This window comes from Xenorhabdus griffiniae, from assembly GCF_015163655.1.
GTDB classification, from domain to species: Bacteria; Pseudomonadota; Gammaproteobacteria; order Enterobacterales; family Enterobacteriaceae; genus Xenorhabdus; species Xenorhabdus griffiniae.
This window is the reverse complement of sequence record NZ_JADEUF010000004.1, coordinates 1-57,671: the sequence shown is the minus strand read 5'-3', so window position 1 is coordinate 57,671 and position 57,671 is coordinate 1. Positions and strand designations below refer to the sequence as shown.

Genomic DNA, 57,671 nt, shown 5'->3' with positions numbered 1-57,671 from the left:
TCGCATTGTAAACAGCCCTGCGCTGCAACCCGCTAATCATATTATATTGGCAATCATAAATTTGCGCTGTCACGCAAGCGAGTATTTCTAACGCCTTTGCCTTTAAGTAGACTTTTCTGACACTACCATTTAATTGACACTCTTCTATTTGATTCACTATCTGCATAAAAGGCGGATAGATAGGACAAGCCATCATCAAAGCATCACTATAACTCGCGTTTTTTTCAAAACCAGCCGTTAACTTGGTAAAAGATGGCAACTCCTGAGCTTCAATTTCGTTCAGAGAAAAACGGATATCGAGAATACGCCAGGTTCCGCAGCCAAAAAAATTCATACCTCGCGTCACCGTAGGCGAATAAAAAAAGACCATCGTTCCCGGATTAATATCTAAAACCTCGCCATTTTCAATTGCCATTTTTCCCTTCCCATTGAGAACAAAGGCGATTGACACTGTTGGTGGCCCTTCACAATATTCTGTAAAATCTTGGCTTAACTCAAGATGGATACGGTTGATATGAATTCCATCAGATAGCTCCTCTGTTAGCAATGAAGGCGTTGTGTTGTTTTCCTCTGCTAGTGAGTGCCTATTATTGCCATAGCCCGCAGAGAAAATCCCCAATGTCTCGCTATAGATCGTCTTCATGAAATCCCCTGTAAAATCAGCATCAGACACCAACCATTTCAAAAAAACGCTTTCCACAATAAAAATAGTATGTTGTGCGTGTTAAAGACATTATTCTTTTATTTTATATATTTATATACCAATGTGAATATCACGCAATTTATCATTAATGAGAATCATTATCAATAGTACGTATCGCGCTATTTTTGTCCCTATCCCGTTAGCTCTTCCTTTCTATTCCAGTTAATTTCACTAAAGATTGTTTTCGGTTTACCACGCTTGTTTGGTTTACCACATTTGATCTTTTTAAAACATGATTTGGAAAGGCATAAAGAGTATTTATGAAAAAAAAATATGCTAAAGCATCTGTCTTATGTTGTCTGATCACACCTGTTGTGACTTGGGCGGAGCATTCACCCGAAGCCACAGAAGATGTTTTGATTGTGACGGCTAACAAACGAGCAGAAGCATTAAATAAAGTCAATGGCAGCATTTTGGTAAAAACTGGCGAGGAACTTGAGCAAGCGGGTATCACCCAAGTACAGGATCTTGAGCGTGCTTTCCCTGGCTTACAAATCCGCTCTCGCGGTAACCGAACCTACTCGGCAACCACCATTCGGGGTATCAGCTCACCCGATTACTATTCACCCTCTATTCGCATTTATGTTGATGGTGTTCCTCAAGATCACCAGTTTTTGACACAAGAGTTAATTAATGTAGAACGTGTAGAATTATTACGTGGTCCCCAAGGCACTTTATATGGTGGCAACGCCCAAGCCGGTGTTATCAATATCATCACTCGTTCTCCAAAAGAAGGCCCTTGGCTTAACCTTTCTGGTCATTATTCTAAATTAAAACAGGGGGGCTCCTTCAGCGGATCAATACCGCTTATTGAAGACATGCTTTATGGCAGCATGAGTCTACGCTGGGTAAAAGAGCCAGGACAAATTGATGCCCCAAATCGCGGTGATAAAAATATTGACTCCAGCAAGACCTGGCTTGGCAAAGGAAAGCTGACCTTTGCACCAGAAGAGTCTCCATTCAGCGCTGAACTTAGCTTTGCTCATGAAGATCTCAATTCACATGAAGAACTTTATTTAACCGACGAACAGTTCCGTCGGAAAGAATATGATGGCCTTATCCCGGATGTAACACGGCGCGTCAACAGTTATGCACTCAAAGCGGAATATGATTTTGGTAACAACGTATTAACCAGTATCACCGCCTATCAGGATCGCGATATTTCCCGTGATTTTATCGGGGGTAAATGGAAAGAAAAACACCATGCCACTACCCAAGAGCTACGCTTAAACTCCAACTACTCTAATGGGATTACCAGCGTTCTCGGCGGCTGGTTCTCAGATGAAACTAGCAGACATCATACTGGCGCCTATATGAATTACTATAGCGCTGCCTTGAACACGATAAAAACAAAATCACTGGCCCTGTTTGGTGAAGTCAAATTACCCATCGCTTCTCAATGGGATCTGACGCTTGGCGGGCGTTTGTCACATGAAAAATCTCAAATAGCCTATGCAGGCCGTTCTGGCATGATGGCGGTCGACGCTTTTGATAACCAGGTTTCCAGCAATGAGTTTATACCTAAGGCAGCACTGGGCTGGCAATTGACACCAGATACCCGTTTCTATCTCTCTGCCACCAAAGGGTACAAGCCGGGCGGGTTCAATAACATTGTTTCCTCCGCCAATGATAAAAAGCCTTACGATACCGAAACCTCAGACAATTATGAGTTTGGTTGGCATACCTCATTCTTTAATGACGCAATGACATTAAACAGTGCAGTTTATTACATTCGTTCCAAAGATAAACAGATCTACGTCGGACCTATGGGTGGACAATTTATCCGTAACGCCGGAAAAGCAGAAAGTAAAGGTATCGAGCTGAGCAGCCAGATTAAACCAATACAAGGGCTTAGACTTTCTCTGGGGGGTAGCGTAGGTAAGTCAAATTTCACTGAGACAACAAGTGGCGTAAATTATAAAGGCAAACGCCTGCCTTATGCACCAGATGTCATGCTTAATGCAAGTTTCGATTATCTGATTGATCAAACATTGTTACCAGGTAACCTCTATTTCAATGCTGGCACTCGCTACTATTCAAAAAGCTACTTTGATGAAGCGAATACCCTTGAACAAGGGGGATATACTCTCTATGACGCCTCACTCAGTTTAGAAATGGATCATGGCATCAATGTCAAACTTTATGGGGAAAATTTAGGTAACAAACAGTACCGCGTATCCAGTTTCCAGATGGGAAACAATACGTATAGCATGATAAATAAAGGCTTGAATGTTGGGCTGGATGTGAGCATTGCACTATGATGCACAACACCCCACATCGCCGTCACATCTCGTTACTACTTTTGACTTTGGCTGGTGTTTACACCATCCAAAGTACCATTGGTATGTTAACGTTACAAAGCATGCCGGCATTTCTACGCAACCACGGCGTTACCCCAGATAAGATAGGGTTACTCTATCTATTAATGTTACCTTGGGCATTAAAATTCCTCTGGGCTCCCGTTGTAGAACGCTATCGCAAATCAGGTTCGGGGGATACTCACCCCCGCCGCATCATGCTCTGCGGCAATCTGTTAATTGCACTGCTTTTTGGTTTAATGTCCTTAGCGAACCCTACCGAACATATGCCGCTTATCATAGCGGCCCTGTTTTTGATTACGCTTTGTCTGACCGTGGTAGATACCACCACAGACGGCCATGCTATCGATCGATTACCACCACAGCATCGCCCCTGGAGCAATGTCATGCAGGTTGGGGGAAGTTATCTGGGCGCCATTATTGGCAGCGGTCTGTTTTTATATCTTATTTCACTCTATGGCTGGCACATTGGTGCAGGCATGCTAGTGATAGTGATGCTATTAATGTCACTGCCTATCTTGTTCATCCGAAAAACGCAGGGACAGGGAGAATCGAGCACGTCAAAAACATCGATCACGCCCTCCTCGCCAAAACCTTCGCTAAAGAGTGCATTACGTCGTACTCCGGTTAAACAGGCATTGATTTTAATACTGCTATGTATGATGGGGACACGCCTGTCACTCGGTATGCTCTCCCCATTTTTAGTCGATCGCGGCGTAGACTTAACCCAATTAGGCATCATTGCTGCCAGTGGTGGTGCATTAGCTGGCTTATCTGGTGTCCTGCTTGGCGGCATCGTGGTTCGGAAGCTAGGTACCGTCCAGACATTATTGGCGGTCATGTTGCTTGAGTGTCTGGTGTTAGTGGGTATTTTCTGGCTTTCTCAGCAACCAGAAACACCCCTATCCCTGCTTTCAGCAGCATACGTTTTTATCACGCTAATCACCGCGACCAAATTTGTTGCCTTGTATACCCAAATGATGTCTCTGGCAGCAGGCATACAATCTGGTGTGGATTTTGCGCTGATGCAATCCGCAGATATGAGCATTGCCATCATCTGTTCAATGCTGGGTGGATTGATTGTAACCAAAGCAAGCTATGCCTCTCTTTTCGCGCTTGCCTCCCTCTTCACCCTGGCTGGCTTGTTCTGGACATTACGTAAGCGCCACGATTTCCAAAAGGAAAACACCTATGCCCAGCAATGATCCTTCTGTTCAAAATTCTCCTGAGCAACGTGCCGCTGACGCCGGTGTCCTTAAGACATTGTGGGATATGATGCGCCCATACCGCACGCTGAGTTACGTTGCTATCGCACTTGCCATTGTTTCTGCTGGCCTGCAAATATTGCCGGCCGCAGTTGCTGGCCTTATTACCCAATCACTCTATGACGGGCAATATGACACCTTGCTGAATTACGGCGTCATGTTATTAAGCTTCACCTTTGCCGCGATGCTGACTTTCAGTGGTTCAACGTTTGTTGCTCATTTGATCGCTGCCGATGTTCAGGCTGATGTTCGTCGTAATATCAGCAATAAGTTGAAGTCTGTTCCCCTGGGCTTCTTTATGCAGACTGACAGCACCGAAATCAAGAAGATGATGTTAGATGACGTCGAACAACTTGAGGATGGTATCGCCCACATTATTCCAGAGATGTCAGCAACCGTGTTCGGCCCATTAATAGCATTGGGTGTGATGTTAGCCATTGACTGGCGATTAGCATTAGCGGCTTTTATTCCAACTTTGGGTGCTTGTTTATTATTCATCTATATTCAGATGAAAGTTCAAACCACTACCCAGCGGTTTTACGCCACCCAAAATCGTATTGCTTCGACAATGGGTGAAGTTATCAACGCAATTCCTGTAGTGAAAACCTATTCAGGCGGCAATATTGCCCTACAGCGAGCGGAAGAAGCCTTTACCGCCCTGACACGTATTATCGATGTTTGGGTTGAGAAAGTGCAGGTCAAATCCAGCCGATTTTTTGTGCTATCCAGCGCTAATCTGCTGTTTGTCCTCCCCTTGGCGGTCTGGCTATTTAACCGACAAGCAATCACTTTATTTGAATTCACCTTCTTTATTCTGGCCGCTATGGCATTCGGCAATATTGCTTCATCTATGTTTTCGGTGATGACACGTTTGCAACAGCAAGAAGCCTTAGTTACACGATATCGTTGGCTCATGAATCAACCTGAATTAGCGCCATGTACCCAAAATCAGACTCCTGCCGATCATACTGTGACGTTGCATAATGTCAGCTTTTCATATCAAGATAAGCAGGACAATGTCTTAAATAACGTTTCGTTTTCCGTCCCTGCCGGCAGTTCACTCGCTCTGGTTGGTGCCAGCGGCTCTGGTAAATCCACGATAGCCAGCCTGATTGCCCGTCTTTGGGATCCTCAACAGGGCAAAATTACTGTTGGTGGTGTTGATATCCGCAACATGGATGAAACCACACTGCGTAATAACATCTCTTTTGTGTTCCAGCGGGTATTTCTGTTCAACGATACGATAGCCAATAATATCCGCCTGGCCCGCCCTGATGCTACACAAGCAGAAGTTGAAGCAGCGGCCATCGCAGCACAAGCACATCAATTTATCCAACAGTTACCACAAGGTTACAACACCGTAATCAACAACGGTATTAGCTTGTCTGTAGGAGAAAAACAGCGTATCGCCGTTGCCGCCGCTATCCTGAAAAACGCGCCCATTCTTGTATTGGATGAAGCCACCGCCTATGCCGATCCAGAATGTGAAAAAGAGATGCAACAAGCACTCAATGCGTTATGCCGCAATAAGACAGTGATTGTTATCGCCCATCGCCTGCCAACCGTCCGTCACCTTGATCAAATACTGGTCCTGGATAAAGGACAAATCATTGAGCAAGGCACCCATGATGAACTACTCGCACAGCAAGGCGCGTATGCCAAACAGTGGGCAGCCTGGCGGGGAGAAAATACCGGAACAGGAGTAAATTAATCATGGGATTATTTAATCGTCTCCAACAACATCTGTCCGCAAAACTACAACGGGTTTGGTTGGGTGGATTGTTATATAAGCAGCTTGATACCATTGCAATTATGGCGCAACTGGCTATCGCTGCCTGGGCCATTACTCATCTGGAGGGAACTCATCCGAAAGAAAGTGACAACGCTATGCTGCCACTTATCACACTGACATTATTGGTTATTTTACTGTTGCTGCGATTCACTTTTATGTCTCGCGCATTACGTAAACTCACCATTGCCGCTTATGGGTTGGGGATAGAAATCCGCCGCTCTTTGCTACAGCGGCTTGTCGGTATGTCCATCGCGACAATTCGCGGACTAAGTGACGGAAAAATAGCCCTGACATTATCCGAAGATGTGCAATGGCAGGAAAATCAATCAGCCTATACCACCCCACAAATTACCTGCCAGATTATGATGCTGACGCTTATCTATCTGGCTTTATTCTGGTTCGACTGGGTTGTTGCTGGCTGTGCCCTATTAGTATTGATGGTTGGATTACTGATCCTGGGTGGGATCCGGCAAAAACTCAATGAAATACTGCGCCGTCGGGCAGCGATGATGGCTGATGTATCCGAAGCAATCGTAGAATATGCCCAGGGCATGGCATTTATTCGCGCAGCGGCTGCGACCACAACGGTAGAACAACGTTTTGACCATGAAATTGAACAACTACGTGCCGCATTCCGCCGTGGAATATTCAAAAGCATACCGTTGCTGAGTCTGTTCTACATCATTATTGATACCAGCGTGGTTGTTGGCATTCTGGCCGGAGCCTTACGCTTTCATGAAGCACTCACTCTCCCTGAGATGCTGATCACTATTCTATTGTTGTTCGCCACTATTACCCCTTTACGCGGGATCATTCCCCTGCTCAACGTAACCGCATTGACACAAGTCGGTGAAACACATATTGCAGAGATAGAGGCGATTGCAACACAAACTTCCGGGCCATTAGCTGCACCAAACAAATATGATGTTGAAGTTAATAATATCTCATTTAGCTACCCTGGGACTCACCAGCCCGCTATCCGGGACGTGTCATTTTATGCCCCACAAGGCAGTATGACCGCTATTGTGGGGCCAAGTGGCAGTGGTAAATCCACGCTGGCCTACTTATTACTCGCTTTCTATCAACTGGATAAAGGTGAAATCCGTTTAGGTGGGAACCCTATTCATCGTTACCAGACTCAAGCACTGTATGACACCGTCACAATGATGTTCCAGGAAACCGCACTATTCCAGGACACGGTTGCCAACAATCTTCGTCTGGGAGATCCGAATGCGACACAGTCAGAGCTGGAACAGGCGGCCCGCCTCGCCAATATTCACGATACGATTATGGCATTACCGCAAGGGTACGATACACCTTTAGGTGTGGATGGCGGTACGTTATCGGGCGGCGAACGCCAACGGCTTGCCATTGCCCGAGCGATCCTAAAACAGTCCCCGGTTCTATTCCTGGACGAAGCAACGGCGTCGCTGGATCCCGAAAATGAGCAGTTAATACAAGAAGCATTTGATTCTCTCACTCAGGATAAAACCGTTTTTGTCATCGCTCATCGGTTAAGCACGATAACCCGTGCTGATCAAATATTGGTAATGGATCATGGAACCCTCTGTGATAGCGGTACACACGATGAATTACTGGAGCGTTGCCCGCTTTACCAATCCCTTTGGAAAAATCACCTTGGCTCAGAAGAGCATTGGCACTTACATCCCAGTATTCACTTAAACAAGGTGTAACCCACCCATTTGATTTTCTAGGTACTGTCATTTTATAGGATTTACTCATGCACACGGACCTTCACTCTCCTGATTCACTGCGCCAGCTTATCGCTGGCCTGTTTAATCAAAAAAATATTTTGGTGGGCGATCATGACGATTTAATTCGCAATGGACTGGATTCAATGCAAATCATGGCATTGCTAAACCAGTTTAGACGCCAGGGCCATCGTGTCACTCTGCGCGAACTTTACCAAGAGCCAACGCTGTATGCCTGGAGTCAGCTGCTGCAACGCTATGCCCCTGTCGTCACTCATACAGTTTCCCAAGAGACAACGCCACAGCCACGGATTGTTGATGCTAACCCATTCCCATTGACGGCGGTACAACATGCTTATTTTGTTGGGCGTTCACCGGAGCAAACGTTGGGAGGCGTAGGTTGTCATTTATATCATGAGTTTGATGGTATCGGGCTGGAGCCTGAACGACTGGAAGCGGCTATTCACCTACTGATCCAGCGCCATCCGATGTTACGTGTGCGTTTTTTGCCGGATGGTCGCCAGCAAGGTATGCCCCGCGCTTACTGGAAAAAATTAACGGTTCACGATCTCCGCCATCAGTCAATTGATGAACAGCAACAAGCGCTGGATAACATACGTAACCAATTAAGCCATCGTGTATTACGAGTTGCAGAAGGGGAAACGTTTGATATTCAGCTTAGCCTGTTTGGTGATAAACAACATCGTCTACATGCCAATATCGATCTGCTGATCATGGATGCCGCCAGTTTTAGCCTATTCTTTACCGAACTGGCGGCATTAATTGCCAAACGCAGCCTGCCTGCTATTTCTTCCGACTATGATTTTTGCAGTTACCTGACACAATATCAGGCTCAATTTAAGCAAGCCCGGCAGGAAGCAGAGGAATTCTGGCGTAACCGATTAGACACCTTGCCACCTGCCCCTCAACTTCCTCTGGCCAGAGATCCTTCTCTGATAAAAAATGTTCGGATCCAGCGCAGGTGTTTTCGTTTATCGCCTGAACATTGGGAACGTTTTAAACAACTCGCGCAACAAAATGGCGTGACGCCAACGATGGCATTAGCGACGGCATTTGCCGCTTTATTGTGCCGTTGGAGCAATGCAACACGCTTGTTGTTCAACCTAACGCTATTTGACAGAGCTCCGCTACATAACGCGGTTGACAACATTCTGGCCGATTTTACCAATATTTTGCTATTGGACATCCCCGGCGATAATTTACCGTTCAGCCAACTGGCTCAGGATGCACAAGCAACATTTACCGAGGCTTACGAACATCGTCACTGGTCTGGTGTCGAAGTGCTGCGTGAACTCAAGAAGCGAGGTAACCACCCACATGGTGCACCGGTTGTGTTCACCAGCAATTTAGGCCGGCCTTTATATGGTGAAAATACCGGTGATGTCCTGGGAAAACCAAGCTGGGGAATATCACAAACTCCCCAGGTATGGCTGGATTTTGTTGCCTTTGAACATGAAAACGCCCTGAACATCCAGTGGGATAGCAACGATGAACTTTTCCCTGACGGCCTGATGGATACGCTATTCACAACCTATCAAGGACTGATTGAAAACCTGACGGAAAACGCAACCCAATGGCACGAAAAATTACCGGATCTGATGCCTGAGTCGCAATACCGTCTGCGACACCAAATTAATAACACGGTTGAACCGTTACCTAATGCTTTGTTGCATGAAGCGGTGTTTACACAAGCAGAACGCACACCAAATGCTGTGGCTTTAATAGCCCATCATGAACAAATAAGTTATGGCGACCTCAGTCTGGCCGCCCGCCGATTAGCCGCCGTACTGCAAAAAACGTCGGTTATACCGGGAGATCGCGTTGCCATTAGCATGGAAAAAGGCATCGGACAAATTGTCGCTGTGCTCGCTGTACTTTATGCCGGCGGTGTTTATGTTCCGGTTCCCGTAGATCAACCACTAAGCCGACGTCGCGCTATCTGTGAAAGTGCCGGAATCAATGTCGTTATTATTGATCCTAAGCAGCAGAATAATACCTGGTCACAGGATATACATTGCATTTCCTGGCATCAAAATGAGCCGTTACTGCCCTTAACTCACATGGCTAAGCGCGCGGTGACTGATCCGGCTTATATCATTTATACTTCTGGTTCAACTGGGATGCCAAAAGGTGTGGTGATTAGCCATCAAAGCGCACTGAATACCTGTCTGGATATCAATCGCCGTCATCAGGTACAAAGCCATGACCGTTTACTGGCACTCTCTGCCCTGCATTTCGACCTCTCTGTATATGACATTTTTGGCATTCTCAGTGCAGGAGGCGCACTGGTATTAATTGATGAAGCACAACGCCGCGATCCATCAACCTGGGAAATGCTGATCGAGCGTCATCACGTTACGTTGTGGAACAGTGTACCGGCACTGTTTGATATGTTGCTGACCTATTGTGAAGGGATGGAGGTTGATGCCCCGAAAACACTTCGTACTGTGATGTTGTCCGGGGATTGGATCGGTTTGTCACTGCCTGAGCGTTACCGTGCGTTCAATCCTGATGGTGTATTAAGTGCAATGGGAGGCGCAACGGAAGCGGCTATCTGGTCAAATGAATATATCGTGAAGGAAATTGACCCGCAGTGGCGTTCTATCCCTTATGGATATCCTCTCACTAACCAGCGTTACCGCGTAGTTGGTGAAGATGGCCGTGATTGCCCTGACTGGGTTGTCGGTGAACTGTGGATTGGTGGTGCTGGTGTAGCGCTAGGCTATTTTAATGATGAAGAACGCACGGCTACCCAATTTGTTATTGATCAGGGAGAACGCTGGTATCGTACTGGAGATCTGGGTTGTTATCACCCCGAAGGCTGGCTTGAATTTATGGGACGCCGTGATAGCCAGGTGAAAATTGGGGGTTACCGGATTGAACTGGGAGAAATTGATGCCGCCCTCAGTCAAGTAACCGGTATCAGTAAAGGTGTTGCCTTAGCCCGTGGTGAAAAAGAAAAGTCTCTGGTGGCATTCCTGGAATTGGAAGGTGATACTTTATGCCAACGCATAAATCGTGCCCCACAATTACCAACACACTATCGTGATCTGTTCCCTGCAATGCAGGCAATAACCGATGATAATCATCATGACGAAGTTGCGCCATTCCTGCTTGAACACCTGTCGCGTTATGGCATTACATTGACTTCACCGCAATCGCTCACTGATTGTCTGACGCAATATCAACCTCAGCCGGAATACCATCACTGGTTTGCCCGTATGCTGACGTACCTTTGCCGATGCAATTTATTGACTGAACCTGCACATCATATCTATCAGGCTGGATTGCCAGCCACCTCATTCAGTCATGAAGCAAAATGCATTCCTGCACGCTGGCATTCTACGCTGCGTAATATTCTTACCGGACAGCAGGCAGCCGTCACATTACTTGATGATCCGCAATTTGCACCGGAGCAACTGCTCTTTGTCCAACCAGAAACCCAGCAATGGCTGGCAGGGTTGAAACACGTCATCATTGCCCTGTCCCAGCGGTTACAACGCCCCGTTACTTTGATGGAGTTCGATGCCCGCAGCGGCCTCTGTGCTCAGTGGCTGGCAGAACATATCACTGACCAACATCTGTCTTATATCGGTTTTGAACGTTCTCAGGCTCTGATTAACCAGATGCAGACAAGATTAAGTGGCTATACTCACGCATCAGCACAATATTGGTCTGAGAAAAACCGGCCAGAATCGCAACAACATCAGGCAGATATCATCCTGCTAAACAATGTATTACACCGTGAGGAAGATCCAACACGTTGCATCAAAGCGTTGCTTCCACTGGCACAACCGGGAGCGCTGGTATTGGCAATGGAGTTACAACAAGCCTCCCCTATTTCCCTGATTACCGCGGAGTTACTTTCACCCCAAGGTATTCAGTTACGTTCTGCGTCAGAGTGGTTATCTCTTCTTCCATTGCATGCGGAAACACCGATTACTATCGGTAACTTGAGTGTGTTGTTGATGCAAACAAGTGACAACGTCACCATACCTGATCGGGAAAAAATTAAATCCGCTTTGGCACAACATTTGCCAGGGTATATGATCCCACAGAGCTTGCATGTTATCCCGCACCTGCCCCTGACTCCTAACGGCAAAATCGACCGCAAGGCGCTGGCACAATCTCAGTTCGCCACAAAAACAGATACAGCGACGCCTCAGCCTGAAATAACCGCACTAAATGCGGTGGAGCAAACCGTTGCCGATAGTTGGCAACGCCTGCTAAATACAGAGCAATTGGGCCGTAACAGCGACTTTTTCCAACTTGGCGGTGACAGCCTTTTAGCTACCCGTTTGATTGGTGACCTGGCACAACAAGGCTTCAAAGGCGAACTCAGCCACCTGTTCCGTCACCCGCAATTGGCGGCGTTTGCCTCAACACTAACTTATTTATCTGAAACTGCATCAGAAGCCTATGCAATACCCGAAGAGCAAGATGAATATCAGCCTTTCCCATTGACCGAAGTTCAGCAAGCTTATCTGGTCGGGCGCTATCCTGGTTTTGCTCTAAGCGGCATTGGTGCACATTTCTTTATCGAATACCGGATAGAACAATTAGATGTTCAGCGCCTGAATCGTGTGTTAAATCGCCTGATCCAACGTCATCCGATGCTCAGGACAGTTGTGATTAATGGACAACAACAGATATTGCAAAATGTCCCGCTTTTCTCCGTTAAACAACACCGATTTGCTGATATGACTGAAGCAGACACCTTACGCGACCACCTGTCACATCAAGTATTAGATGTCAGTCGCTGGCCGGTGTTCGATTTCCAACTTGCACAAGACAACAGTCCAGTCTCCCGACTATTTGTTAGTCTGGATAACCTGTTATTAGACGGGTTAAGTATGCAGATATTGCTGGCTGAATTAGAGCAGCTATATCTCAACGAACAGCACACATTACCGCCACTGAAAGTGACATTCCGTGATTGTGTATTACGCCAACAACAAATGCCGGTACACCAGCGTTCACTGCAATACTGGCAAGAGCGAGTGAAAACATTGCCATTGGCCCCGCAATTACCATTGCGTATTGCACCGGAAAATGTCCAATCCCCGCATTTTGTGCGCTATAGCGATCGGTTATCTGCACAGGAATGGGAGCAGTTAAAACAACAGGCGGCCTCCCACCAAATAACACCTTCTGCGCTCCTGCTTGCCGCTTATGCAGCCGTGCTGTCCGCATTCAGTACCAGACCGGAGCTAACCCTTAATCTGACGCTGTTTGATCGCCCACACTGGCATGAGGATATCAAACATATTTTGGGTGATTTCACCTCATTGTCACTACTGGCCTGGCATCCAGAGAAGAACTGGTTATCAAGTGCGCGTCGGCTGCAACAACAGCTATGGCAAGATCTGGATCACCGCCATATTTCAGCGATCAGAGTGATGCGTGAACTGGCACAGCGCCGTGGTCCCGACTCTGCCGTTATGCCAGTCGTTTTCACCAGTGCGTTGGGAACCCATGAAGGACAGTTCCTGTCACGTTCATCATGGATGAAACCGGTTTGGGGGATCTCGCAAACGCCACAAATCTGGCTGGATCACCAGGTTTACGAATCTGACAATGAACTTTGCCTGAACTGGGACGCAGTCGAAGAATTATTTGAGCCACACCAGTTACAAAGCATGTTCAACAGCTATATGGCGCTATTGCGCACGCTCGTTATACAACCGGAAAGTTGGCATTCAGCTTTAGAGCAATTGCTGCCACGCCAGCAAGACACGGTCGTTACAGATAATCCTGTTGTGGCGATGGCACCATCACGCCTAGAAGGCGCCGAGCCACAAATATGCAGTGAAATTCAACGCTTGTTTTTATCTGTAACCCATTGTCCGATAAATGCACAACAGAACTTTTTTGAGGCAGGAGCCAGCTCGTTACAGCTCATTCAACTGCATAACAAATTACAACATGCGGGCTTCCAGCATCTTGCTGTTACTGATTTATTTGCTTATCCGACACCAGAGGCGCTCAGTTTGCGTTGCCGTAAAGAGACACCAGACGGAAACAACCCGTCGATTACCCTTCGTCAACGTCAACAACAAAAGCGTCTGCAACAACGGGAAAAACGTCATAAAGGAGCTGTACAATGACTAACTTAACGCCTCACTACGATAATTGCGATCCCATCGCAGTGATTGGCCTTGCCTGTCGTTTTCCGCAGGCACCAGATAGCGATACTTTTTGGCATAACCTGCAACAGGGGGTTGAGTGTACGACGACACTTTCCCGTCAAACATTATTAGATGCAGGTATTCCTCCTGAAGTCATTGATAGTGAAAACTTTGTCAATCAGGCGGCAATACTGGAAAACGCGGAACAATTTGATGCCACACTGTTTGGCTATTCGCGTCAGGAAGCAGAAATGCTCGATCCTCAACAGCGTCTATTCCTGCAAACAGCCTGGCACGCGCTTGAACATGCCGGTTATGCGCCCCGGAATATCGCCCTGAAAACCGGTGTCTTTGGTAGCAGCCGGATCAGTACCTGGCCTTCATGGTCACAGTTTGCAATGACCGATGTTGGCAAAGTGAAAGGGTTACAGGCATTAATGAGTAACGATAAAGATTATCTTGCGACTCGTACTGCCTATAAATTAAATCTGAAAGGTCCTGCCCTCACCGTACAAACAGCCTGCTCAAGCTCACTGGTTGCCGTACATATGGCTTGCGAGAACCTGCGTTCCGGTGAGTGTGACATGGCTCTGGCCGGTGGTGTGGCGGTTTCTTTCCCACAAGAAAGTGGTTACTTGTATCAACCAGGGATGATCTTCTCACCTGACGGGCATTGTCGTCCTTTTGATAGCCAGGCAAATGGCACCTACGGTGGCAATGGTGTTGGTGTTGTTGCATTGAAGCGTCTGAGTGATGCCTTACGCGACGGCGATCCCATCATGGCCGTGTTGCGTGGCAGTGCCATTAATAACGATGGCAACGAAAAAGTAGGCTTTACTGCACCTTCAGTGAATGGCCAACGCCGTGTGATTAGCGAAGCATTACAACTGGCTGATGTCGGCATTGATGACATCGGCATGATTGAAGCGCATGGCACAGGAACACCCCTTGGTGATCCCATAGAAGTTGATGCATTACGCACTGTATTCTCTGACCGCAGTGGATCAGTACCGCCTTGTTACCTTGGCTCCGTGAAAAGCAACATCGGCCATCTCGATACTGCCGCAGGCATTGTCAGTTTGATCAAAGCGGTTCTGTCCGTCTGGCATGGTTACATTCCTCCAACAATCAATGTACAGCAACCCAATCCGGCATTACGGTTGCAAGAAAGCCCATTCAGGCTGGCAACACAAGGACAACGTTGGACGCAAGAATTACGAACTGCCGGCGTTTCTTCATTCGGTATTGGCGGCACCAACTGTCATATTGTGGTGCAATCATTGCCAACAGAATTACGCCGCCGTGATGTCAATCATTCACCAACAGCGCCGTTGCTGCTCTCCGCAGCTTCTGAATCCTCATTGCGTCAATTGGCACAACGTTACGCGACTGCGCTCAATAATACCCCTGAACGTTATGCCGATCTGGCCTGGACTGCATTACAAGGGCGCGATATTTCACTGCCCTGGCGTTTAGCGCTGACAATATCACCACACGATATAGAGAAAAATGCGGCCAGTTTATCCGCTTTTGCGGGCAATATACCAACACCGAACATTTTTAGCGGACAAGCTAAGAATGAAAACAAGCAATTGTGGCAATTCAGCGGTCAGGGATGCCAATGGCCTGGCATGGGAAAAGCCATGTATGCCAGCTCTCCGGTTTTCTCCGCCATGTTAGATCGTTGCTGTGCGGCCTGTGCTTGCGAGTTAGCGCTGCCATTAAAAGCCGTTATGTTCGGCGAGCATGATGCTGCATTAGCGACTACCGAATATGCACAACCGGCTATTGTGGCACACCAAATTGCATTGGCAGCCCATTGGCGTGCACTTGGGCTAAAACCGGATTATGTACTTGGACATTCCGTTGGTGAATTCGCAGCTGCCGTTGTTGCCGGAATTTTTACGCCTGAACAAATCATGCCGCTGGTCGCCGCTCGTGGCAAACTGATGCAAAACTGCTCCCAAGGAGGAGCAATGCTGGCAGTCTTTGCCAACGAAGAAGATATTTGTCCTGTTACTGATTCATTATCTTTGGATCTGGCTGTTTGCAATGGCCCACAACACTGGGTTTGGGCCGGCACTGAGACAGAAATTGAGCTTCTGGCACAACGTCTGGCACAGCAGCAGATCCGCTGCCAACGGCTTAAGGTTGCTTGTGCCGCACATTCAGCCATGCTTGATCCTGTTCTGGCAGACTTTTCCCTGTATTGCAGTCGGTTACAACCTGCATCGGGAGAAATTCCGCTCATTTCTACCTTGACAGCTAATCTGGCAAGTGATGAGCAATTAGGCTCACCAGATTACTGGTGTAGCCATATGCGCCACACGGTACGTTATCACCAGGCCATCGAGTTTGCCCGCCAGCAAGGTGTTGCACTGTTCATGGAATTTGGGGCTGATGCACAGCTAACAGGGATCGGACGACGTGGCAGTCTGCCGCAGGAAACCTGGATTGCGAGTACACATCGTCAACGTTCCCCAGAGGCAACTCAACAAACGGCACTTATGCAACTTTACTGTGCCGGTGCGCATCTTGACTGGCCGCATCTTTTCCCGTTTACCGGAGTAAAATGCCATGCGCCACTCTATCCATTTGATGAGCAGCATTACAGCTTCTCTGCAACCGAATTACCTGCCAATAAAACCGGACAATCTTTAGCCAATAGCCCTATTGAGCTTGATGTCAATTCCCTGCTTGATCCTGCCATTGAGCAAAGCCCTGATGCAGCAATATTGCGGGCGTTGTATACCGATGCATTGATATATCAGTGCCATGGGCGTGACACTGAACAAGGTTTCAGTGCTATCGACACCATTCGGGCTGGTCGGCTACAACCCTGCTGGCGTCCGTTGCTGGAGCAGCTATTAACCCACTGTGTACAGCAAGGCTATTACCAGGAAATTTCCGTTCCAGCGGTAAGTAAAATATATCGTCCTTACCGTGCCTTGCCTTATGCCAGACGCCGGTTATTGGAGGCGCGTTTATTCACGGCTTTCCCGGCACTAATTTATGCTGGTGAGCGCCTATTCGCTCTGTTAAGTGATCGTGCTGATCTGCCTCGTCAATCAGTGACATCCCAAACGATGGCAAAAGCCTGGCTTCCTGCCCCCCAACCATGCCCTGATACTCACTATGTCTTGCATTGGCGCCCAATAAACACCGCGGATAGACAGAAATCTTCAACGCCCTATACGCTTCGCTCTTCAACAGCAAATAGCGAGACGATAAGTCATTGGCGTCAGGCCGGTATTCATTTACAACCTGAAAGTGGCAATACGTTATTGCTGCTCACAGGCAATAATGTTGCAGAATTATGTGATCAGGTTATTCACGAACTAAAACGCGACGAAACAACACCGTTAACCGTTATAACCTGCTGCGCTCAACCAGAATCCACCTTGTTAAAAGAGGATATCAATCCCGCCCAATATGTTATTTGGGCCTTGCTGCGTGTTGCCGTTGAAGAATACCCCCATCGCCGCATTCAGGCGATTGATATCGCTGATGTCAACGACGCTGACGCGTTATCATTCGCACTTGGCTATCTGGATGAAGGCCATCAAGTACACAATCGCTGGCTGCGAGTACGTGGAAACCAAATCGCTGTTCCTGTTTTACAGCGCCAGTCATTACCATTATCACCGCAGCCGGTATCCATTCCTCATCAGGGTTGGCACATTATTACGGGCGGAATGGGCGGTATCGGTCGCATTTCCATTCGTTGGTTGCTGGCCCAGGGTGCGCGCAAAATTGCCGTGTTTGCCCGCCGCAAGCAGGTGGATTGGGATGATTTTGTACAAGAATTGTCATTGAGTAACGAATGTGAAATACGTTGGGTTAACCTTGATGTTACTGATACGTCAGCCTTGCTAAATGCGGTGCAAACTCTGGCACAAGAAGATCGTATCGCTGGCGCGATCCATGCCGCAGGCATTGCTGACCACACCCCACTGGCAAAACTTGAGCGTCAACATCTGTCACAAATATTATCCGTCAAAGCTCACAGCGCATCGGCACTGCAAACTGCGCTCCAACAACATCATGCACAGTACCTGCTGTTGCACGCATCTGCTGCATCAATGCTAGGTGCCCAAGGACAAGGTGCTTATGCAATCGCCAACGCTTGTCTGGAATCCTTAGCGCTGACAGCACCAAATCAATTAATGGTTAAAACGTTGGTTTGGGGCGTTTGGGGTGGCATTGGTATGGCCAGCGACCGACGGTTGGTAGAAAAACTGGCGCAAGATGGCATGTTACCGTTCAGCACAAATGAAGGTATCTGGCATCTCAACCAATCTTTGCATACTTCATCTGCTTGCTATCTGGCAATGCGGTTAGATGAACATCACCCTGATATTTTGCGGCGCTTACAGGCTGACGTTTCCGATACGACCTCGTCACTTTCTGCCGATAACACGTTGTATCAGGACAATGAACAACGGCTTAACTGGCTGCGTCAGCATGTTGCAACATTATTACGTCTGGAACAGATTGAACATTTAGAGCCGCAACAAGATCTATTGCAATTCGGTTTGGATTCCCTGCTATTCCTGGAGTTAAACGCGGCGATCCACCAGCAATTTGGCTTTAGGTTGACCGCAGGTTTGGCTTACCAAAATATGACGCTGGCGGGGCTTAATACGCTCATTGGCGATGCCCTGCCTGAACAGCCTGTCATCTCTTCCCAACCAGCGGTGATTGTTGACAGCGCCCAGCGCCACGCCCCCTTCCCTCTGACACCCATTCAGCACGCCTACTGGATTGGTCGTACACAGGCCATTGATTTTGGTGGTGTTGCTTGTCACGTCTTATTTGAATGGGATCTGGCACTGGATAGCTTTGATATCCCGCGTTTTGAACAGGCATGGAATGCGTTGATTCAGCGTCATGGCATGTTGCGCATGATAGTCGATGAAGACGGGCAACAAAGGATCTTGCCGGAAACACCGTGGTATGTTCTGTCTCAGGCTGATTTGCGTACACTGGATGATACCGCCTGCGAACAGGCGTTAGCCCAGCGTCGCCATACTCTCTCCTACCAAGTACCACCGGCAGAACAGTGGCCACTGTTTGACGTCTCTGTATCACTGCTACCGAATGAACGTTGTCGCTTACATATGAACCTGGATCTGTTGCAGTTTGATGTACAGAGTTTCAGGATCATGATGGATGATCTACAACTCGCTTATCATCAACAACCTCTGGCCCCACAAGCATTTACTTTCCGCGATTATGTGATGGCAGAACAAGCGCAACGTGAAAGTAAAGAGTGGCGGGCATCATGGGCATACTGGCAGGAACAACTACCTTCATTGCCACCGGCACCACGATTACCGTTGGCGCCACAATTGCCCCAACGTAGCCAACCACAATTCACAACTTATGAAGGTCGACTGGCACAATCTGACTGGCAATGTCTCAAACAAAGCTGGAAAAAATGGGGAGTTACCCCTTCTGCAGGTCTGTTGACGCTGTTTGCCCATACCCTTGAATGGTACAGCCGTCATCCGCTGTTTACGCTCAACCTGACATTCTTTAACCGGCAACCTTTCCATCCAGAGGTGCAAGAGCTGATTGGTGATTTTACCTCGGTGATGTTGATGGATTTTGATTTACGCAAGACAACGTCCCTACGAGCCAGCATGGAAAAAACCCAGGCTTTGCTCTGGCAACGGTTGAGCCATAGCCATGTCAATGGTGTTGAGGTATTGCGGGAACTTGGCCGCCAACAAAACGGTGAAACCCAAAACAGGCAGCCGCTGACACCGGTCGTTTTCACCAGTATGTTAGGAATGGCACAAGAAGGCGTCGCTATCAAACAATCCATCACCCAATTACTGGGCGATCCGGTCTTTGTTCTGAGCCAGACGCCACAAGTCTGGTTAGATCATCAGGTCATGGAAGTCGATGGTGATCTGCTGTTTAACTGGTACTGCATGGATAATGTGTTAGAGGCAGGCGTTATTGAGTCACTGTTTGCCGCTTATAATGCACTGTTAGTGCAAATTTGCCGCCAGCCTGAACACATGGCGTATTACGACCTGCATACGCCACCGTCTGGTCATACGCGTTATGACTTCTGGCCACAACACCCTGAATTGCGTCAAGCCGAACATTATCTGCGTACTAAGCCTGAAATACGGCTGGCAGAAATTCAGCCACGTCAGGATGATACACAAGGTTACAACCTGTGGTTGGTTGCAGAAGATCATTTGCCCTTATCACTGCCAGAACCACGGATTATCAACACCGATACCTTACCGCTCCCCACGTTAGCAGAACAACAAGCGTTTGAACGTTCCTGGCAACATATTGAGCAACAAGCATTATTTGGCCTGAGCCAAACTTTACTGCGCCATAACTTATTCACTGCGGTACAACAATATCACTCTCGTGCAGAGATTGAACAACGCTTACAACTGGCCCCACAGTATCAACGCCTGCTGACTCAATGGCTGGCATTGTTCAATAGCCAGGGATTTATTGAAAAAATCGCTGACGGATACCGTTGTCTGCAACCACTTAGCCATGTTCCAGCCCCTACAGCAAAACTGGATGATGCACAGTGGTGTCAAACCATCAGCCGATATATAGCAACCTGCATCGAACAACATGACAGCCTGCTTGCCGGACGTGGCAATGCATTGGAACTGCTGTTTGCCGATAAACAAATCACTGCCAGCCTCTACAGTGAGAACCCCGCATTACGTTGCCTGAACCAGGCTGCCGCTGAAATTGTCCGACAATTGAGTCAGACATCCGAACATTTCACTGTACTGGAAGTCGGAGCAGGAACCGGTGCAACTTCAGAGAAGGTATTGGCACACAATGCACACGCCATTCAAAACTACCATTTTACTGATGTTTCACCGCTATTCCTGGATGACGCACGCCAGTTACTCCATCACTACGGCGAAACGGTAAAATTTGCCCTGTTTGATATTAATCAGCGTATTGATTTTAGTCAGCACCCTGCATCCGGTTATGACCTGATTATGGCGGTTAACGTATTACATGATGCACTCCATCTGAAAAATACCCTGCGGCGCCTCTCCCGATTATTGAAGGCCGGCGGATGGTTGCTAATTATTGAATCAACCAAACGCGAAAGTGCTATGCAACTCACCAGTGTCGGATTTATTGAAGGTATTAACGCCTGGGTTGATGATCGCGGTGATGATCATGGTAATAGTGCATTGATGGAACTTGCGGGTTGGCGTAATTGCCTGACGCAGTCCGGTTATCGGGTTTCATTGGAATGGCCGGGGCAAAACGGGCCTGAACTGCATCAACAACTGATCCTGGCACGAGCTGAACAACAAGCACGGCTTAATATCAGTGAAATAATCGCCCACTTTTCTACCTTGCCTTACTCATTGCATATTCAACAGCAAGAGCAATTGCCGTTGATAGTGACAGCGAAAGAGAGCATGGCACAACCGTTAATCGCGGAAACCGGACAACCAGACACAGAAGATGATCAGCTTCATGAGATTGAACAACAAGTCATTACACTCTGGCGTTCACTGCTGCCCCAGTCAATACAGCGCCACAGTGACTTTTTCCAAAGTGGCGGTGACAGCCTGATTGCCACCCGAATGGTCGTGCAACTACGTCGTCAGGGTTACGAACAAGCCAATCTGCAACAGTTATTCGAACATCCTAAGTTGAGTGAATTTTGCCGTACTCTGCGGGTAACCGAACCCCGTTCAGAGACACTTGCGATATCGCAGCAAACTGAGCCTGCATCTGAGCAAATTTTGCCACTGACCGCACTGCAATACGCTTATTGGCTGGGAGAGAGCCAACTGTTTCAATTTGGTAACGGTATCGCTCATTTCTATGCTGAGCTGGCTATCAACGGGCTTGATCTGCCTCGTTTTACCCGCGCCTGGAACCGTGTGATAAGCCATCATGCGCAACTACGTGGTTATGTGAAGGATGGGCAATATCATATTTTGCCGCAAGTTCCCCGCTATACACCGACAGTTATTGATTGCCGTGCCATGATGCCGAATGAACGCGAGATGCAACTGCATCATGCCCGCGACACGCTGCGTACTCAAGGCGTTCCCAGCGACAACTGGCCGCTGTTTGATTTAACTCTGTACCATACCGATGATCGGACGCATTTATTGCATTTGACCATTGACCTGTTGGTTGCGGATGGTAAAAGCCTGACGTTAATCCTGCGCGATTTACACCATTGGTATCAGGAACCTGACTGGCAGCCAGCGCCACCGGCAGCAACGATTGGCGACTATATTCAGGCACTGGAGAATGAAGAAACCGGAGAAACCTGGCAACAAAGCCGGCAATACTGGCTTGATCGCTTACCTTCGTTGCCGGATGCTCCGGTGTTACCACTGCAAGATCACCAGTCACAGCAACTCAATCAACAGTGCCTGACCGGACATATCAGCTCACAACAATGGCAGCGTTTGCAACAGCGTGCAGCAGAATACCGCGTATCACCGTCACAAGTGATGCTGACGCTATTTACCCATGTTTTATCCGTATGGAGCAGCAACGAGCATTTTACAATCAATGTCCTGCATGGTAACCGCCTGTTAATGCCTCAGTATTGCGATATGTTAGTCGGCAATCTGTCTACCACATCATTGCTGGAAGTGGATCTGCGTAATATCACAGGGTTCAGTGAGGCTGTAAGCCGGATACAGCGGCAATGGCTGGCCGATCTTCAACACGCGCTGTTTGACGGGCAACGGGTACTCAGGGAGAAAAACCAACACCGCCACAACCTCAACGCAGGTATGCCAATTGTATTCAACGATACAACCGGCACAGCGGGTAAAGGACCAGCAGGGTTGGGAACACTCAATCTTTTTGGTGCGCAAACTCCCCATGTTTATCTCGACTGTATGTTAATTTCCGGCACAGAAGGTGGTGTCACCATACAATGGGCGATCTTGCCACAACTGTTCCAGCCTCAGGTTGCGGAAAACATGTTTGCCCATTATCAAGCGTGTATCACTGTCTTGCTCGAACCGGATTACTCATGGAATACCCCGCTGCCTGACTGGCTGCCAGCAAGTGATCGCGCTTTGTGCCAGAACAGTAATGCGACAAAAAACGTGTTTCCATCACACACGCTCTGCTCGCTCATTGAACAGGCAGTAAATCGTTACCCACAACGTACCGCTGTGGTCGATACCTCTCGTCAGATTGACTACCGCACTTTGTGGTCACAAAGCCTGACACTGGCAGCCCATCTGCAAGCGCAGGAAAATCAGGCTTTATCCCTGATTGGTGTGGTCATGGAAAAAGGCTGGGAACAGGTTGTCGCCGTTCTTGCAATTTTATTCGCAGGACGGGCTTATCTGCCTATTGATGCCAGTTATCCGCAACAGCGGATCCACCAGCTATTGGCATCAGGGAAAGTTGATACTGTACTGACGCAACCTAAGTTTGCTCAACAACTGAATTGGCCTGAGCATACCCACGTCATCTCTCTGGATGAAACATGGCTCAATCACTTACCTGTCACCGAAGCACAACGTTTAGCTGTACACCCCGAAGATTTAGCTTATGTCATCTTCACCTCCGGCTCGACCGGAAAACCAAAGGGCGTAATGATAGATCATCAGGGTGCGGTCAACACGATCCTGGATATTAATCAACGCATTGCACTCAATGAGCACGATAGCGTATTGGCAATATCAGAGTTAACCTTCGATCTTTCCGTTTATGATCTCTTCGGCACATTGAGCCGTGGGGCAAAACTGGTTATTCCTGCTCCTGGAGACACTAAACAACCCGACAAACTGCTGACATGGTTACAACAAGAATCGGTCACTGTTTGGAATTCCGTGCCGGCATTTGTGCAACTGCTTGAGGAATATGCCCGAAGCTATTCTCATTCTCTAAATAGCCTGCGTTGGATATTGATGAGTGGTGACTGGATACCCACCCATTTGCCGGCAAAATTGTCTGCCCTTCACCCTGCGCTTAACCTGCTCAGTTTGGGCGGCGCAACCGAAGCATCAATATGGTCTATTGCTTATCCTATCGCACACGTCGAGCCTGATTGGAGCAGCATTCCCTATGGCAAGCCTTTGGCTAATCAGACTTTCTATGTGCTTAATTCAGCATTGTCACCTTGTCCGGTCTGGGTAACCGGCGAGCTTTATATTGGTGGACGTGGACTTGCCTTGGGTTATTGGAATGATACAGAAAAAACGCAACAAGCCTTTATCATTCATCCCCAAACAGGTGAGCGGCTCTACCGTACCGGTGATTTAGGTCGCTGGCGGCCAGACGGTAATATCGAATTTCTGGGACGCAATGATCACCAGATTAAAATTCGGGGTTACCGGATTGAACTGGGCGAAATCGAGCATCGCTTATATGAACACCCTGACATACAACAAGCGATAGTCTTTGCGCATACGACGTCAAACGGTGCATTGCAGCTCGTCGCCGGCTTACGTTTAACCGATACTGCGCCAGTATCTGCCGAACTGTTACCGATACTACCGCACTGGTTGCAGCAAACCTTGCCAGTTTGGATGTGTCCACAGCGCTTTATCATTCTCGATACGATACCCGTATCCGACAACGGTAAAATCGACAGACGTACATTAATGACTCTGGTTGAAAAAGTGCAAGAAAGTGACTCAGCACCATCAGTGACTCTCAGCGCGACAGGACAAACGGTATTAAACCTTTGGGGGACCGTATTAGAGCAACAAGATATTAACGTACATGAAAGTTTCTTTACTCTTGGTGGGGATTCTCTGGCAGCAGTTCGGTTAATGGTGCAAATCAATCAGACATTTAATCGCCAATACCCACTCAGCCTGTTGCAAACTTACGATACCGTACATTCACTGGCGGAATTTATTGAGCACCAACCAGAAAATACGTGTCAGGGCGTGATCTTGAACAAGGGGAACATTGCACGATCCACCTTAGAAGACTCTACCTTGTTTATCGTCCATCCAATTGGTGGGCACCTGTTGGGATACCGTCATTTGGCTGCCAATTTTGACGTCCAACGCATGATTGGCCTGGCATTTGCGCCAGAAAGCATGAATACCGATAAACCTTCTGTCGTTGCGCTGGCCACTGATTACATCAGTCAAATCCGTAAATTCCAGCCTAAAGGACCTTATGCACTGGCGGGTTGGTCTTTCGGTGGATTAGTGGCTTATGAAATAGCCCATCAATTACGTGCTGCCGGTGAAAGTGTTTCCCATTGCATCCTGATTGATAGTTTCGCGCCGAATGTGCGCACGGATCTGACGCTGGATGATACATGCTGCCATCGTCATTTCCTGCTCGATTTACAAGGACAGTTCCCTGGGCTGGAGCTGGACAACAGCGCTATCACAGCAAACACGGAAACCTTCCTGCAAGCATTGCACCAAGCCTTACCGCAATCTGCACAGATGGATAACTCACTGGCTGAGCTTTACGCCATCTGGCAGCATAATCTGCGGGCATTGCTTGACTATTGTCCACCACAAACTTCACAACCTTTCAGCCTTATTCGGGCAAGGCAGGCATTGCCTGATTTTATGGATTACCTCGATTCAACAACCATTACCTCAACTGATCTTGGTTGGCAGGCTTTTGGGCCAGTCAATGTGACACAGCTTGATGGTGATCATTACAGCCTATTCCACAAACATGTCGGCTCTCTGGTTGCGTGTCTGAAAAACATCCTGAGTTTAGTTCCAACTGTTAAGGAGAACATATGATAAAGCTACGGCGGGTTCTGATTGTCGGTTCAAAATTTGGTGAACTGTATCTTAATGCGTTTCTACAGCCTCGGTCAGATCTGGAACTGGCCGGAATTCTGGCGCAAGGAAGCCCTCGTTCACAACAACTTGCCCGCGATTTCAATGTCCCCCTATTCCGTTCATTGGATGAATTGCCGGATGATATCGATATTGCCTGTGTGGTCATACGCGCAGAGGTTATTGGTGGCGAAGGCGACCAATTAACCCAGGCGTTATTGGCGCGGGGCATTTCGGTCATTCAGGAACATCCTCTTGATGCAGAAGCGATCAAAAGACACCAATCAACAGCTAACCAGCATAATGCTATGTTTTGGGTAAACAGCTTTTACAGCCAATGTCAGGCTGGCAGAAGTTGGTTACATGCGGCTCATCAAATCGAGCAATTATCACGGCAACGTCCGGTAAGTGGCTATCTGACAACCAGCCGCCAGTTACTTTTTTCCGCCCTTGACCTGTTGTTACAGGGTTGTCATTGCCCGGAACAGATTGAGATAGCTTATGTAGGTCAGCGAAACAATGCATTTCATCGCTTTGAACTCAGCATAGCGGGAACCACAATAACGTTAGATGTTCAATCCTATCTGGACCCCAGAGATCCCGATATGCACAACCTGGTCATGCATAAAATGACGCTAATTTGGCCGGCCGGTTATCTGACGCAGGAAGCCAGCTATGGACCGGTTATCTGGACACCGGTTCTTCATGCACCAAACCATCTGAATAATGGACAGAGTCTTTACCTGCATGCCGGCCAGCCGGAAGGCGCTTATCTGCACCAGACAACATCACAAATTCTTTGTCCGGCAACGCAAAATTGGATGACTGCATTTGAATGTGATGGTGCCGAAGGTGTGGCACGCCTCCTCAATACCTTGAATTCAGTATTGAATGGGGCACTCTGCCCCCCTGCTTTTAGCTACGACTACCAATTGCGGCTGGCAGGCTTGTGGCAACAAATTTTACGTATGATGGGAGAGCCGGTTACTCAGGAGCTACAGCCACCCGTCTGGATTGATCCAACCCAATTGATGCTAATTAAGGAAGAAAACTGATGACGTGGAAACTTCCTGTCCATCCGATGATCCGTCCATGCCTGACGACGCATAGCAAACCTAAATATACGCTGCTCATCTGCCCCTTTGCCGGGGGCAGTACCAGTGCATTTCGGAATTGGTCCACATTGGAAGATTCCGATATTGCAGTTTCATTGGTGATTTATCCCGGACGTGACAGCCGTATGAATGAACATGCTGTTACCCGCATTACGCCATTGGCTCAGTCGCTTTCTGATGTGATCAGATCGTTGACTCCCGCACAGAGAGAAAACCTGATACTGGTCGGCCACAGCATGGGAGCGCAAGTCGCTTTTGAAACCTGCCGATACCTTGAACAACATCACTGTGCTCCCAAGGCATTGGTACTTTCGGGATGTCATGCCCCTCATCTTGAATCCCGCCGCAAACTGAGTGGATTGCCTGATCATGAATTCATTGAACAATTGATTGATATTGGCGGTTGCAGCCCGATTTTACGGGAAGATCCTGAACTACTTGCCCTGTTCTTACCCATGTTACGGGCTGATTTTTTTGCTACAGAACACTATTACCATGCTATTCAGCCGGATTCAGTAAAACTACAAACCCCCACATTGTTGCTTTATGGCACTGAGGACCAAGAAGCTTCCGCTATGGAAGTTCAACAGTGGCACCATTGGCTTGCAAGTGACAAACAAAATCTTGCGGATTGCTGCCAAGAAATTGCTGGCGATCATTTTTACATTACACAAAAACCACAGAATTTTATTCTTCACGTTACCCAATTTATGCAATATGTTTATTCAAAGGAGTTCGCATAATGGCACCTTTTTCTATCCCAGAGAACACACTGACGATGACGCCAAACTATCTTTGGAATGGCAAAACCCTGGATCAACAGCTTGCCGGATGGTCCAGTATCTGGGGGAATAAAACAGCGCTGATCTATCAAGAACAGCGGCTCACTTACCATGAACTCCATCAAGCTGCGGAAAGGCTGGCGAGCGGTTTGTATCATCGTGGAATACGCCGTGGTGATAACGTTATGGTGCAACTGCCTAACCGTATCTCCTTTGTTGTCACCTGTTTTGCTTTGTTTAGGCTAGGCGCTCATCCAGTATTATTAATGCCTACCCAACGGGCACATGATGTTCAAGCGCTTTGCCAGATTGCCCGTCCGGTGGCTTATATTATCCCTGATTGTATCCACGGCTTTGATTATCGGGAAATGGCACGGGAAGTTGCCGCATCTTGCCCCGAACTGCAACATATTATCGTTGATGGAGAGGCAGAAGAATTTATCCCATTCACCGCTATTGAGGATGAACCGCTCAATATTATTGGCCCAAGTTATGGCGATATCGCCGTACTTCTGCTTTCCGGCGGAACGACAGGTACACCAAAACTAATCCCACGTACTCACGATGCCTACACCTATGATTTTGTGCTCTCCGCCCGTCTGTGCGCAGTCAATACTGAAAGCGTCTATTTAGCGGTATTGCCTGTTGCACACAACTTCACGTTAGGCAGCCCTGGGATCCTGGGTACGCTTTCTCAGGGAGGATGTGTACTCCTCAGTGATACTGCGAGTTGTGATGAAGCTATGCCATTGATCGAAGAGCATAAGGTAACACACTTAGCATTAGTTCCGGCTCTTGCACGGCTCTGGGAACAAGCGCGTGATTGGGAACAAAGCGACCTTTCATCCCTGCGCTGCTTACAAGTTGGTGGTGGCAGGCTCACACCGGAACTGGCAGCACAAGTTATGGCGCGCCTTGGCCCTTTGCAACAAGTCTTTGGTACAGCGGAAGGGTTACTGTGCTATACCCGATTAGATGATCCTTATGAGGTTATCATTAACACCCAAGGGCGCCCATTGTCAGAAGAAGATGAGATCAAAATTGTTGATATCAATCTGCAACCCGTTGCACCTGGGGAAGTCGGTGAACTGATTACACGAGGTCCCTACACCATTACAGGGTATTACCGTGCTGAACAGCACAATACCGTCGCTTTTACCACGGATGGCTTCTACCGCACAGGCGATTTGGTCCGCATCAGACCAGATGGCAACCTGATCGTTGAGGGACGGATTAAAGAACAGATCAACCGCAGCGGTGAAAAAATTTCAACGCTAGAAGTTGAAACATTGCTGCTGCAACACCCAGATATTGATGACGCCGTTGTTATCGCTGTCCCAGACGAACTATTGGGTGAACGCATTTGTGCTTGCCTGCCAAACAGTGTCAGCCAACCCGATCCTGCTCTCATACAAGCATTCTTGCATCAGAAGGGTGTTCAGCGTCATAAGATCCCTGACCAATGGTTATTTGTGGCGTACTGGCCATTAACCGCGGTAGGAAAAATCGACAAACGCCAGTTAGTACAGATGGCACAAGCAGAAAATAACCACTTGATGCAGCAATATCATGAACACACCATGGCTATTACCAGCACTCCGTTAGATCTGGTTACCCACTTACTTGCCGATAATGATGTACAACCTTGTACGCTCTATGAAATAAAAGGTGAATGGTCATTGGGTATAGGTTGCGCCGCAACCATAAGTGCAGATGCATCGGGGCAATTGATTGATTCACAAGGCCGTCATCATCCATATGATATCCATACATTAAGCCAAAAACTTGAACAAGTGCTCAACGCGGTTCCAATTAAAGACTGGCGTGCTTATGGCAAAACATTATTTGAGTTTTCCCATATGACGTATGGAATGGCAATAGAAAAACAAGATGAAGCATTAATCAAAATTACTATTCCACAACATGAATTACGCATAACTCAAGGGCAGGTGCTGATACGAACACTGGAAGAAGCGCAACTATCTATATTGAGTGAGAAAGTCAAACAGGCTGATCAATTAGGCACACCGGTTTTCCCACATACAAAAGAGATAGACATTATCAATACAGCAGACGCGGCAAAACATTATCAAGACAACGTTGCCAATGCAGTTAAGGATATTGCCGCAGATCACTACCAAAAAGTGATCCTGTCACGCCGAGTCGAGCTTGGTTCAAATATTGATATTACACACAGTTACTGGCTAGGCCGTCGGGCTAACACCCCTGCCCGCTCTTTCTTCTTACGTGATGGAGATTTCACTGCTTACGGTTTCAGTCCAGAAACCGTCGTTGAAGCCGAAAGTTCGGGTTGGGTTAATACCCAACCGTTGGCTGGCACCAGAGCATTAACACATGACAAGGAGCAAGATCAGAAACTGCGAGCCGATTTACTTTCTGATCCGAAAGAAATTTCCGAACACGCTGTTTCGGTTAAACTTGCATTAGAAGAATTAGCGCCGATTTGTCAACCAGAAACGCTTTGTGTCTCAGAATTTATGGCGATTCGTGAACGTGGTTCGGTACAACATTTGGCATCACGAGTAAAAGGGTTGCTACACACAGACAAAAACCGTTGGGATGCATTTATTGCCTTATTCCCGGCAGTCACCGCGTCAGGGATACCGAAACAACCTGCTTTACAAGCCATTTCTCGTTATGAAGATGAACCACGCCAGCTTTATAGTGGTTGTGTCATGCTCCTGGATAGTACGGGTAAACTGGATGCCGCATTGGTATTACGCTCCCTCTACCAGCATAAAGGACGCTGCTGGCTTCAGGCTGGTGCTGGGTTGGTCAGAGATTCAAGACCAGAAAGAGAATGGCAGGAAACCTGTGAAAAACTTGAGTGCATTATGAAATATGTTCGCCCTTATTCCACCAAAGAAGATTAAACGTTTATTAGGATAGGCTGCCGAGGGAAAACCAGATATCACTCTGGTTTTCCCTACGTTAAAAGGATGTACACCCACCATCCAACAAAGCCTGTTCATTACAACGACGGCCGTTCGCCAGCTGGCAAACAGGGACCTGATGACCATCCAATTGCTTGGTTAATGCCGGAATTCCCCCTGCATCAGAGCAACTTTCACTGGCATCTGTACTCAGATAAATACCCAGATCAGAAGGTTGATAATGTTTGTATCGGCTTGCTTGATGCCCGCTGCAACCTGCTAATATAGCGCCTACCAGCAACAACTCGACAAGGATAACTCCCCGCTTTAACCGCATATTTTCTCCCGTTTACTTATCTGATGAGGGTATATACCAATTTCCTTTCAAGATGCGTCTTATATCTCCCCGCGGAGCGGGGAGATATAAACAATCACATTGATTTGCCAGCGGCAACTTGAAGTTAGATTGGTATAGCTCAATGCCCTGTGCTTTTAGAAAACAAATTGATTATTAAAACACCGACAATAATAAGAAGAATACCGATAATTGCCGGTAGATCCAATTTTTGTTGGTATAAAAATATGCCCGCGATAGAAACTAAAACTATACCAAGGCAAGACCATACAGCATAAGCAATCCCCAAAGGCATCACCTTGACAACTTGTGATAACGCCCAAAATGATAAGCAATATCCCATCACCACAACAACAGACGGCACTAAGCGAGTGAAACCATCGGCCATTTTTAACATTGTTGTCGCTATCACTTCAGACAAAATTGCGATAAACAAATAAACCCATACATTCATCTTGCTCACCAAGCCAACGTTATACGACAGACCAGATTCAAAAAAAAACCGCTTAATCTACCATAACTTAAAACAGAATACCTTAACGAAATGAGGTGTTTTTTCTTGATAAAAAAAGAACGATAAAGAAAAAATAAAATATAAATTTGGCAGGAAATGACTCAATAAAATAAAAATGATTACCTCGTTAATCTATCCACAGGCATCAATATTATTTTACCTATAAAAACCATCTCAAATAATTTATCCTGAAAATGACCTAAAGAAATTATTTATTTCAATATAGAAAAGAACAGGGAATTATTTTTTTGCGATAAAAACACTATACCAATCTAACTTCAAGATGCGTGTGATTTCTCCCTACTTCGTAGGGAGAAATCAGGCTTCATATCGTGTTGTAAATTGCGACTTGAAGTTTAATGCGTATATAACAACAATTTAAATACCAACAGGTAACCATAAAGAAACTAAATTAAATAGCGTTTCAAAATGATAGGAGTATTCCTTACCCCGCGCTCCGCGCGGGGTAAGGAACTCCAACATCTGATACTCTCAGTATTATGAAAACCTATTTAGCTAACATTATATTCATAAGCAATTAAAAAATATAACCATAACAAATAAAAATATTATAGACTTCAATACAAATGACTATCACTATTGAAACCTGAAGAACTATGACTATAAAATCATGATCATGGAATAATGGATGGAAATAATGACTATTCTCGAAAATAAAAACAAACTGCGCGAAACAGGATAAGTGTCGAAGATATACACTGAAATAGACAAAAAAATAAAATTTAAACCCTTGGACAAACAATATTAGCTATTTTAAATGAAGGAGAATGCTGAAAGATTGCGAGATTAGTTGCAGTGATACCATGATAGCTCATGCCAACACTTATTAAATAAAATAATAACCTGATGTTAAAAACCATAAAACATCAGATATAACGTAATAAATTATGTTAATGCCAAAACATAAATAAATTAAGGTTAGGCAAACACTGAAATCTACTCATTTGTATCATGAATGACAAATAACTTGTAAACGGAATGCATTCGTATAATTGACTATGAGAACACTTGAAGGTTCGTTGAATTCGAACTTATATCACCTTCATCCTGCTCAAGAGGATGTGTTTTATGAGCAAACTTTTCACGAAAACAGCCCATTACATAACCTGGGTTGGTATACCTTGATGGAAGGTGAAGTTGATATAGCCATCCTGCAACAAGCCTGGCGATTGCTATATCAACATATTGATACGCTGAGGTTACGCATATCCATTAATTCAGATAATGAAGCAACCCAATATGTTCAGAATCAGAGTGAGACTGAATTAGTCATATTCCATGATTTTACAATGCAACCTGATCCTGAAAAAAAAGCAAAACTTTGGATGCAGCAACAGATAAATATCCCCATTAACTTTCCAAACGAGTCCTTATATCAGGCCGCATTGCTTCGTATTACCAACGAGAAATATTACTTCTTCACTAAGTTCCATCATATTATGATGGATGGGGTTGGTTTATTTCGGTTCCATGAATATGCTCATAAGTTATATGCATGTCTGAAAAATAAAACTTCAACCACCTGGTTAACAGAAATTCCACAATATTTAGATACGATAGAAAAAGCAGAAGAATATCTGACTTCCTCTTGTTACGAAAAAGACAAAAAATACTGGGGCGATTTTTTAACAAAAAACGATATACATCAATTAACCCCTTGTTATCAAAATAAGGGTTCTCGTAATGATACGTTGGCATTACCGCTTTCAATTAAAGCTGATTTGCTTGCCTTTTGCGAAAAAAATAAAACGAACTTTCTTGCTGTCTTTTCGAGCTTAGTCATTATGATGATGTCAGAACTGACAGGGCAACAGGAATTAACATTTAATACCATTACTCATGGCAGAAGGACAAAATCAGAGAAATATGTCGTAGGGATGCAAACCAATATTTATCCGGTACATTGCCATGTTTCTCACACAATCCGTGTCACCGAACAGATTAAGCTAATCGAACTAGCGCTAAAAGAGAGCTACCACCACAGCCAATTTCCTCGCTCTCACTTGATTCGCATGGCTAATAACCAGGGCATTGCTTTACCGAATATATTTATCTTCTATGAAAGGCTTTCAGCATCAGCATCTGAAATCAACCAAGCGCAGCATTATATTGTAGATGGCGGGTTTAACACTGACCCTATCGTTTTTCGCTTGCAAGACTTTGGATATGATCAGGAGCTAACAATAGCGATAGATTATTTACAGGAATATTTTAGTGATCAAGATGTAAAACAACTACTTGTGCGACTGCAGAATGTATTGATTGCTTTGCTTAACACGCCTTCTTTATTCGTCCATGAATTACCTATTTTATTAGAACAGGAGCGTCATACCCTGCTGCACAGTTGGAATCAAACTGATGCATCTTACCCGCAGGATAAGATCCTACAGCAACTGTTTGAGGCACAGGCAGCAAGAACACCGAATAACGTGGCGCTGGTGTTTGAAGAGAGAACTCTGACCTACCGTCAGCTCAACGAACAGGCAAACCAGCTCGCCGTTGTCATTCAGCGGCAATGCAATACACCGATGCAAGCAGATACCCCCATCGCTCTCTACCTCGATCGCAGTCTGGAGATGGTAGTCAGTATTCTGGCGGTACTGAAAGCCGGTGGCGCTTATGTACCGATCTCCCCTGAATATCCACCGGAGCGAGTCCAGTTTATTTTGGAAGATACCGGAAGCCCATGTGTACTCACCCAACAACGCTATCTGACAACACTAGAGCAGCATACTTACGCGTTGCCAATTCAGCCGACGCTGATAGCCGCAGATGACCGAACAGTCACCCAAGGCCAGTCAGTAGAAAATTTAGTGCCAGTGAACAAAAGTTCTGATTTGGCCTACATTATCTACACCTCCGGGACAACCGGACAGCCGAAAGGCGTTGAGTTGACCCACCGAAACGTCATCAATCATTTATGTTGGATGCAATCCCAATACCCACTAAGTGCCTCGGATAAGGTCCTGCAACAAATCCCTTATACCTTTGACGCTTCAGTCTGGGAGTTAATTGCAGCTAACTGTTTTGGTGGCACTATCGTACTGCCCTCACCGGATACCCATAAACAGCCGGAGGACTTATATCAGCTGATAGAGAAAACTGGCGTAACGGTGGTGCAATTCGTCCCGTCCATGTTAGGCGCTTTCTGCCAGACAGTACGGGACTTAGGACAGCAATTACCCCGCACTATCCGTTACGTTCTGTGTGGCGGGGAAACGCTGACGATGTCCCATGTCAACGCGTTTAGATTTATAAATAGTCATTCAAGCACTTTAATTAACCTCTATGGCCCCACAGAAACGACAAATGATGTCACTCACTTTGAGGTAACCAATGAGATTGGTGGCATTATTCCGATTGGCAAGGCTCATAACAACACCCGCCTGTATGTCCTTAACCATCATGGAAAACTGTCTCCCATTGGCGCCCCTGGAGAGTTGTATATCGGCGGTGCAGGGCTGGCGCGGGGATATCGTAATCGTCCAGATCTGACTGCCGAGCATTTTGTGGAAAATCCGTTTGCCACAGATGAAGATAACGCCCGTGGTTATACTCGTTTGTACAAAACCGGTGATCGGGTACGCTGGCTGCCAGACGGTAACCTGGAATATCTGGGACGCCATGATTTTCAGGTCAAAATTCGTGGTTACCGCATTGAACTGGGTGAAATCGAAACTACTTTATCCTCTCATCCGCAAGTGAAACAGGCAGTGGTGATCGACCGAAATCATGCAGGCCATAAAGCACTGGCGGCTTATCTGGTCACAGACGAAGCCTTGACCAATAACACTTTGATAGCGCATCTTTTAACCCACCTGCCGGAGTATATGATACCCGCCAGTTTTACCCGCATTGATGCCATCCCCTTGACTATCAACGGCAAACTCGACCGCCATGCTTTGCCAGCACCGGTATGGGAAGATCGGGATCGTTATATAGCGCCACGCACTGAGTTGGAAACCCAATTGTGTATGCTCTGGCAAGACGTTTTAGGATTAGAACGGATCGGTATTGAGGATAATTTCTTCCGTATCGGTGGCGACTCGATTGTCAGCATCCAGTTAGTCTCCAAACTGCGGCAAATCGGTTTCTCCCTGCAAGCCAAAGCGATTTTTGAAGCACCAACGGTAGCGCGGTTGGCGCAATTGCTGACACAAACTTCATCCCATGTATCTGTAGTGGCTGAACAGGGATTATTACATGGGGAATTTGGTTTATTGCCTATCCAGCAAGATTTCTTCAACCTGAACCTGACATGCCCGCACCATTGGAATCAGGCATTTATGATCCAGCTGCCAGGCAATATCAGTCACGCGGCGATTGAACAGGCGCTGATCGCACTGACTGAGCGACATGATATGTTACGCGTCCATTTTGTTAAAACTGAACAGGGTTATCGTCAGTGCTACTCCGCAGAAATACCCCCCTGGTTACCCACATTACAGCATTGTGATTTCAATGAATTAAATCATCAACAGCTGACACAATGGCAAAGTGGCTTTAATTATCGCACTGGCCCTTTGTGGCAAGCCGCTCATCTGACCGGATATACCGATGGCAGCGCCCGCTTATTCTTCGCATTTCATCACTTGATTATTGATGTCGTGTCCTGGCGGATTATTGTGGAAGATATACGCCTGCTGCTACAGGGAACAGCGCTGCCAGCGAAAACCAGCAGTTACCGGCAATGGGTTGCTGCTGTCTATCACTATGCCATACAGCATCAAGATGAAGTGCCCTACTGGCAGGGAGTCATGGCAGGTGAAAAAACTTACCCGCTGATGGGAGAACTCAACACGCATCAATTGAGTTTATCAACTGAACTGACAAATACTCTGCTACATGAGGCTAATCTAGGTTATCACACGGAAATTAACGACTTGCTGCTTAGTGCTCTCACTCTGGCATTGCAGACAACGTTCTCCCGTGCGGTGAACTTCATTACTCTTGAGGGGCATGGGCGGGAAGCCATCGACAGTGCTGTGGATATCTCCGAAACTGTGGGCTGGTTTACAACCACCTATCCTGTTCGTCTGGTAACGCAGGACAATATCGCTGAGACGATTATTCACACGAAAGAGATGCTGCGTGCCGTGCCAAACAAAGGTATCGGTTATGGGGCGCTACGTCAGGTTGGATACTTGTCAGAGGATTTACCAGCCATCAGTTTTAACTACCTTGGTCAATTGGGCGGTGAGAACCATCAGGATTGGGCGCTGACCAATGAAGAGTGTGGTTCAATGATTGCCAGCGAGAACATAAGCCATTTACTGCTAGATATCAATGGCGCAGTTCAGGCAGGAAAGCTGCAATTCAGTGTATTGTCTCGTTTACCGTCAACCCAAACACACATATTTATCACAGCCTTTGAGCAAGCACTCAATAGTGTCATCGCCGCCGGCCAAAAACAGGCCCAATTAGGTAGTGTGAAAACACCCAGTGATTATGAATTTAAAGCAGTTTCAATCGAACGCTTAAAGCGCTTGCAACAAAACTATCAGATGGAAACTCTGTATCCCGCAACCAGCTTGCAGCAGGGATTTATTTATCATCATCTGGCTCAACCACAAGATGATGCCTATCGTGTGCAATTGTTGCTGGATTATCACACCGCACTCAACCCTGCCGCCTATCAGCAAGCCTGGTCTCTGGCTTCACTGCGCTTCCCCATCCTCAGAACAGCATTTGATTGGGAAGGGGAAATTTTGCAGATTGTAACTACGGGTGCCAGTATTAGTCCGGCTAACTTCGAGAGCAAAGATATCAGCCACTTACCCGCAGAAGAACGAAACAAGGCAATTGAAACAATTCAACAACATGACCGTACTCTGCCTTTTAATTTACGTCAGCCTGGTTTAATCCGCTTTACCCTAATTAAACAGAATGAACAACTGGTAACGGTGCTGATAACCCAACACCACACGATTACTGATGGCTGGAGTGGTCCGATTTTATTACAAACTGTGCACGGGTATTACGACATGCTGGTGCAAGGGCAAATGCCTCAGATCGTAGTGGAGAAAGCTTATCTGGCAACCCAGCAATATTATCTGGGGCATCTGGCCGAATCTGAGCGGTATTGGGCGGAACGTAAAACACATTTCCAGGCAACTAATGATCTGTCAAACCTATTAAATCGTCATGTTAACTTGACGCAGATAAAAACCATCGAAAAACCGGCTGAACAGGCACTCACTGTGCAGGGGAGCGATTATGCGCAGCTTAGAGATATGTGCCGGACACAAGGTATTACCCTGAACGTGGTCTTGCAATTTGCCTGGCATAAATTACTGCACAGTTACACTGGAGATGAGCAGACCATTGTTGGCACCACCGTATCCGGGCGCGATGTACCGGTAGACGGTATTGAATCCAGCGTCGGCCTGTATATTAATACCTTACCATTAATGGTGCAGTGGGATAATAACCGCAGTGTTATTAGCGTGTTACAAGCTATACAGAAAGATATCGCTGCACTTAACAGCCACAGTGCCGTCTCACTTGCCAGTTTGCAATCTAACGGGGAACGGTTATTCCATAGCCTGTTTGTCTTTGAAAACTACCCTATCCCCGTGGCAAGCGAAAATAAGGCCGCTCTTGAAAACACCCTGATATTCCGCCAATCCATAGAAAAAACCGATTATCCATTATCACTGATGGCCTATGAGCAGAATAACTGTCTTACGGTTAAATTGAGTTATGGTGAAGACTGGCTGACCGACAAACAAGCACAGCGCTTGTTGCATCAGTTTGAACGCATTCTACATGCTGTGTCCGGTGATCCACACCAGCTTCATACCGCCATCTTGTTTCTCAGTGAAGCAGAGCGTTATACCTTACTGCACATCTGGAACCAGACCGATGCGCCTTACCCACAAGATAAAACCTTACAGCAACGCTTTGAAGTACAGGCAGAAAGGACGCCAGATAATGTGGCACTGGTGTTTGAAGGAGAAACCTTAACCTACAGGCAGTTAAATCAACGGGCCAATCAGTTAGCCCGGGTTATTCGTGAACATTATCAGCAACATAAAAATGCCCCTTTGTCAGCAGACACTCCCATCGCCCTCTATCTTGACCGCAGTCTGGAGATGGTCATCAGTATTCTGGCGGTACTGAAAGCCGGTGGTGCGTATGTACCGATTTCCCCTGAATACCCGCCGGAGCGGGTGCAGTTTATTCTGCAAGATACCCAAAGCCCGTGTCTCCTCACCCAGCAACGGTATCTGACAACCTTGGCGGAATATACTCAGGCAGAGCCGCCGATACGGATAGCGGCAGATGACCGGACCATCACGATAAACCAGCCTGTAGAAAATCTGGCTATAGTCAATAACCCTACCGATCTGGCCTATATCATCTACACCTCAGGCACCACAGGGCAGCCTAAAGGCGTCATGATCGAACATAAAAATGTGGCCCATATGGTGGCGGCACAGGCAGCCCTGTTTGATATCACAAAGCGCAAAAAAGCCCTAATGTTTGCGGCTTATGTCTTTGATGCCTCGGTTTCCGAACTGTTTGTCAGTTTACTGCATGGCCTGACGGTCTATCTGTGCAGTGAAACAGAGCGCAATGCGCCGGCCGTTGCACAACTGATCCAGCGCGAAGGCGTTGAATTAGCCACCTTACCCCCAGCCATGCTGAAAGTATTAATTGGCACTGAGTTACCCACCTTGCAGTTATTGGTGACCGCGGGAGAAGCCCCATCCCTAGATTTCCTTGACTATTTCAGCCATCACAGCGATGTACTGAATGCTTACGGTCCTACCGAAGTGACCGTTTGTGCCAGCGGCAAGCACTACCAATCCGGGGCGATTGCCCGCAATATTGGCAAAGCCATCAATAATGTCCGTCTTTATGTCCTTGATAGTCACAACAACTTGTCCCCTATCGGCGCGACGGGTGAGTTATATATCGGCGGTGCCGGACTGGCACGGGGGTATTTAAACCGGCCTGAACTCACCGCTGAACGTTTTGTTGAGAATCCGTTTGCCTCAGAAGCAGATAAAACCCGTGGCTATACCCGTTTGTACAAAACCGGTGATTTAGTTCGCTGGCTGCCGAACGGGGAGCTGGAATATCTGGGGCGCAATGATTTTCAGGTTAAGATCCGGGGCTACCGTATCGAATTGGGAGAAATTGAAACGGCCCTTGCCTCGCATCCGCAAGTTAAACAGGCGGTGATGACTGACCATAAGCATCAGGGCAATCAAGTGCTGGTGGCGTATCTGGTCACCGATGGCGGGTTGTCCAATGACACCCTGATAAAATATTTATCGTCTCGCCTGCCAGACTATATGCTGCCGGCCAGTTTTACCCGTATTGAATCCATACCCTTAACCCTCAACGGTAAACTGGACCGCCACGCCCTGCCAGCGCCGGTATGGGGTAATCGCGACAGTTATCTCGCGCCCCGTAATGCCTTAGAAACTCAGTTATGCGCTATCTGGCAGGAGGTATTGGGGCTGGAGAGAATTGGGATTGAAGATAACTTCTTCCGTATCGGCGGTAATTCCCTGACTGCGATTAAGCTGACGGCAGCGATTCACCACACCCTTGGGCTTGCGGTTTCACTGACGCAACTCTTTGAACACAAAACCATCGCCAGCCTGACGAACCAGATGGGACAACCCGCCAATACGGTTATTCCTCACCGCGAATTGGCGCACTACCCCTTATCGTTTGCTCAGGAAAGAATGCTGTTTATCGAGCAGTTTGAACAGGGTACCGATGCCTACCATATTCCCTGTCTGGTTCAACTGGATAATGTCGCCTGTCTGCCCGTGTTAGAAACCGCCATTAACCGATTAGCGCAGCGCCATGCCGTAATAAGAACGGTATATCCCCATCATGATGACGGACAGAACTACCAACAAATACTGGACAGGCCGTTGGTTATCCGGTCAGTCGCGCCCTGTGATGATATTGACACGCTTCTGGATACCGTACGCACTGAGATAGCCACGCCATTTGATTTGACCACCGAACCCGGCCTGCGCCTCTGTCACTATGCCCTGGCCGATAAACATTACTTCCTGATGTTATGGCACCATATCGCCATTGATGGCTGGGCCATCGACATTTTTATGCGTGAACTGGCCGAGATTTACCCAGCCTTGTTAGCCGGCCGTGACAGCCGGTTGCCCGTTCTGGATATCACCTATGGCGACTATGCCGCCTGGCAGCGGGAATATTTACAGGGCGATGTGCGTGAACGCCAGCTCGCTTACTGGCGACAGACCTTAGCCCACTACGAAACCCTGACCTTGCCAACAGACTCCCCCAGACCCGCTCAGGTCAGTTATCAGGGACGGGACTTCAATTTCACGTTAGATACCGCCCTTTCTGACCAGCTCAGAATGCTGGCAAAAGAGCAGGAAACTACCCTGTATACCGTGCTGCTCGGTGGCTTTTATGTCACGCTGGCAAAATTATCAGGCCAAAACGATATCGTACTGGGCACACCAACTGATAACCGACACCACGCCCAAACCCAAACGCTGATAGGGATGTTTGTCAACTCTCTGGTCTTGCGGGCTCAACTTGTGCTGACAGACAATGTCGCCACTCTGATTCAACAAATTCATCAGTTGCTTGCCGATGCCAAAGCGCATCAGGACATGCCGTTTGAACAACTGCTTGACGCTCTGGCAATTGAACGTGACCCCGCCCGTCATCCGATTTTTCAGGTGATGTTTGGCTTACACCGTTTTGGGGAACACCGGCCAGATGAAGCCAGACTGCCGTTTCAACCGGTGACATTAGACGAATCCCTGTACAGCCCGGCCAAATTTGACCTGAGCCTGTTTCTGTCTGAGGGACAACCCGCTATTACAGGCAACCTGAATTACGCGGTCAGCCTGTTTAACGACACCACCATGGCACGGCTGGCCGCTATCTACCAACGGGTGCTGGCCGCCTTCGTGACAGACCCGCAACAATCGCTGGCGGGGATTGATATCCTGTCGGCCTCGGAGCGCCATACCCTGCTGCACACCTGGAACCAGACCGATGCGCCTTACCCGCAAGAGAAAACCTTGCAGCAGCTCTTTGAAGTACAGGCAGAAAAAACGCCGGATAATGTGGCACTGGTATTTGAAGGGGAAACCCTGACCTACCGGCAATTAAACCAACGGGCCAATCAGTTAACCCGGGTTATTCGTGAACATTGTCAGCAACATAAAAATGCCCCCATCGCCCTCTATCTCGACCGCAGTCTGGAGATGGTCATCAGTATTCTGGCGGTACTGAAAGCCGGCGGCGCTTATGTGCCGATTTCCCCGGCATATCCGCCGGAGCGGGTGCAGTTTATTCTGCAAGATACCCAAAGCCCGTGTGTCCTCACCCAGCAACGCTATCTGACAACACTGGCGGAATATACTCAGGCACGGGCAGCGCCGCCGATACGGATAGCGGCAGATGACCAAACTATCACCAGAGATCAGTCAGTGGAAAATTTGGCATCCGTCAATAATCCTGCCGACCTGGCCTATATCATCTACACCTCAGGCACCACGGGGCAGCCAAAAGGCGTCATGATCGAGCATAAAAATGTGGCCCATCTGGTGGCGGCACAGGCAGCCCTGTTTGATATCACAAAGCACAAAAAAGCCTTAATGTTTGCGGCTTACGTCTTTGATGCCTCGGTTTCTGAACTGTTTGTTAGTTTACTGCATGGCCTGACAGTCTATCTGTGCAGCGAAACAGAGCGCAATGCGCCGGCCATTGCACAACTGATCCAGCGCGAAGGCATTGAATTAGCCACCTTACCCCCAGCCATATTAAAAGTATTAATTGGCACTGAATTGCCCTCTTTACAGTTACTGGTGACCGCGGGAGAAACCCCGTCTTTAGATTTTCTTGACTATTTCAGTCATCACTGCGAGGTACTGAATGCGTACGGCCCCACCGAAGTAACCGTTTGTGCCAGCGGCAAGCACTACCAATCCGGGGAAATCGCCAACAATATTGGTAAATCCATCAATAATGTTCGTCTTTACGTCCTTGATAGTCACAACAACTTGTCCCCTATCGGTGTGTCGGGTGAGTTATATATTGGCGGTGCCGGACTGGCACGGGGGTATTTAAACCGACCTGAACTCACCGCTGAACGTTTTGTTGAGAACCCGTTTGCGTCAGAAGCAGATAAAACCCGGGGCTATACCCGTTTGTACAAAACCGGTGACTTGGCCCGCTGGCGACCGAATGGGGAGCTTGAATATCTGGGACGCAATGATTTTCAGGTTAAGATCCGCGGCTACCGTATCGAATTGGGAGAAATTGAAACGGCCCTTGCTACCCATCCGCAAGTTAAACAGGCGGTGGTGACTGACTATAAGCATCAAGGCAATCAAGTGCTAGTGGCGTATCTGGTCACCGACGGTATGCTGCCCGATGATACCTTAGTTCGGTATCTTTCCACCCGCTTGCCAGACTATATGCTGCCCGCCAACTTTACCCGTATCGAATCCGTACCCTTAACCCTCAACGGCAAGCTGGATCGCCGCACCCTGCCAACACCGGTATGGGGCAATAGTGACAACTATATAGCGCCCCGTAATGCCTTAGAAACTCAGTTGTGTGCCATCTGGCAAGAGGTGTTGGGGCTGGAAAGAATTGGCATTGAAGATAACTTCTTCCGTATCGGCGGTGACTCCATAGTCAGTATCCAGCTAGTTTCCAAACTGCGTCAGGCGGGCTTTTATCTCCAGGTCAAATCAATATTTGAAGCACCAACGGTGGCTCGATTAGCCCAACTGCCAACACTGATATCACACACAGTAAAAGCCAGTGCTGAACAAGGGTTACTAAGCGGAGAGTTTGATTTATTGCCTATCCAGCAAAGTTTCTTTGACCTCAATCTGCCAAACCCACACCATTGGAATCAGGCATTTATGATCCGACTACCAGGCAATATCAGTCATACTGCTATTGAACAGGCGCTGATCGCACTGACTGAGCGGCACGACATATTACGTGTCCATTTTATATATACTGAAAACGGCTACCGTCAGTGCTATTCGCCGGAAATGCCCCCCTGGTTGTCTGCATTACAGCACTGTAATATCAGTGAACTTACAGAAACGGAATTACACCAACAACTCACCCAATGGCAAAGTGGATTTGATTACAGTAACGGCCCCTTATGGCAATCCGCTCATCTGACTGGATACACCGATGGCAGCGCCCGATTATTCTTCGCATTCCACCACCTGATCATTGACGCTGTATCCTGGCGAATTATTACCGAAGATATGCGTTTGTTATTGCAAGGCATGACCTTACCACCGAAAACCAGCAGTTATCGGCAGTGGGTGGCCGCAGTCCATCATTATGCACAACAGCATCAAGATGAAGTGTCCTACTGGCAACAAGTCATAACAGGCAACGGCATACATCCTGCACTGGGTACAACCACTTATCACCAATTAGATATCTCTGCCGAGATGACCGATATCCTGCTGCATGAAGCCAACGCCGGTTATTCCACTGAAATTAACGACTTATTATTGAGCGCCCTAACCTTGGCATTACAGGAGACTTTCTCCCGAACAGTAAACCACATCGTTCTGGAAGGGCATGGACGGGAAGCCATCGATAACACGCTAGATCTTGCCGAAACCGTCGGCTGGTTTACAACACAGTACCCTGTTCGGCTGGAAATGCAGACCACTATTGCAGAAACCATTATTCACATCAAAGAGATGCTTCGCGCCGTACCAAACAAAGGTATTGGTTATGGCGCGTTACGTCAGGCTGGCTATTTGTCAGGAGATTTACCGGCCATCAGCTTCAATTATCTCGGTCAGTTAGGCGGAGGTTGCCATCAAGACTGGTCACTGAGTAGCGATAATTGTGGCGCAGTGATAGCCAGCGGGGATCACAACGCTTTATTGCTGAATATCAATGGCGCAGTTCAGACGGGAAAACTGCAATTTAGTGTGGACTCCCGCTTGCCACACGCTCAGACAGCGGTATTTATCACGGCATTTGAGCAAGCACTCAATAATGTTATCAGCGAAAGTCAAAAACAGGCCCATGCGGGAGGAATAAAAACGCCCAGCGATTACGGAATTAAAGGCGTTTCAATTGAGCAGCTCAACCAGCTTACTCATCGTTTTGACTATGTGGATAACGAAAATTCACCTCTCTATCCAGAAAAGAAAACCATCTTGGACGTGTAAAAAATGTTGATGCTATTTAAAGAACTTAAAAAAAATCATGTATCGATATGGGCTTGTGAGAATAAATTAAAACTGGCATTTACAGGGGAAACACCCCCTGTCCAGCTTATTGATAAGGTTAAGAAGAAAAGGGAAAACATATTAATTTTCTTAAATGAAGAGAACATTTTCTCCGAAGAGGATTTCAAACGTTTTACCTTTAATGGCATTGAAGTGATATTTCCTGCCACCAGTTTACAACAGGGGTTTATTTATCATCATCTGACTCAACCACAGGATGATGCCTATCGTATGCAGTTACTGTTGGATTATCACACCAATATCGACTTTACCGCCTATCAACAAGCCTGGTCGCTGGCCTCCCTGCGTTTCCCTATCCTCAGAACCGCATTTGATTGGGAAGGGGAAATTTTGCAGATTGTCACTGCAGGTGCCAGTATTCATTCGGCACATTTCAAGAGTAAAGATATCAGCCAATTACCAGAGACAGAGCGAAACAAGGCGATTGAAGCAATCCAACAACATGACCGTACCTTGCCTTTTGATTTAAGCCAGCCTGGATTAATCCGCTTCACTTTCATCAAACAAAATGAACAACGGGTAACCGTGCTGATCACCCAACATCACTGTATTGCCGATGGCTGGAGTAACTCGATTTTATTACAGGCTGTACATGAATATTACAATCAACTGATAAAGGGACAAGTACCGCAGGTCGTCGTAGAACAGGCTTATCTGGCAACCCAGCAATATCATCTGGATCATAAAGTTGAAACAGATGCATATTGGGCGCAGCGCAAAGCTCACTTTCAGGGAGCCAACGATCTTTCTGCTCTGCTAAGTCAGTATGTTGATTTAACGCAGATAAAAACCGTTGAAAAGCCAGCCGAACAAGCGCTTACTGTGCGAGGAGACGCCTATATGCAACTTAAGGGTATGTGCCGAATGCAAGGTGTTACCCTGAATGTGGTACTGCAATTTGCCTGGCATAAATTACTGCACAGTTACACCGGAGATGAACAGACCATTGTCGGTACTACTGTATCCGGGCGCGATGTACCGGTAGAGGGTGTTGAGTCTAGTGTTGGCTTGTATATCAATACGTTACCGTTAACAGTGCAATGGAACCAGGCTGACAGCGTAGCCACTATATTGCAAGAGATACAACTGGATATCGCCGCACTCAACAGCCACAGTGCGATATCGCTTGCCGGCTTACAATCCGATGGGAAACGGTTATTCCACAGCCTGCTGGTTTTTGAAAACTATCCTGATCCTGTAGTGAACGAAAACGAGGGCGGCATTGAAAACACCCTGACATTCCGCCAGGCCTTCGAAAAAGTGGATTATCCGGTATCGCTGAAGGCTTATGAACAGGATAACAGCCTGATCGTCAAGTTAGGCTACGGTGAAGACTGGCTGACAGATAAACAAGCGCAACGCTTACTTTATCAGCTTGAACGCATTCTACACGTTGTAGCCTGTGATCCACACCAGCTTCATACTTCTATCTTGTTCCTTAGTGAAGAAGAGCGTCATACCCTACTGCACACCTGGAATCAGACTGATGCGCCTTACCCGCAAGATAAAACCTTACAGCAACGCTTTGAAGTACAGGCTGAAAAGACACCGGATAATGTGGCACTGGTATTTGAAGGGGAAACGCTGACCTACCGGCAATTAAATCAACAGGCCAATCAGTTAGCCCGGGTTATTCGTGACCGTTTTCAGCAGTACAATGATGCCCCTTTGCAAGCAGACACCCCCATCGCCCTCTACCTTGACCGCAGTCTGGAAATGGTGATTAGTATCTTAGCCGTGCTGAAAGCCGGCGGCGCTTATGTGCCTATATCCCCCGAATATCCCCCGGAACGGGTGCAGTTTATTCTGCAAGATACCGGAAGCCGGTGCGTACTCACCCAAAAACGACATCTGACAACACTCGCGGGATCACCGATATCGATAGCGGCAGATGACCAAATAGTCATCAGGGATCAGTCCGGGGAAAATTTGGTTCCGGTCAATAAACCTACTGATTTGGCCTATATCATCTATACCTCAGGCACCACAGGACAGCCTAAAGGCGTCATGATTGAGCATAAAAATGTAGCTCATCTGGTGGCGGCACAGGCAGAACTGTTTGATATCACAAAGCGAAAAAAAGCCTTAATGTTTGCGGCTTATGTCTTTGATGCCTCGGTTTCCGAACTGTTTCTCAGTTTACTGCATGGCCTGACGGTTTATCTGTGCAGAGAAACAGAACGCAATGCACCGGCAGTTGCACAACTGATTCAGCGAGAAGGTATTGAAATCGTTACCTTACCCCCGGCTATATTGAAATTATTAGTTGGTACTAAGTTACCTTCCTTACAGTTATTAGTGACGGCCGGTGAATCACCGTCCTTAGATTTTCTTGACTATTTCAGCCATCACTGTGATGTGGTGAATGCGTACGGTCCGACCGAAATCACCGTTTGTGCGACTGGAAAGCGCTATCAACATGAAGACATTGCCAGCAATATTGGTAAAGCAGTTAATAACGTTCGTCTGTATGTTTTTGACAAACAGGGAAACCTGTCCCCCATTGGTGCATCAGGCGAGTTATATATCGGCGGTGCCGGATTAGCACGCGGTTATTTAAATCAACCTGAACTCACTGCCGAACGTTTCGTGCCAAATCCCTTTGCCACCCCAGAAGAGAAAGCCAACGGCTATACCCACCTGTACAAAACCGGCGACTTAGTCCGCTGGCTACCGAATGGAGAGCTGGAATATCTGGGACGCAATGACTTCCAGGTTAAAATTCGCGGTTATCGCATTGAACTGGGAGAAATTGAAAGTGCCCTGACCTCACACCCACAGATCAAACAAGCGGTAGTGACTGATCACGAGCATAAAGGAAATAAGGTACTGATCGCGTACTTGGTCACAGATAGCGCGTTATCCGATGACGCCCTGATTAGATATCTTTCTACCCGTTTGCCAGACTATATGCTGCCTGCCAACTTTACCCGCATTGAATCCATACCCTTAACCCTCAACGGCAAGCTGGATCGCCGCGCCCTGCCAGAGCCGAAATGGCAAAACCGCGACAGTTATATAGCGCCCCGTAATGACTTAGAAACCCAGTTGTGTGCCATTTGGCGGGAAGTGTTAGGGCTGGAGAAAATTGGCATTGAAGACAATTTCTTCCGTATTGGTGGCGATTCCATAATCAGCATCAAACTGGTTTCCAGGCTGCGACGGGCTGGTTTTTCCCTGCAGGCCAAATCGATCTTTGAAGCACCAACGGTAACGCAGTTAGCGCAACTGCTGACACAAATTTCATCCCATGTATCTGTGGTGGCTGAACAGGGATTATTGCATGGGGAATTTGGTCTATTGCCTATCCAGCAAGATTTCTTCAACTGGAATTTATCAAGCCCGCATCATTGGAATCAGGCATTTATGATCCGGCTGCCAGGCAGTATCAGTCATGCGGTTATTGAACAGGCGTTGATCACACTGACTGAGCGGCATGATATGCTACGCGCTCATTTTATTAATACCGAACAGGGTTATCGCCAGTGTTATCCCTCAGGAATCCCCCCCTGGTTACCCACATTACAGCGTTGTGATTTTAATGAATTGAATCACCAACAACTGACCCAATGGCAAAGTGGCTTTAATTATTGCACAGGCCCTTTGTGGCAAGCCGCCCATCTGACCGGATATGCCGATGGCAGCGCTCGCGTATTCTTCGCATTTCACCACCTGATTATTGATGTCGTGTCCTGGCGAATCATTGCGGAAGATATGCGCAGATTGCTGCAAGGCGAAACGCTGCCAGCGAAAACCAGTAGCTATCGACAATGGGTTAATGCAGTCCATCACTATGCAGAACACCATCAACAGGAAATTCTCTATTGGCAGCAAGTCATGGCTGAAAACCATGTCTACTCTGCTTCGCATGAAATGAGCCAACACAAGTTGAGTGTTTCCGCTGAATTAACCGACATTCTGCTGCGTGAAGCCAATGCCGGTTACCATACTGAAATTAACGACTTATTGCTTAGCGCCCTCACATTAGCATTACAGACTATTTTCTCACATCCAGTTAACCACATTATGCTTGAAGGTCATGGACGGGAAGCGATTGATAACACGCTGGATGTTTCAGAAACCGTCGGCTGGTTTACAACCACTTATCCAGTTCGTCTGGTAATGCAGGACAATATCGCTGAGACGATTATTCACACGAAAGAGATGCTGCGTACCGTGCCAAACAAAGGTATCGGTTATGGTGCATTACGTCAGGCCGGATATCTGTCGGGAGATTTACCGACAATTGGCTTCAATTATCTCGGGCAGTTAGGCACAGAAACTGAGCAAAATTGGTCACTGATCAGCGACGACTGTGGAACCGTCGTGACAGATGATAACCATAGTCATTTGTTATTGAATATTAATGGCTTAATTCAAACGGGCAGGCTGCAATTTAGTCTCAGTTCATCCTTATCACAAACTCAGACACAGAAATTTATCACAGCCTTTGAGCAGGCACTTAATTCTGTCATCACCACAGGTCAAAAACAGGCTCAATTGGGTGGAATAAAAACGCCCAGTGACTACGGTATTGAAGGGATCTCAATCGAACTTTTACGTCATCTTCAACAGACATATAAGATTGAAGCACTGTATCCAGCGACCAGCTTGCAGCAGGGATTTATTTATCATCATCTGGCTCAACCACAGGATGATGCTTATCGCGTGCAACTGCTATTGGATTATCACACTCAACTCGACCTTGCCACCTACCAACAGGCCTGGGTTCTGACCTCACTGCGCTTTCCTATCCTCAGAACAGCATTTAATTGGGAAGAAGAAATGTTGCAGATTGTCACTGAAGGGGCAAGCCTTGATTCGAAGAATTTTATTATCAAGGATATCAGTCAGTTATTACCAGAAGAGAAAACCAGAGCGATTGAAGCGATCCAACAACATGATCGCTCCTTACCCTTTGATTTACGTCAGCCCGGGTTAATCCGCTTTACCTTAATTAAACAGAGTGAACAACGGGTAACGGTGCTGATCACGCAACATCACAGTATTACTGACGGTTGGAGTAACCCAATTTTATTGCAAAACGTGCATGAATATTACAACCAACTCGCACAAAAACACGTTCCCCAAATAGTGGCAGATAAAGCCTATCTGGCAACCCAGCAATATTATCTGGAACACAAAGCGGGATCTGAAATCTATTGGGAGAAGCGCAAAGCACAATTTCAGGGAGCCAATAATCTTTCTGCCCTGTTAAGTCATCACATTGATTTAACTCGGATAAGAGCGATTGAAAAACCCGCGAGGCAAACTATTACTGTCCAGGGAAACGTATATCAGCAGATTAAGAAAATGTGTCGTGAACAAGGCATTACCTTGAACGTGGTCTTGCAATTTGCCTGGCATAAATTACTGCACAGTTACACCGGAGATGAACAGACTATTGTCGGCACCACCGTATCCGGACGCGATATACCGGTAGACGGCATTGAATCCAGCGTCGGCCTGTATATTAATACGTTGCCATTAATGGTGCAGTGGGATAATACCCATAGTGTTATTAGTGTTTTACAAGCTATACAGAAAGATATCGCTGCACTTAACAGCCACAGTGCCGTCTCACTTGCCAGTTTGCAATCCGACGGGGAACGGTTATTCCATAGCCTGTTTGTCTTTGAAAACTACCCCGTCCCCGTGGCAAACGAAAATGAAGGAGGTATTGAGAATACCCTGATATTCCGCCAGGCCATCGAAAAAGTGGACTATCCGGTGTCGTTAATGGCCTATGAGCAGAATAACTGTCTTACAGTTAAATTGGGTTATGGTGAAGACTGGCTGACCGACAAACAAGCACAGCGCTTGCTGCATCAGCTTGAACGCATTCTACACGCAGTGGCCGGTGATCCACACCAGCTTCATACTGCCATCTTGTTCCTCAGTGAAGCAGAGCGTTATGCCCTGCAGCACACCTGGAACCAGACCGATGCCCCTTACCCGCAAGATAAAACCTTACAGCAACTTTTTGAAGTACAGGCAGAAAGGACGCCAGATAATGTGGCACTGGTGTTTGAAGGGGAAACCCTGACCTACCGGCAGTTAAATCAACGGGCAAATCAGTTAGCCCGGGTTATTCGTGCACATTGCGCCCCTCTGTCAGCAGACACCCCTATCGCTCTCTACCTCGATCGCAGTCTGGAGATGGTCATCAGTATTCTGGCGGTACTGAAAGCCGGTGGTGCGTATGTACCGATTTCCCCGGCATACCCGCCGGAGCGGGTGCGGTTTATTCTGCAAGATACCCAAAGCCCGTGTCTCCTCACCCAGCAACGCTATCTGACAACCTTGGCGGAATATACTCAGGCGCGGGCAGCGCCGCCGATACGGATAGCGGCAGATGACCAAACCCTCACCAGAGATCAGTCAGTAGAAAATTTGGCATCCGTCAATAAACCTACCGACCTGGCCTATATCATCTACACCTCAGGTACCACAGGGCAGCCTAAAGGCGTCATGATCGAACATAAAAATGTGGCCCATATGGTGGCAGCACAGGCAACCCTGTTTGATATCTCAAAGCGCAAAAAAGCCCTAATGTTTGCGGCTTATGTCTTTGATGGTTCCGTTTTCGAACTGTTTTCTAGTTTACTCCATGGCCTGACGGTCTATCTGTGCAGTGAAACAGAGCGCAATGCGCCGGCCGTTGCACAACTGATCCAACGCGAAGGTATTGAAATCGCCGCCCTGCCTCCTGCCATACTGAAGTTATTAATTGGCACTGAGTTCCCTTCCTTGCAGTTATTGGTGACCGCGGGAGAAGCCCCATCCCTAGATTTCCTTGACTATTTCAGCCATCACAGCGATGTATTCAACTCTTACGGCCCGACCGAAGTGACCGTTTGTGCCAGCGGCAAGCACTACCAATCTGGGGAGATTGCCCGCAATATTGGTCAAGCCATTAATAACGCCCGTCTGTATGTCGTTGACAAACAGGGTAACTTATCTCCTATCGGCGCGACGGGCGAGTTATATATCGGCGGTGCCGGACTGGCTCGGGGGTATTTAAACCAGCCTGAACTCACCGCTGAACGTTTTGTTGAGAATCCGTTTGCCTCAGAAGCAGATAAAGCCCGGGGCTATACCCGTTTGTACAAAACCGGTGACTTAGTCTGCTGGCTGCCGAATGGGGAGCTGGAATATCTGGGGCGCAATGATTTTCAGGTTAAGATCCGGGGCTACCGTATCGAATTGGGAGAAATTGAAACGGCCCTTGCCACCCATCCACAAGTTAAACAGGCGGTGGTGACTGACTATAAGCATCAAGGCAATCAAGTGCTGGTGGCGTATCTGGTTACGGCGGGTGAGGTATCAGATGATGCCCTAATGACACACCTTTCTCTTCGCCTGCCGGACTATATGCTGCCGGCCAGTTTTACCCGTATTGAATCCATACCCTTAACCCTCAACGGCAAGCTGGACCGCCACGCCCTGCCAACACCGGTATGGGGTAATAGTGACAACTATATTGCGCCCCGTAATGCCTTAGAAACTCAGTTATGCGCTATCTGGCAGACAGTATTAGGTTTGGAGCGGGTGGGGATTGAAGATAACTTCTTCCGTATCGGCGGCAATTCCCTGACCGCGATTAAGCTGACGGCAGCAATTCACCACACCCTTGGGCTTGCGGTTTCACTGACGCAACTCTTTGAACACAAAACCATCGCCAGCCTGGCGAACCAGATGGGACAACCCGCCAATACGGTTATTCCTCACCGTGAATTGGCGCACTCCCCCTTATCCTTTGCTCAGGAAAGAATGCTGTTTATCGAGCAGTTTGAACAGGGCACCGATGCCTACCATATCCCCTGTCTGGTTCAACTGGATAATGCCGCCTGTTTGCCCGTGTTAGAAGCCGCCATTAACCGATTAGCGCAGCGCCATGCTGTGATAAGAACGGTATACCCCCATCATGATGACGGGCAGAACTACCAACAAATACTGGACAGGCCGTTGGTTATCCGGTCAGTCGCGCCCTGTGATGATATTGACACGCTTCTGGATACCGTACGCACTGAGATAGCCACGCCATTTGATTTGACCACCGAACCCGGCCTGCGCCTCTGTCACTATGCCCTGGCCGATAAACATTACTTCCTGATGTTATGGCACCATATCGCCATTGATGGCTGGGCCATCGACATTTTTATGCGTGAACTGGCCGAGATTTACCCAGCCTTGTTAGCCGGCCGTGACAGCCGGTTGCCCGTTCTGGATATCACCTATGGCGACTATGCCGCCTGGCAGCGGGAATATTTACAGGGCGATGTGCGTGAACGCCAGCTCGCTTACTGGCGACAGACCTTAGCCCACTACGAAACCCTGACCTTGCCAACAGACTCCCCCAGACCCGCTCAGGTCAGTTATCAGGGACGGGACTTCAATTTCACGTTAGATACCGCCCTCTCTGACCAGCTCAGAATGCTGGCAAAAGAGCAGGAAACCACCCTGTATACCGTGCTGCTCGGTGGCTTTTATGTCACGCTGGCAAAATTATCCGGCCAAAACGATATCGTACTGGGTACACCGACTGATAACCGGCACCACGCCCAAACCCAAACGCTGATAGGGATGTTTGTCAACTCTCTGGTCTTGCGGGCACAACTTGTGCTGACAGACAATGTCGCCACCCTGATTCAACAAATTCATCAGTTGCTTGCCGATGCCAAAGCGCATCAGGACATGCCGTTTGAACAACTGCTTGACGCTCTGGCAATTGAACGTGACCCCGCCCGTCATCCGATTTTTCAGGTGATGTTTGGCTTACACCGTTTTGGGGAACACCGGCCAGATGAAGCCAGACTGCCGTTTCAACCGGTGACATTAGACGAATCCCTGTACAGCCCGGCCAAATTTGACCTGAGCCTGTTTCTGTCTGAGGGACAACCCGCTATTACAGGCAACCTGAATTACGCGGTCAGCCTGTTTAACGACACCACCGTGGCACGACTGGCCGCTATCTACCAACGGGTGCTGGCCGCCTTCGTGACAGACCCGCAACAATCGCTGGCGGAGATTGATATCCTGTCGGCCCCGGAGCGCCATACCCTGCTGCACACCTGGAACCAGACCGATGCGCCTTACCCGCAAGAGAAAACCTTGCAGCAGCTCTTTGAAGTACAGGCAGAAAAGACGCCGGATAATGTGGCACTGGTATTTGAAGGGGAAACCCTGACCTACCGGCAATTAAACCAACGGGCCAATCAGTTAGCCCGGGTTATTCGTGAACATTATCAGCAAAATAAAAATGCCCCCATGCCAGCAGATACCCCCATCGCCCTCTATCTTGACCGCAGTCTGGAGATGGTCATCAGTATTCTGGCAGTGCTCAAAGCCGGCGGCGCTTATGTGCCAATTTCCCCGGCATATCCGCCGGAGCGGGTGCAGTTTATTCTGCAAGATACCCAAAGCCCGTGTGTCCTTACCCAGCAACGCTATCTGACAACACTGACGGAATATACGCAGGCACGGGCAGCGCCACCGATACGGGTAGCGGCAGATGACCAGACCCTCACCAGAGATCAGTCAGTGGAAAATTTGGCATCCATCAATAATCCTGCCGATCTGGCCTATATCATCTACACCTCAGGCACCACGGGGCAGCCTAAAGGCGTCATGATTGAGCATAAAAATGTGGCCCATCTGGTGGCGGCACAGGCAGCCCTGTTTGATATCACAAAGCGCAAAAAAGCCTTAATGTTTGCGGCTTATGTCTTTGATGCCTCGGTTTCTGAACTGTTTGTCAGTTTACTGCATGGCCTGACGGTTTACCTGTGCAGCGAAACAGAGCGCAATGCGCCGGCTGTTGCACAACTGATCCAGCGCGAAGGCATTGAATTAGCCACCTTACCTCCAGCCATATTAAAAATGTTAATTGGCACTGAATTGCCCTCTTTACAGTTACTGGTGACCGCGGGAGAAACCCCGTCTTTAGATTTTCTTGACTATTTCAGTCATCACTGCGAGGTACTGAATGCGTACGGCCCCACCGAAGTAACCGTTTGTGCCAGCGGCAAGCACTACCAATCCGGGGAAATCGCCAACAATATTGGTAAATCCATCAATAATGTTCGTCTTTACGTCCTTGATAGTCACAACAACTTGTCCCCTATCGGTGTGTCGGGTGAGTTATATATTGGCGGTGCCGGACTGGCACGGGGGTATTTAAACCGACCTGAACTCACCGCTGAACGTTTTGTTGAGAACCCGTTTGCGTCAGAAGCAGATAAAGCCTGTGGCTATACCCGTTTGTACAAAACCGGCGACTTAGTCCGCTGGCGGCCGAACGGGGAGCTGGAATATCTGGGACGCAATGATTTTCAGGTTAAGATCCGGGGCTACCGTATCGAATTGGGAGAAATTGAAACGGCCCTTGCCACGCATCCGCAAGTTAAACAGGCGGTGGTGATTGACCATGAGCACAAAGGGGATCAAATACTGGTGGCGTATCTGGTCACCGACGGTGTGCTGCCCGATGATACCTTAGTTCGGTATCTTTCCACCCGCTTGCCAGACTATATGCTGCCCGCCAACTTTACCCGTATCGAATCCGTACCCTTAACCCTCAACGGCAAGCTGGATCGCCGCGCCCTGCCAACACCGGTATGGGGTAAGAGTGACAACTATATTGCGCCCCGTAATGCACTGGAAACCCAGTTATGTGCTATTTGGCAGGAAGTTTTAGGTCTGGAACGGGTAAGTATTGAAGATAACTTCTTCCGCATTGGTGGTAATTCCCTCATAGCGATTAAATTAACTACAGCAATGCGTAATGAAATAAACGTTGATATTCCTTTAAATATTCTATTTAGCTACAAATGCGTTTCCTTGTTATCCCAATGGTTGGAAACCGGTAGCGCTACATCTAATTTACTTAATTTCTTAACACCCGAATCAACCGCAAGCAATAAACTGTTTATGATCCATGCAGTTAATTGCGGTAGTGAAGTCTATGAGCCTCTGGCAAATGCTTTATCTAATACGTATAACTGCATCGGTATCGATAATTACAATCTTTCCACAGAGCATAAAATCGATTCATTACAACAGATAGCACAGATCTACATGGAATTAATCTTGACTGAAACTTCCATTGATAAACCTATCCGTATTCTAGGCTGGTCATTAGGAGGACAATTAGCGATAGAGATTGCATTTCAATTGGAACAACTTGGTGCAAAAGAGATTCAGTTGTTTCTATTAGATACCGTTATCAATAATGATGAGATAAAAGAACTCAGAAATAAATTAGATATATCAAATGCATATAACAAGGTTGTCAAAAAGTTACAGGAAATGGGAGCAAGCGAAACTTATATCAATAAGGTATTAGAAGCAATACCTTTTGAGTCTAGAATAGCGGACTGTCATTTAAGCGGAAAATTATCATATACAAATATCACTTTATTTAAAGCGGGTAAAATAAACCCATATCATAAAGAAGAAACAGGACTGACCATGAGTCGACTGATAATCAAAACACCAGATAATAATATTTCACAATGGTCAACCCATCCATTAGTCATTAAGTTGATTAATGATTGTTATCACGAGAATATTATTGACTCAGTTTCCATTATCAGTACGGAAATAATTAACACATTGTCAAATAAGGATGATATCAATATAGAGTAACTGAACAAGGCCAGTATTGCTGGCCTTATTTTTTACATCTTTATTATTAGAAATATATACCCAATGAATTTTGACTTGAAAGACGATTGGTATAAAACCAACTGTGAATATTTTTCCAACCGACATCAGCGGCACCCTTATCACTACCGTGCTTTTTTATAACACTGCCCGATATATGGCTGAAATCGGTTGGATACAGACATGTTTCAAACAAAAAGAAAAATCCGTATAATCCCCTCCTGCAAAGGATCCGTATAGAAAATCTACAGCCAATTAATCGGCAATGTGAGAAGTCGCAATGAATCAAAAAGATACGAGAAAAGAGACACTTGAATTCAACAAACTCCAGAAACGCCTGCGGAGAAACGTTGGTAATGCCATCATTGATTACAATATGATTGAAGATAACGATGTTGTAATGGCTTGTATTAGTGGCGGCAAAGATTCATTCGCGATGTTAGATATTCTGTTGAATCTGCAAAAAGCGGCACCAATAAAATTCAAAGTCGTTGCAGTGAACCTTGATCAGAAACAGCCTGGCTTCCCTGAACACATTTTACCCCAATATTTTGAAAGCCTGGATATTCCATACTACATTGTTGATAAAGATACCTATTCTGTTGTTAAAGAGAAAATTCCTGAAGGCAAAACTACCTGCGGATTGTGTTCAAGACTACGTCGCGGCACCCTCTATTCTTTTGCAGAAAAAATCGGGGCAACAAAAATTGCGCTGGGACATCATCTTGATGACATCGTTGAAACGCTGTTCCTGAATATGTTCCATGGCGCACGTATGAAAGCGATGCCACCAAAATTACGCTCTGACGATGGCCGTAATGTTGTTATAAGGCCGCTGGCATATTGCAGGGAAACAGACCTGATTGAGTATGCGGAAAGCAAAAAATTCCCAATCATTCCTTGCAACTTATGTGGTTCCCAAGAAAACTTACAGCGACAGGCGATCAAAGCAATGTTAGTAGATTGGGATAAGAAAACACCAGGCCGGGTAGAGAATATTTTTAAGTCTATTCAGAATGTTAGCCCAAGCCAACTGGCAGACAAAACGATTTTCGATTTTGTCAACTTGCCATTGCATCGTGAGGGGGAAAGGGAAGAGTATGCTTTTAACGAAGCAGTGGTATCGTCAACGAATATTAATGAATCACTGTTTATCGATGTGACAAACATTTAAAAATAAACAGTCTTGGTACAGGCGGCTTAAACTCCGTCAAAAAAAAGTATCCCCCGGCATAGCCCTGTCTCTTCTACACAAATCCCTCGATTGAATCGAGGGATTTTTTTGAACCTTTTTCTACCTAGCTGATCTCAATAAGAAATACGACGTTGAGGTAACGTATGATGTTTT

Annotated in this window: 15 protein-coding genes (1 of these 15 running past the window's edge); 12 read left to right on the top strand and 3 right to left on the bottom strand. The window is 47.2% G+C overall.

What is annotated here, in order from left to right:
- Nucleotides 1–643, bottom strand: the 5' portion of a protein-coding gene (locus IQ211_RS01840) for a helix-turn-helix domain-containing protein (RefSeq protein ID WP_189759374.1). The gene continues 338 nt to the left of window position 1, outside the view; only the first 643 of its 981 coding nucleotides appear in the window; its start codon is at nt 641–643; its stop codon lies off the left edge, out of view.
- A gap of 320 nt (nt 644–963) precedes the next feature.
- Here IQ211_RS01840 and IQ211_RS01835 point away from each other — a divergent pair, with 320 nt between their 5' ends.
- Genes IQ211_RS01835 through IQ211_RS19990 form a run of 9 tightly spaced genes read left to right on the top strand, consistent with a single transcriptional unit; the run spans nt 964 to nt 30,495 of the window.
- Entirely contained in the window at nt 964–2,964 is a 2,001-nt protein-coding gene (locus tag IQ211_RS01835) for a TonB-dependent receptor (protein ID WP_189759373.1), read from the top strand.
- Nucleotides 2,961–4,226 (top strand): MFS transporter, encoded by a 1,266-nt coding sequence (locus tag IQ211_RS01830; RefSeq protein WP_189759372.1) that lies wholly within the window; start codon nt 2,961–2,963, stop codon nt 4,224–4,226. Before IQ211_RS01835 ends, IQ211_RS01830 begins: the two co-directional genes overlap by 4 nt.
- Nucleotides 4,213–5,997, top strand: a complete 1,785-nt coding sequence (locus tag IQ211_RS01825) for an ABC transporter ATP-binding protein (protein ID WP_189759371.1) — start codon at nt 4,213–4,215, stop codon at nt 5,995–5,997. The genes IQ211_RS01830 and IQ211_RS01825 overlap by 14 nt, the downstream gene beginning before the upstream one ends.
- 2 nt (nt 5,998–5,999) lie before the next feature.
- On the top strand, nt 6,000–7,772 hold the full coding sequence (locus tag IQ211_RS01820; RefSeq protein ID WP_189759370.1) for an ABC transporter ATP-binding protein: 1,773 nt from the start codon (nt 6,000–6,002) through the stop codon (nt 7,770–7,772).
- 47 nt (nt 7,773–7,819) lie between these two features.
- Nucleotides 7,820–13,918, top strand: coding sequence for a non-ribosomal peptide synthetase (locus IQ211_RS01815; RefSeq protein WP_189759369.1), 6,099 nt, complete (start codon nt 7,820–7,822; stop codon nt 13,916–13,918).
- The gene (locus IQ211_RS01810; protein WP_189759368.1) at nt 13,915–25,665 is read left to right on the top strand and encodes a non-ribosomal peptide synthetase/type I polyketide synthase; all 11,751 of its coding nucleotides are present in this window, start codon (nt 13,915–13,917) and stop codon (nt 25,663–25,665) included. The genes IQ211_RS01815 and IQ211_RS01810 overlap by 4 nt, the downstream gene beginning before the upstream one ends.
- Nucleotides 25,662–26,759 (top strand): Gfo/Idh/MocA family oxidoreductase, encoded by a 1,098-nt coding sequence (locus IQ211_RS01805; protein WP_189759367.1) that lies wholly within the window; start codon nt 25,662–25,664, stop codon nt 26,757–26,759. The genes IQ211_RS01810 and IQ211_RS01805 overlap by 4 nt, the downstream gene beginning before the upstream one ends.
- Nucleotides 26,759–27,562, top strand: a complete 804-nt coding sequence (locus IQ211_RS01800; RefSeq protein ID WP_223281673.1) for a thioesterase II family protein — start codon at nt 26,759–26,761, stop codon at nt 27,560–27,562. Before IQ211_RS01805 ends, IQ211_RS01800 begins: the two co-directional genes overlap by 1 nt.
- A 35-nt stretch (nt 27,563–27,597) precedes the next feature.
- Nucleotides 27,598–30,495: a salicylate synthase gene (locus IQ211_RS19990; protein ID WP_311062407.1), complete on the top strand. Its 2,898-nt coding sequence runs from the start codon at nt 27,598–27,600 to the stop codon at nt 30,493–30,495.
- Nucleotides 30,496–30,553: 58 nt separating this feature from the next.
- Here IQ211_RS19990 and IQ211_RS01790 read toward each other — a convergent pair whose 3' ends face one another.
- The gene (locus tag IQ211_RS01790) at nt 30,554–30,832 is read right to left on the bottom strand and encodes a putative hemolysin (RefSeq protein WP_189759365.1); all 279 of its coding nucleotides are present in this window, start codon (nt 30,830–30,832) and stop codon (nt 30,554–30,556) included.
- 139 nt (nt 30,833–30,971) lie between these two features.
- The gene (locus tag IQ211_RS01785; RefSeq protein WP_189759364.1) at nt 30,972–31,304 is read right to left on the bottom strand and encodes a DMT family transporter; all 333 of its coding nucleotides are present in this window, start codon (nt 31,302–31,304) and stop codon (nt 30,972–30,974) included.
- 1,100 nt (nt 31,305–32,404) lie between these two features.
- On the opposite strand from IQ211_RS01785, the gene IQ211_RS01780 reads away from it, so the two are divergent.
- The 3 genes from IQ211_RS01780 (at nt 32,405) to ttcA (ending at nt 57,497) form a co-directional block, all read left to right on the top strand.
- Nucleotides 32,405–44,575, top strand: coding sequence for a non-ribosomal peptide synthetase (locus IQ211_RS01780; RefSeq protein WP_193836313.1), 12,171 nt, complete (start codon nt 32,405–32,407; stop codon nt 44,573–44,575).
- Nucleotides 44,576–44,578: 3 nt separating this feature from the next.
- Complete coding sequence (locus IQ211_RS01775; protein ID WP_193836312.1) at nt 44,579–56,305, top strand: non-ribosomal peptide synthetase; 11,727 nt, start codon at nt 44,579–44,581, stop codon at nt 56,303–56,305.
- Between the two features lie 298 nt (nt 56,306–56,603).
- Complete coding sequence (gene ttcA / locus IQ211_RS01770; protein ID WP_189761323.1) at nt 56,604–57,497, top strand: tRNA 2-thiocytidine(32) synthetase TtcA; 894 nt, start codon at nt 56,604–56,606, stop codon at nt 57,495–57,497.
- The last annotated feature ends 174 nt before the right edge of the window (nt 57,498–57,671 follow it).

Bases quoted from the DNA above. Each gene is read 5' to 3' on its own strand.
- IQ211_RS19990 (WP_311062407.1), top strand. From the start codon at position 27,598: ATGACGCCAAACTATCTTTGGAATGGCAAAACCCTGGATCAACAGCTT.
- IQ211_RS01785 (WP_189759364.1), bottom strand. From the start codon at position 31,304: ATGAATGTATGGGTTTATTTGTTTATCGCAATTTTGTCTGAAGTGATA.
- IQ211_RS01775 (WP_193836312.1), top strand. From the start codon at position 44,579: ATGTTGATGCTATTTAAAGAACTTAAAAAAAATCATGTATCGATATGG.
- IQ211_RS01815 (WP_189759369.1), top strand. From the start codon at position 7,820: ATGCACACGGACCTTCACTCTCCTGATTCACTGCGCCAGCTTATCGCT.
- IQ211_RS01805 (WP_189759367.1), top strand. From the start codon at position 25,662: ATGATAAAGCTACGGCGGGTTCTGATTGTCGGTTCAAAATTTGGTGAA.
- IQ211_RS01790 (WP_189759365.1), bottom strand. From the start codon at position 30,832: ATGCGGTTAAAGCGGGGAGTTATCCTTGTCGAGTTGTTGCTGGTAGGC.
- IQ211_RS01835 (WP_189759373.1), top strand. From the start codon at position 964: ATGAAAAAAAAATATGCTAAAGCATCTGTCTTATGTTGTCTGATCACA.
- ttcA (WP_189761323.1), top strand. From the start codon at position 56,604: ATGAATCAAAAAGATACGAGAAAAGAGACACTTGAATTCAACAAACTC.
- IQ211_RS01830 (WP_189759372.1), top strand. From the start codon at position 2,961: ATGATGCACAACACCCCACATCGCCGTCACATCTCGTTACTACTTTTG.
- IQ211_RS01820 (WP_189759370.1), top strand. From the start codon at position 6,000: ATGGGATTATTTAATCGTCTCCAACAACATCTGTCCGCAAAACTACAA.
- IQ211_RS01810 (WP_189759368.1), top strand. From the start codon at position 13,915: ATGACTAACTTAACGCCTCACTACGATAATTGCGATCCCATCGCAGTG.
- IQ211_RS01800 (WP_223281673.1), top strand. From the start codon at position 26,759: ATGACGTGGAAACTTCCTGTCCATCCGATGATCCGTCCATGCCTGACG.
- IQ211_RS01825 (WP_189759371.1), top strand. From the start codon at position 4,213: ATGCCCAGCAATGATCCTTCTGTTCAAAATTCTCCTGAGCAACGTGCC.